Here is a 57,671-nt window from a genome sequence, read left to right on the forward strand (position 1 = left end):
CCTTGGTCACGCTCAGCTTGCAACTGAACTGTGCGATAGTTCCGTTGATTGTCACACGTCCCATGATAGGGACAATTCCGTTTCTCTCCTTGCTTCCGTTTACATAGAAGACTGTCTTGAATGTACTTCTCATAATTCCTTGCTTTTTGTTCTGTGCAAAATTAAATCATGAGAGTTGCATGGCAAATTCACAACCTGTGCAGAATTGAGAAGTAAAAACCGAAGCCGTTAAAAATGCTTATTAGAGCGTTTCTTTGAGGTAATGACTTGAAAGCGTTTCTACTTCTCAAATCCGCCATTTTCGCATTTCCTCACGAACGTCACTTAAAGCCAACAACTGCCACAACCACTTGAAACTCAAAACAAAAGCCCAAATCTGCTATTTTTTGCTTTTTTAGTCATTCTTTTTCCGAAAAATCTCACCCGATGCAGTAGAAATCTCACCCGATGCAGTAGAAATTGCGTCCCGACGTAGCATCGGATGCGTCCCGACGCAGTAAAAGATGCATCCCGACGTAGTACAAGATACGTCGGGACGTAATTTCAGAAGCATCCTGGTGACCATCAGGTAAGCCTCATTCGGAAAAAGTATTTTATCAGAATTTTCGCATCAGGTTCAGGGTGTGGCAATAAGTGGCAATAAGGTGGCAATAAAAAATCCCTTATTGCCACACGCTATTTGTTTATAATCAATGAGTTAAGTGTGAGTGTGGCAGATGTGGCATTAATTTGATAAAAAATAATTTTTCGTTTATGTAAAACTTGGGTTAAAGATAATGAATCTGTGTGAATCTGTGGAATCTGTGGGAGTTTTATATGTCCCACGGATTTCACAGATTTACACAGATTTTTTATGCCCTGGGTTAGCAGCTTCTGCCTTAACCTTTCCGCTGTAGTGTAGTGTGAAGTACGTTTGCTTATTCCGTTGTCTGTGCATTTGAGGCGGCTTTAGGAGATAATTATTATTAAAAAACTAGAAAACATTTGGCTATCTCGTTTTTTATTGCGTAATTTGCGTTGCGTAAAAAGCGCAATAGCTGTAAGTATAACGAAAACAATAAGATAAAAGCAATAATATGGCAACATTGAACGATGGCTTATCAGAATTATTGTGCCTGGCTTACGGAGAACCAGCAGATGCTGTTGCTGGCTATAGCTAGTGAGAGCCTGGTATCTTCGCCATTGAGCCAGCAGTTTATCTGCACCCACCATCTTCCTGCCACGAGCAGCGTGAAGACGGCATTAAAGGCATTGGTGGATAAGCAGCTGGTAAGCAAGACCCCAAACGGTTATTTAGTAAGCGACCGCTTCTTTTCGAAGTGGCTGGTGAAAGGGGGAATCATAGCCAACTGAGGAAATGAAAATTACGTCATTGCACAAGTTCATACGTTTCATTGAGTCGAAGGATACGGTTGCGCTGGGTGAAGGATACGACTTCACTGGGTGGAAGAGTCAATTTCGTTGGCGGAGCTTCTTTACGGCAAGATATAAATTCGGCGGTTCAACCGCCGAATTACTGTCAAGCATATCACATGCCTCGCCTTGAGAATTAGCTATGGTGAGATGGATGATAACAATGCCGCAACTTATACGATGCAAGGAAGCAATTATAACGATGCAAGGAAGCCTTTCTTACGATTGCGTGACATTTGTCATGCGTTTATACGACTCTTGTCGTAGGGTCGGATGACAAATGTCGTATAATCACATGACATATATCAAAGTATAAATAAACCTAATATTTTACACCAAAAGATACAAGTTATCACATTATTATATATATATGCATCATCTTTCATAGAAGACAAAGAATGCGAATTCAACAAGCAAGTGCAAAAATTCATCCCATTGTCTGTTAAAGAATATAATCATAAAAATCTTGAAAACGTGCAGAAGGCTTAATACGATTTGCATAACGTAAAGGCATACAAAAAAGGCGACTCCCGATATGTTCGAGAGCCGCCTGGTAATCTCTTCTTATTCCTTCATTTTCTGAATTTCCTCCAGTGGAAGCTCTGTGGCCGTTGCCACTTGCGCTTCAGAAAGACCCATTGACAAAAGGCGGTAAGCTGTGGCTATCTTTTCTTTCGCCATTCCTTTTTCCATTCCTTTTTTCATTCCTTTTGCCATACCTATTTCCATTCCTCTCTTCTCATCAAACTTTCTGGTGGCATATATATCACGCATATTCTTGATGTCCTCGTCATAAAGCTCAAGTTCCTCTCGGGAAAGCTTGCGGAGGTCGCCTATCTCTGCCAATTTGCGGAAGACTGGATACTTCTCGCTGAATGGCATCTGTTCAAACATGTTCATATTCTTCACTATATAAATCCAACAATCAAATATATCCATACACTCTGCCTCCGTGTGCTTGTCAAACAATGGCAGTTGGAGTAATTACCATACTATGTTTTTATATGCATTTTGCCAACAATAATACATTATAGTCAAAACAAATCGCTATGGGTTCCATTGTTAAGAAACAGCAAGGTTAGTTTTTCATTGTTTTGTTCCCACAGCATCAACCAATCTGGGGTTATGTGACACTCCCAGATACCTTCTAGGTTTCCATGAAGTTTATGCGATTTATATGATGGTGGCAGTTTCCCCTCTTTGGCTAGTTTCTCTACGGCTTTTTCAATGAGGGTTGGATCTAGACCACGTTTCACTCCTTTTCGCAGAGACTTTTTAAATTTGTTTGTAAAGTCAATAGAGTATTTCATTCTAAGCACTGTTTGATTAAGTCGTGAGCATCTTTTGCATGATATACTCTGCCAGCTTTAACATCTTCTAGGGCTTCTTCAATGCCACTTTTCTTTTCGGTTTGAATAACCCAGCCAAACTTCTTTGCCAGTTCCTTTAATAAGTTGAAGTCAACTTGCGGAACAGTTATTGTTGTTGTTATATTATTTATAGCTACATCCATATTGCTTTACTTTTAATGTTATTTTTAATGCTGCCGCAAAGATACGACTTTTCCTCGTAACTTCCAAGTTTTTGGGGGAAAAATGTAGGGAGGGTGATAAAGAAAAAATAGGCGGCTCCCGGATTCGAGAGTCGCCTATGATTATGCAGTATTTATTATGATGAAACAAATGCTTACTTTACTGTGCAGTAGATGTTGTCAGATGTCTTTCTTGTAGGATACAACTTGATGGTGTTTCCAGCAACAGCAATGTTGTCACCACCTGCTGTCAAGTTATTGAGACTACCACCGAGGTTGATGTCCCAACCACCGTTTATGCGGAACTTCCAACCATCGGCAGTAACACCTACTTTTGTTGCTTCGAAGCAATACTCTTTAGCATTCCAAGTCATGACTGCGTCGCCACCCCAATTGTTGAAGCCACCGATGATTCCCATGGTTTCAACCTTAGTGGCTGTGATAGTGCCTTCTGAAAGATTAACATCCATGTAGTAAACACCTTCGCCTGCATTTACGCCGATGTTGCCATTGTCGACACCGATAGCAGCTCCACCAAAGCTTACAAATGTACCTGCACCAATAGCGGTGTCCCAGTTTCCTTGCGCGCGCTGGAACTTGAACTCAAAGCCAGCAGCGTTAGGATCGGCCAAATAAACATAACCAGTGTATACGCCCTTTGCATCGTCTACGAGAGCAAGCTTCTGATCATTGGATTTCCAACCATCAGTACTACCGATGAAGTAGATGAATGGATCGTAGTTAACCTCCTCTATGGTATAAGAGTAGTCCATCATGTTGATGGTGAGCTTATACTTACCAGCCTTAGCAATCTTACCTGCCTTAGCTTCACCGTTGGTCAGTGCACCAGTCATACTGTCGTCGCCGTCAACCTTAGGTCCTACAACACCTGGAGCCCAGAGGTCATCTGCATCAATATTTTTCTTAGGAATAATCTTCCAATACTGGTCTGCCTTTGTTGTCTCGAAGCTTACGGTGAAGATAGGATCATCATATACATCCTTTTCGCTGTGATTGAATGCCTTTGCAACACCCTTAGTCCAGCCATTAACGTCATCTGTAGTAAACATATCGCCTACGAGGTAGTAAGCTGCATCGATGAATGGAGCCTCAGGAATAGCCTTAACCTGGAATGTTTCAGATGTAACCATCTTCACGGCTGTTGAGCCATTGCTTTGCCATGCGTCAAGAGTAGCATCGATGTCGCGCTCTTTAGGACGCTTGCCATACTTATTGGTGATGTAATTTACCAAGTCAGCTTTAGCCATGTTACCATCAGCATCAATGTCGAATGACTGACCGTCGAAGTTAATCTTATAATTAGGTGTATAAGCTGCGTCGGAAGAAGTAGGAGCAACAATGCTCGCTACTTTTACCTTCTCTGTCTTAACGTTAGCCAAGTTGATGACATCAACTGGAGTTACGCTACCGTCGCCGAATGATACAGCTTCCTCCTGAGGATTTGACTGTGGGTTACCCCAATCTGTGTAGTCCTCGGTACAAGATACCATAGACATCAGCAGGGTCATTCCCAATAATATTTTCTTAATCATAATTGTCTATACTTTAAGTGATTTACAATTTAACGATGCTGAATGCACCTGTGATGTCGTTGAATGAGATGACATACTTACCTTCTGCCAAACCGATGTTATGACCATTAGCCTCGCACTTACCATACATGTTGATAGCGCCATCTGCTGCACCATATCCCCAGTTGGTATCCCAAGAACCAGCAATCTTGAACTTGAAGCTTACTGTCTGTCCGGCAGGAACTTCCATCACATAGTACCAAGCGTGGTTTTCAACGCCCTCAGTGTTGTAAGGAAGCATTGGAGTGTCGCTCGCGAAATCGTCTAATGAGGTTGCAATCTGGATAGTACCATAGTTGGTTACATTACCCTCGTACTTCTCCATCTTGGCTGTATTGTCAGCAGTGTTGATTGTAATGGTGTAGTAACCGGCTTCAGAAGCAACGATATGACCACCGTCAGCACCGCCATTACGATTTTCTATTGTGCCTTTTTTAGCGCTGATTTCGTTATTGAGTATGGCGTTCATACTGTAATCCCAGTTGAAGTCTGAAGGCAGAATCTTGAAGCCAGCTCCGTCGCACTCGGCCTTGTCGTTGTAATCGCCAGTAAGGAAGTAGTTGGTGTATTCAATCTCACCAGCACCAGTCTTCTTGTCGTAAGAGAAGTTTGGCTTAAGGAACATAGGAAGTGCGTCTACTCCAATGTTCTTGTCGTTTGCCCACTTAGCGCCGAACATGTTACCTACAAGATACCACATTGTTGGAACAGCATCCTTCAATTCAATGTAGTAAGGCTTTACGTTAAGCTTTACTGAGTTTGAAGCGATAGGGTTCAGGTGGTTTGTGCCCTCAAGGATGTAAGCGTTAACACGAACGTACATCTCCTGCTCGGCAGGAACATTACCTTCAGTCCATTTAAGTATCTTTACCAATGCCTTGTCCATTTCTTCTGCAGAGGCAGAAATATTACATTTCTGTGTGGTGTTGCTAAGAACAGCGTAGTCTGGCACCTTTTCGCCACTCTCGTCTGCAGCAGCTTCATCAGTAGAAACTGTGAAGCTGTTGGTTGGAGATACCTGTACCTCGTAAGTTGCGTTGATTGGGGCATTGTCTGCTGTGTACTTAGGCTGTGACCATGTAAGCTCAAGACCAGTAGATTTTTCCAAATCAATAGTCGTCGCATTGGCATATTCTGGAGTATTCAACGTGAACTCCTTAGGCTGGATAAGCGTAGGGTTTGAGTCGTTGTCATCCGAACATGAAGCGAATAAGCTGATGATGCCGATAAGCAGAGCACCAATTATATATTTATTCTTCATATTGTGTTTTCTTTTATAATTCTTTTATACTTTAGTTTTGAACCTCGTTGTATCCATCAATCTGTGTCAAGTTCTTGTTAGAACGAACCTCTGAAGATGGGAGAGGATATACATTATAGGTCTTGGTGAAGGTTGTACCATTAGTACTTCCACCCTTAAGCTCCCATTTGTATGTAGCCTGAGTTCCACCAAACTGATTGAAACGAATCAAATCGGTACGGCGCAGACCCTCGCAATAAAGCTCGCGAGAACGCTCGTCAAGAACATCGTTAAGAGTGTAAGAAGGACGTACGGCAGCGTGGGCACGATTGCGGAGAGCGTCGATATAACCCTTAGCCTTAGCCGAACCCTCGCCATTGATGTGCATCTCTGCCTCTGCTGCATTGAGGTAAGCCTCAGCTACACGGAAGAGGAAGAAGTCGATGTCGACATTATAGCTGTCGTGAGGAGTACCACCATTAGAATAGTTGTTATTCCATTTTGGTGTTGCAATACCCTTGATGAATTTATCGTTAGCACCAATCTCCAAAGTACGATCGCCGTCACTGTTGCCTTTACCCCAAAGGATAGCACGGTCGTCAACGTTCATAGCACGGATTTCGGAAGCTGACTTGTTTACAACAACTTTTGGATCGGTGAAGAACTTCTCTACGAATTGTGGACGAACACGCATACCTGACCATGTGTTGGCAGTAGTGGCAGCATCCTTACCTGTAACAGTCTGCATCGTAGCATCCCAAAGAGCAGCTACATAGAACATAGAACCACCCCATCCCTGAGTCTTTTCTCCATCTTGCATCAATGGGAGAAGAGCCTCGCAGCTTGCTCCATTCGATCCATTGTCGCCCATGAAGAGCAGGTCGTATGGCTTGTAGCCATTAGCCTTAGCCTCATTAGACATCTTGCTGTCATCGAAGAGCTTATAGTCTGAATTGATAACCTTCTCGGCATATTCGAGTGCCTTATCCCAATATTGATTGTTCTGACCATCGTTATTGAGGTATGTACCAGCATTGAGGTACAGACGGCTTAAGAGCAACCAGCATGTGCCTTTATCAATGCGGCCATAGTCTGGGTCGCTGTCAGTCTCAGGCTTTGCTGCCAGCAAGTCTGGCTCTGCTGCCAGCAATTCGTCCTTTACCCAGTTGAACAGGAATTCACGGCCCATCTGAAGAAGCTCTGCGCGAGTGTAGCTCTTGCCTTCTTCAAACTTTTCGTTGTAAGCGTGGGCCTGACGCGGTGTCTCTGCAGAAATCTTGTCAATGAATGTCGGGTCTCCGAAGAAGTCGAGCATCAAGAAATAGCTGTAGGCACGAAGTACACGTACCTCTGCATACTTAGTTTTATCCTCTTTGGCTGCATCGAGGCTCAAGAAATGATTCTCGTAAGAGATGTTCGACATCAGACGATAGTACAAGTTCTTCAATGTAGCATTACCCGGATCTAACTTATTATTGGCAACATCTGCGATACCGCCATCCGACCACCAGCAGACAGCTTCGTCGGTAGGTACCTCGTTGAAGTTGAACAGGTTGCGTAGAAGGGTTGACTTACCATTGTCGTCGATAGTGAAATCGGCATTACCGTCATTACCCTCCATGATAAGACCAGCATAGCACTTGCTGTATAAGCCCATAATATTAGGATTGGCATCAACAGTAGGGTCAATGTTTCCCTTGTTCAAGTCATCCATGCAAGAGCTCAAGCTTGCTGAAAGCAGAAGAGCTGCTGCTGGGGCAATTATTTTGAATTTATTGAGTTTCATATCGAAATCTATTTTAAAATGTTAGAAGTTAAGGTTCAGACCGAGCAGGAATGTGCGGCAACGAGGATAGATGTTGTCGTCCTTACCTGATGTTACTTCAGGGTCGATACCTTTATACTTGGTGATAGTAAATACGTTAGAGCATGAGGCGTAGATACGGCCAGAGATGCCCTTGTAGTTGCCACCCTTCAGCAGATTGTTGAAGTTATAGCCCAGTGTGATGTTGTCGCACTTCAAGAAGCTACCATTCTGAACGAAGTAGTCAGTAAGAGGATAGTTGTATGAAGTCCAGCCCAAATTTACAATATCCTTTGTGCTGTTTTTGTAATATCCCTTAGCACTACAAATTTCTTTCGTATTTATTGCACCCTCAGCGTATCCATTGTAGAGATAGTTTCCGAAGCTTGCACGGAAATTACTGCCGAGATCCCAGTTCTTGTATGCAACCTTGAAGCTGAAACCGCCTGTCCAAGGAGCCACGATATTCTTATAGAAGTATCTGTCGTTCTCGTCAATTGTACCATCGCCATTACGATCTACGTAGCAACCCATGATTGGACGTCCGCTCTCATCGTAAACCTGCTGGTAAACCAAGAATGAGTTGGCTGGCTTTCCTACCTTATGATAGGTGATAGCCTGATCCTGACCTACCTTCATACCTGCCTCTATCATATCACGACCACCAGCAAGTTCGGTAATCTCGTTCTTGTTGTAAGCAGCGTTGACGCTCAATTCTACAAACCAGTCCTTGGTCTGGATAGGACGACCTGTGATAGCTACCTCAAAACCCTTGTTTTCCAATGTACCTGCATTCATCAAGAGCGCATTGTCAAAGTTCTGACCTGCAGCGATGGTTGTTGTGCTGAGCAAGTCGGTTGTCTTGCGGATATAACCATCAAGGTTGATGGTGAGTCTCTGGTCGAACATACCATAGTCGAGACCTACGTTCCATGTAGTAGTCGTCTCCCAAGTCAATTCGTCATTGTATGCCAATGGACGGTAGAGTGTTCCTGGGTTGTTGGCAATACCACCGATTGGATAGAGGAAGTGATTACTTGTACTCTTCTTATAGGTAGCGGTGTAGTACTCTTTACCTGTATCCTGCTGACCGGTCTTACCCCAACCAAGTCGGAGTTTCAAGTCGCTGATAGCATCAACATCTTTCAGGAATTTTTCGTCTTTGATACGCCATGCGAAGGCTGCTGATGGGAAGAAACCCCAACGGTGTCCGTCTGCAAAGCGGCTTGAACCATCATAACGGGCAGTGAATGTAAGGAGGTAACGATCCAACAGAGAATAGTTGGCACGTCCATACCAGCTCACGAGGTAAGTCTGTCCCTTCCAGTTGCTTGTATCGTAAGACTTCACGGTTCCTGCAAGAGCTTCGCCCTTGTCGTTCTTACCTTCGTAGGTAGATGGATACATAGACTTGCTCCACTGGTCTCCCCAATATTTCATGTGGCTATACTCATAACCAGCCATGATGTCGAAGTGGTTAGCCTTGTTGAAGTCCTTGGTGTACTGAGCATAGGCAGTAGCTACAACGTTATACTTCTTCTCCTTATTTTCGCTGTTGCCACCATAGTAGAATCCGTATGTAGATTGTGGATTGTTGGTGTTGTACTCTCCACCAGTGCTATATTCTCCAGCTATGTTGGCGTGAAGATGAAGGTCTTCGAAACCATGTATCTTATAGTCTGCCTCTACATTACCCAAGAGAATATGCGCACTCTTGTAGAAATCGTAGTTTTCAACTTTTTCTACAGGGTTTGTTGGAGCATCGTCGTTGCGGTTATATGGGAATGTAGGGTCGTATGAAGTAGTAGGTAATGCCCACTGCCAATAGCCACCCCAGTTCTTGAATGTTTCGTCACTGCTCTTTACTGGGCGGGTAGGATCCATGTTGATAGCTGCACCTACTGCATCCTGTCCACCTGGATTTGTTTTTGAGTAAGAATACTTACCGTTGACATTAATGTTAAGGTGCTTGTCGAACAATGATGGATTGATGTTGAAACCGGCAGTAACACGCTTATAGTCAGAACCCTTCAGAATACCTTCCTGACCAGTGTAACCAACGCTGACACGATAAGGCATAGACCAAGAATTCTTACTGATTCCACCTGTCAAGCTGACATTATGCTCATGGCTGACAGCTGCACGGTAAATCTCGTCCTGCCAGTCGGTATCGTATGTGCCGGCAGAATAATCTGGAGTTCCATCTGCGTTGAACTTCTTCCAGCCTAAACCTTTGTAGGCAGAAGAATCTTCACCATAATAGTTCTTGATGAAGTCTGTATATTCAGAAGCATTCATCACATCCATCTTCTTGGCAACAGTACTTACCGAAAGTGTACCATTGTAAGAAACCTGTGGCTTCTGGCCGCTGCGACCCTTCTTGGTTGTAATGATGATGACACCATTGGAACCGCGTGAACCGTAGATGGCAGTTGCTGAAGCATCCTTCAATACGGTAAAGCTCTCGATATCATTAGGGTTGACAAGAGACAGAGGGTTGTTTACACCCTTTGTGCTGTTGTTATCCATAGGCATACCATCGATAACAATCAATGGGTTGTTGCTCGCAGTAAGAGAAGCACCACCACGGATACGAATCTGTGCACCATCACCAGGAGCACCCGTTGATGAGTTGACATTTACACCAGCAATTTTACCCTGGATCATATCCTGTGCAGAAGTAATGATACCATGGTTTTTCTCATCAGGCTTGATCGCAGTAACAGAACCTGTCAAGTCGTTCTTTTTTGCTACACCATAACCGATGACTACGACTTCGTTCAAAGACTTAGAGTCATCCTGCAAGGTGATGTTCATGTTGTTGGCAGCCTTCACTGTCTGTGGAGTCAATCCCAGATAAGTGAAAGTAATGTTAGAACCTGGAGCTGCGTCAACAGAGAAGTTACCATCCATGTCGGTAATACCTACTGCCTTACCGTTCACTGTAATGGTAGCACCCATGATTGGCTCACCGGAAGCATCCTTCACGTGTCCCTTAATCGCATTAGTCTGCGCAAAGGAACTTGCTGTCAGAAGCAGACCACTTGCGAGGGTCAATGCTCTGAGAGGCAATTTAAATTTTACCTGCTTCATCATTTTGTCTGATTTTTAAGTTTATGTTTATATTTATTGTTTATTCTTTATGAATATTCTGCTTGTTTTGTGATGAATATCACGTTTTTAGTCTCTGGCCTCGTTTTATATATAAAAATAGGTCGAAGAGTTGCGCTGTTTATTCTTTCTGGGTGCAAAATTAAGGTCTTTTTCAATACGATGTACTATTTTTTAGTTAATTCCGTTATTTCTTATGCGCAATCGTTTGCATTCCTTTTGCTTGATTTAAATCAATGAAAATGATGCAACTTAACGGATATTTGTCTAATTTTGCAGCGTGAGGAAAGATATCATGAACGAGAATAATATTATTACAATGAAAGATATAGCTCGCGACCTGGGGGTAAGTATCGCCACGGTGAGCAGAGCTTTGAAGGACAGCCCTAGAATCAGTGCTGCTCAGAAGGAGCGTATACAGGCGTATGCGCGGGAACATAATTTCTATCCCAACGTCATCGGAGAGGCTTTGCGACATAGCAAGGTGCAGCCGATGAAGGTGATAGGAGTTATCATTCCGGAGTTGGTACATTATTATTTTATGTCCGTTCTTTCGGGTATTGAGGAGGAAGCGAGAGCCAGAGGCTATCGTGTGATGGTGGCACAGAGCAGGGAAAGATATGACCGTGAGGTTGCCATCTGCGATGACTTCTATAAGAATAAGGTGTGCGGCATCATCGTTTCGCAGGCAAAGGACACCAAGCAGTATGCTCACTTCGAGAAGTTGATGAACAATGGCGTGCCGCTGGTCTTCTATGATAGAATATGTACGGGCGTCAACTGCTCCAGAGTGGTGGTGGATGACTACATGGGCGCCTTCACCGCAGTGACTCATCTCATTGATACGGGCTGTAAGAAGATTGCCTTCTATGGTTCGCCGATGAATATGGAGATTTCCAAGAACCGGTATAATGGTTATCATGATGCCCTCGTGAAGCATGGATTGACGGAAAATCCAAATTGGGTGAAGGTTTGCGACAACCGTGCGCAGGCTGAGGCTATCACACCGGAAATCCTGGAGCAGGATGATGTTCCTGATGCTTTCTTTGCCATCAACGATGATACCGCAATCGGCATCCTCTATACCGCTAAGCGTATGGGATTCTGTGTGCCGGATGATATCAGCATCTGTGGCTTTACCAATGGTGACCGTGCCAAGGCGAGTGATCCGATGCTTACCACTGTGGAACAGAGAGGTGTGGCTGTAGGAGAAGAAGCGGCAAATATCCTTATCGGGCAGGTGGAAGGCTCCATCCCGAAAGATGATGTAGAGAAAAGGGTTGTGAGAACCCGACTCGTGGTAAGAGGAACTACCAGATAAAAATTCAAAGTATAACAATATGACACAAAAACCTGATTTAAGTTTCTGGAAGCTCTGGAATTTGAGTTTCGGATTCTTCGGGGTACAGATTGCCTACGCCCTTCAGAGCGCCAATATCTCCCGAATCTTTGCAACGTTGGGTGCTGACCCACACAACTTGAGTTATTTCTGGATTCTCCCTCCATTGATGGGAATCCTGGTACAGCCTATCGTAGGAACACTGAGCGATAAGACCTGGTGCCGATTCGGTCGCCGCATCCCTTATCTCTTCGTGGGAGCCACGATAGCCGTCCTCGTGATGTGCCTGCTGCCGAATGCCGGTTCGCTGGGCTTGACCGTGAGTGGAGCGATGCTCTTCGGACTGATTGCCCTGATGTTCCTGGATACGAGTATCAATATGGCGATGCAGCCATTCAAAATGCTGGTGGGCGACATGGTGAACGAGAAGCAGAAGGCAAAGGCTTATTCTATCCAGAGTTTCCTCTGCAATGCCGGCTCTGTGGCTGGATATATCTTCCCATTCCTCTTTACCTTCCTGGGAATCAAGAATGTAGCTGAACAGGGCGTAGTGCCGGATTCTGTTATCTGGTCGTTCTATGTGGGTGCTGCCATCCTCATTCTCTGCGTCATCTATACAACGATGAAGGTGAAAGAGTGGAATCCTCAGCAGTATGCGGAATATAATGAAGTGAAGAGTGAAGAGGGAAGAGTGAAGAATTCTAATGCTGAGGCTCCTGAAGACAAGGCTAACTGGATTACTTTGCTGTGCAATGCTCCATCTACCTTCTGGAAGGTGGGACTGGTTCAGTTCTTCTGTTGGGCTGGTTTCCTTTATCTCTGGAACTATTCTACCGGTGCCATCGCCGAGACAGTTTGGAATACTACCGATCCTAAATCGGCTGAGTTCCAGGAGGCTGGTAACTGGGTAGGTATTCTCTTCGCTGTTCAGGCAGTAGGTAGTGTGCTTTGGGCTGTGGTTCTTCCTCAGTTCAAGAATACCAAGATGGCTTATAGTGTGAGCTTGATTATAGGTGGTGTGGGCTTTGCTCTCATTCCGTTCCTTCACGACCAGTACTTGCAGTTTATCTCATTCCTGATGATTGGTGCCGGTTGGGCAGCCATGCTGGCAATGCCTTTCACCTTCGTTACCAATGCCTTGCAGGGCTATGGTCACATGGGTGCTTATCTGGGCTTGTTCAATGGAACCATCTGTATTCCTCAGATTGTAGCAGCCATCTGTGGTGGTGGCGTCTTGAGTCTGGTAGGTTCTCATCAGAGCGATATGATGATTGTGGCTGGTATTTTGCTTATCTGTGGAGCTTTATCGGTTAGTATCATCAAGGACCATCAGAAAGAGAATGCAAAAGAGTTAAAGAAATAGGTGTGAAACCGAAACCAATGCAAACGTTTGCATCGTTTTTTGGGTTCTTTTGTGCAAATGAAAGTTGAATATGACGGATATTTTTCTTAATTTCGCACCGTAAATAATAACAAAATAACCTTTTTGGGTCTTATGATTATACATTTTCATATTTCGTATAAGACAATGTTCGGCGAGCAGATTGTCGTCAACATTCAGAAAGATAATGAGGAAGTGAAGTTTCCTTTGACCACGCTCGATGGTGAGCGCTGGTCGTATGATTGGTGTGTAGAACCTACTCAGCAGGCTTACACCTATTATTATAGTGTAGTACGTGAGGGCGTTGTGCTGAAGACTGAATGGCTTCTGGTGAAGCATCGCCTGGATATGACAGCGAAGAAGGCAGCGGAATATACGCTCTACGATCACTGGAAGGTGATACCTCAGGATTCCTACTTGTATAGTAGTGCCTTTACTGACTGCATCAACCACCAGGCTCCTCAGGAGATGAAGCCATGCAACTATGCTAAGACAGTCCGTATCATCGTTCGTGCTCCTCAGTTGCGTGATGGTGAGAGTCTCGGATTGTTGGGCGCAGGTCAGGTATTGGGTAACTGGAAGCTTCAGAACGTGGTACCAATGACTCAGCATATCTATAATGAATGGGCGGTAGATTTGGATGCTACCCAGTTGCAGAGTTCTCATTTGGAACTGAAGTTTGTGGCTGTTGATAAGAAGAAGTCACAGGTTCTTTGGGAGACAGGAATGAACCGTACCATAGACTTGCCGGAGATGGAGGCAGGAGAAGTCGTAGTCTATGATTTAGACCAGGCATTCTTCGCCCTTTACAACCGCAAGCTTGCCGGAACGCAGGTGCCAGTATTCTCCTTGCGCAGCGAGAAGAGTGCCGGAGTGGGCGATTTCGGTGATCTCAAGACCATGATTGATCTCGTGGCATCTACCGGTCAGAAAGTTCTTCAACTTCTGCCAATCAATGATACCACCATCACCCATACCTGGACGGACAGTTATCCATATAGCTGCATCAGCGTCTTCGCCATCCATCCGATGTATGCCGATCTTCATGCACTTCCAGAGTTGAAGGATGCCAAGGCTCGTGCTGCGGCAGAGAAGAAACGTGAACAGCTGAACAGCTTGTCCCAGATAGATTATGAACAGGTAAATGATTTCAAGATCAATTACTTGCACCAGATATTCGAACAGGAAGGTAAAAAGATAATGTCGGGAGCCGATTTCAAGGCTTTCATTCTGGAAACACAACAGTGGCTCGTGCCTTACGCACAGTATTCTTACCTGCGCGACAAGAATGGTACTGCCGACTTCACTCAGTGGCCAGACCATAATGTCTGGGATGAGGCTGAGCGCAAGGATTTGACCAACCCTGAAACCGAGGCGTACAAGAACGTGGAGTTCTTCTACTTCGTGCAGTTCATTCTGAACAAGCAGATGCAGGAGGCACACGAGCATGCCAAGGCTAAGGGGGTCATCCTGAAGGGTGATATTCCTATCGGTGTGCATCGTCACAGTTGTGATGTCTGGATGGAGCCTAAGTACTTCAACCTGAACGGTCAGGCAGGTGCTCCACCTGATGACTTCTCTGTGAACGGTCAGAACTGGGGATTCCCTACTTACAACTGGGATGAGATGTTGAAGGACGGTTGCCAATGGTGGACCCGCAGATTCCAGAATATGTCTAAGTACTTTGATGCTTACCGCATTGACCACGTGCTGGGCTTCTTCCGTATTTGGGAAATTCCAGTAGATAGCGTACATGGTTTGCTCGGACAGTTTGCTCCAGCCATCGGCATGACCCGTGAGGAGATTCAGAGCTATGGCTTGAACTTCCAGGAGGATCGCTTCACCCGTCCGTTCATCACCGACTGGGTATTGGACCGCATGTTCCATGAGCGTGCTGACGAGGTGAAGGAGAAGTATCTCGACCGCATCGACGATGAGCGTTATCAGATGAAGCCAGAGGTAGATAGCCAGCGCAAGGTAGAAGCTCTCTTCGCTGATGTAACAGATGAGAAGGAAATCTGGTTGCGTGATGGCTTGTATGCCCTGATCAGCGATGTACTCTTTGTACGTGACCGCAAGAATCCGGAGCTTTTCCATCCACGTATCTCTGCACAGCTCGACTTCATCTACGAGTCGCTCTATGATAGTGATAAGGTTGTGTTCAACCGTCTTTACAATGACTACTTCTACCGCCGCCACAACCAGTTCTGGTATGGCGAAGCAATGAAGAAGTTGCCTAAGTTGATTCAGGCTACCCGCATGCTGGTTTGTGCCGAAGACCTCGGTATGGTACCAGATTGCGTGCCATGGGTAATGAACGAGTTGAAGATATTGAGTCTGGAGCTCCAGAGCATGCCAAAGGATCCAACGGTTAAGTTTGGTCATCTGAGCCGCAACCCATACCGCTCAGTCTGCACTATCTCAAGTCATGATATGCCAACCTTGCGTATGTGGTGGGATGAGAACATCTCCCGTACCCAGGAGTATTACAACACGATGCTCTATCGTGAAGGACCAGCTCCTCATCCGCTCCCAGGTTGGTTGGCAAGAGATATCATTGCCCGCCACTTGACTTCTCCATCCATGCTCTGTGTATTGAGCGTTCAGGATTGGCTCGCCATCGATGAGAGACTCCGTCTGCCGGATGCTGATGCCGAGCGTATCAACATTCCTGCCAATCCAAAGCACTACTGGCGCTATCGCATGCACCTCAGTCTGGAGGAATTGGCTGCCAGCAAGGAGTTTATGGAGAACATCACCGAGCTGATAGCTCAAGGTGGAAGAATCTAAGGTTTTGTAAAAACAATAGCAAAAGCGAATGCAAAAGCAATAGAGGATGCAAGTGCGTGCAAACGTTTGCACCTTGATATACAGAAAAATACCCTCCCAATTTGTGGAGGGTATTTTTGTTTTTTGTATCTTTGCACTGTCTTAAGAATAAACTGATTATGATGAAGACGAACTAACAAGAATTCAAAAAACAAGAATAAGCAATAACTGAACAATATGAAGAAACTGAATGTATTAGTGATGGGCCTCTTGCTCCCTATGTTGGCAGCAGCCCAGACCGTTAAGTCGCCTAACGGCAACGTCTCAGTAACTTTCTCTTTGACAGAAAAGGGACAGCCTACCTACGAGATGAGCTATAAGGGAAAGACTGTATGTAAGCCATCTCATCTCGGATTGGAGTTGGCTAAGGATAAGCATGCTTCTAAGGGTATGGAGGAAACCAGCCTGATGGATGGTTTTACAGAGACTGGCAGCAAGACATCGACCTTCGATGAAACCTGGAAGCCAGTATGGGGCGAAACCGCTACCATCCGTAACAACTACAACGAGATGGAGGTAAACCTGAACCAGGCTTCATCCAAGCGTAACATCACCATCCGCTTCCGTGTTTATGATTATGGTATGGGTTTGCGCTATGAGTTCCCTCAGCAGGAAAGTCTTAACTATTTCGTCATTCAGGAGGAGCATACCCAGTTTGCCATGGCAGGCGATCATACCGCTTACTGGATTCCTGGCGATTACGACACTCAGGAGTATGAATATCAGATTACCCCATTGACCGGTATTCGTCCAATTATTGCGAAGAACCGAGAAGCTTACAAGAGCAATTCTTCTACTACCGTCTTCTCTGATACCGGTGTTCAGACCTCTCTCCAGATGAAGACCAAGGATGGACTCTATATCAATATCCACGAGGCTGCCTGCCTGGATTATCCAACCATGCACCTCAACCTGGATGAAAAGACATTGACCTTTGAGTCTTGGCTGACTCCTGATGCCGTAGGCAGAAAGGGATTCATCCAGACTCCGTTCAATACACCTTGGCGTACCGTCCTCGTTAGTGATGATGCCCGTGATATGCTTTCATGCAAGCTGACATTGAACCTCAACGAGCCTTGCAAGATTGAGGATACTTCATGGATTCATCCTACCAAGTACTGCGGTGTATGGTGGAACATGATTGTAGGCACCAAGACCTGGAGCTATACCAACGACCTGCCATCCGTTCGTCTCGGTGTAACCGATTACAGCAAGTGCAAGCCTAACGGTACTCATGGTGCAACCAACGAGGAAGTAAAGCGCTATATCGACTTTGCTGCCAAGAACGGTTTGCAGGAGGTTCTGGTAGAAGGCTGGAACGAAGGTTGGGAAGACTGGTTCGGTCATCAGAAACTCGATGTCTTTGATTTCGTGACTCCATATCCTGATTTCGATATCAAGATGCTCAATGAATACGCTCATTCTAAGGGCGTGAAGCTGATGATGCACCACGAGACATCTTCTTCTGCACTCAATTATGAGCGCCATCTGGAGGATGCCTTCAACCTGATGAACAAATACGGTTATGATGCCGTGAAGACCGGTTATGTCGGCGATATCATCCCAAGAGGTGAGTATCACTACAGCCAGTTGATGAACAATCACTATCAGCGTGTCATCGAGACAGCAGCCAAGCATCATATCATGGTAAATGCCCACGAGGCAACCCGTCCTACTGGTATCTGCCGCACCTGGCCTAACCTGGTTGGTAACGAGAGTGCACGTGGTACAGAGTACGAAGCATTTGGCGGTTCTGTATCTTATCATACCGTGATGTTGCCATTCACCCGTCTGCAGGGTGGTCCGATGGATTATACCCCTGGTATCTTCGAGACCAAGCTTTCTGAGTGGAGCAACAACCAGAGCTATGTTCATACCACACTCTGTGGTCAGCTTTCGCTCTATCTCGTGATGTACAGTCCGCTGCAGATGGCGGCCGATCTTCCAGAGCATTATGAGAAGTATGATGATGCCTTCCAGTTCATCCGTGATGTAGCTTGCGACTGGGACGACTCCAAGTATCTGGAGGCTGAGCCAGCCAAGTATATCACCGTAGCCCGCAAGGCTAAGGGTACCGATAACTGGTTTGTTGGTGGCAAGACAGATGCTGCCCGCACAGCCGTAGTAAAGCTCGACTTCCTGGATAAGGGCAAGAAGTATGCTTGCGCTATCTATCAGGACGGCAAGAATGCCGATTACGAGAAGAATCCTAAATCTTACCAGATTATCCACAAGACTGTGAAGAAGGGTGATGTCTTGAAGATTAAAGAAGCACGTGGTGGTGGTTTCGCCATCTCATTGCTCGCTAAATAAGTCTATAATTTCCGTATTTCCGTCCAACTGTCGGGTTGGACGGAAATACGCTAAAAATGAGTGTAGATAATCTGGGACACTTATTCTACGTTTTGCTCACGTTAATGTCCTGTATAATAGCAACTTAACAGTATGAAAGTCCAAAAACTAATAATTGCAGCATTGACAGCATCGATATTACCTACTTCATTGAGTGCTCAGCAGACATTCAATGAGATGATGTATTCCAAGGAGAAAACCATGTTTGTACTCAATGCCCCTACAGCCGGCAAGTCTTCTGTTACCATCCGTCTTTATAAGGACGGACAAAAGGGAAAGGCTTATAAAGCGCTGAAAATGAAGAAGATGGGTGATGAGCGCTGGGAAGCTACCGTGAAGGGCGACCTCAAGGGAAAGTTCTATACCTTTGATATCGGCAAGGGTGAAACTCCGGGAACATTTGCCAAAGCAGTAGGTGTGAACGGAAATCGTGGTGCCATCGTTGATTTGTACGATACCGATCCATCTGGATGGGATAAGGACGTGCGTCCTGCCTTGAAATCACCAGCCGATCTCGTCATTTACGAGCTCCACGTACGTGATTTCTCCATTTCTCCTACATCTGATTTGAAGTATAAGGGTAAGTATCTTGCCCTTACAGAGCCTGGTGCCATCGAATATCTCAAGAACCTCGGCATCAATGCCATCCATTTCCAGCCGGTATTCGATTACGCATCAGTAGATGAAACCCAGCTCAACAAGCCACAGTTCAACTGGGGTTATGATCCAAAGAATTATAATGTGCCGGAAGGCAGTTATAGTACCGACCCATATTCTCCGGGAACCCGCATCAAGGAGTTCAAGGAGATGGTGATGGCGCTTCACAAGGCAGGCATCCGAGTGATTTTCGATGCCGTATACAACCATACTTTCGATATCAACGGCAGCAACTTCCAGCGTACTTATCCTGATTATTATTATCGCAAGACCAAGGATGGCAAGTACTCTGACGGCTCCGGCTGTGGAAACGAGACTGCTTCAGAAAAGGTTTTGATGCGCCAGTTTATGCTGGAGAGCGTGAAGTATTGGATAGATGAATATCATATCGACGGTTTCCGTTTTGACCTGATGGGTGTGCATGATATCGAGACCATGCAGGCTATCCGTGAGTTGGTGAACCGTATTGATCCTAGCATCTATATCTATGGTGAGGGATGGAGCGCAGGCAGCTGTGCTTATCCTACCGAGAAACTTGCCATGAAGGCGAATACCCACCAGCTCAATGGTATCGGTGCCTTCAGCGATGATATGCGTGATGCCCTCCGTGGTCCTTTCTCTGATGACCATAAGGGTGCGCTTCTGGCTGGTCTTCCTGGACAGGAGGAGAGCCTGAAGTTCGGTATCGTGGGTGGCATCGCTCATCCGCAGGTGGATATGAACAAGGTGAACTATGACAAGAAGCCTTGGACCAACAACCCAACCGAGCAGATCAGTTATGTAAGCTGCCACGACGATATGTGTCTGGTAGATAGATTGAAGGCAAGTATCCCATCCCTGACAGATAAGAGTATCCCGGAGGAGATGCGTATTGCCGAGTTGCTTCGCATCGACCAGCTTGCACAGACCTGCGTCTTCACTTCCCAGGGTGTACCTTTCATTCTTGCCGGTGAGGAGATGCTCCGCGACAAGAAGGGGGTTCACAACAGCTTCAACTCTCCAGACAGCATCAACCAGTTTACCTGGACCAATCTGCAGAAGTATCCACAGGCATTCACCTTCTATAAGAATCTGATCCAGCTCCGCAAGAACCATCCAGCCTTCCGTCTTTCTACAGGCGATAAGGTACGTGAGCATCTGGAGTTTTTGTCTAATCAGGATGCCAACGGCAAGGAACAGAGCTGTCTCGTAGGTTTCCAGCTCAAGAACCTGGAAGGTATTGATGCCTGGAAGCATATCGTAGTCATCTATAATTTCAACAAGCAGACTAAGAAGATGCAGATTCCTGAAGGCAACTATACCGTGGCTTGCTGCAACGGAGTCATCAACGAGGAAGGTCTGGGCTTTATCTCCGGCAAGGAAGTAGAGGTTGCCCCTCAGTCTGCCTTGATTCTTTATCAGAAATAGTCTATATATATAATAAGGTGTAAATTATGAAAAAGATAATAGCTTCATTATTGCTTATGGGTAGCGCAATAAGTATGAACGCAGCGGTCAACGTAAGCCGCATAGAACCAACTGACTGGTATGTGGGCATGAAGGATGCTTCGCTCCAGCTGATGGTGTATGGCAAGGATATCAAGAATGCCGATGTTACGGTAGATTATCCTGGTGTGAAGGTGGATAGCATCGCCCGCCTCGATTCTCCTAACTATCTCCTTGTTTATCTCAATCTCGATGGCGCCAAGGCAGGAGAGATGACCCTCAATTTCAAGCAGGGCAAGCAGTCGAAGAAGGTGAAGTATGTGTTGAAGAACCGCGAGATGGCGGGAGACAAGCGCATCGGCTTCTCTAACAAGGATGTGCTCTACATGCTGATGCCTGACCGTTTTGCCAATGGAAATCTGAAGAACGATGCATTCAAGAACATGCGTGACAAGACCTGCGACCGCACGGCACCTAGTCTTCGTCATGGTGGTGACCTGGAGGGAATCCGCCAGCACCTGGATTATTTCAGCCAGTTGGGCGTAACTGCCCTGTGGTTTACTCCGGTTTTGGAGAACGACAGTCCTAATGATGGCAAGAACAGTACCTATCATGGTTATGCCACCACCAACTACTATCGTGTGGATCCACGCTTCGGAACCAATGCAGAGTATAAGCAACTCATTGATGAGGCTCACAAGAAGGGTCTGAAGATTGTGATGGATATGATTTTCAACCACTGCGGTTTCGATCATCCTTGGGTAGCCGATATGCCATCGAAGGATTGGTTCAATACTCCGGAGTGGCTTGCTCCTGAAAACCAGACTCCAGAGCATCAGAAGAATATCGGAACCATGGATGGTGCTGCCAAGGTAAATGACAAGTATCTCCAGACCAATTATAAGCTGACTCCAGTACTCGACCCATACGCCAGCAAGGTTGATCTCACAGAAACCGTGGATGGATGGTTTGTTCCATCTATGCCGGATTTGAACCAGCGCAATCCGCACGTCATCAAGTATCTGATTCAGAACAGTGAGTGGTGGATAGAGACCGTTGGCATCGATGGCATCCGCATGGATACCTATCCATACGCCGACCGTGATGCGATGGCACACTGGATGAAAGTGCTGGGCGAGGAATATCCTCACTTCAATACCGTAGGCGAGACTTGGGTAACCGAGCCTGCCTATACCGCCGCATGGCAGAAAGACAGCAAGCTCTCAGAAAAGAACAGCTATCTGCCTACCGTTATGGATTTCGCCTTCTTCGACCGCATCAATAGTGCGAAGAACGAGGAGACCGATGACTGGTGGAATGGTATGAACCGTATCTACAATGTGTTCTGCTACGACTATCTCTATCCTAATCCAAAGAGCGTGATGGCATTCGTCGAGAATCACGATACCGACCGCTTCCTGGGTGAAGGCAAGGATACTCTGGCATTGAAGCAGGCCTTGGCACTTCTCTTGACCGTAAACCGCACCCCGCAGCTCTATTACGGAACTGAGGTGTTGATGAATGGTACCAAGAGCGTAACCGATGGCAATGTGCGCAAGGATTTCCCAGGCGGTTGGGCAGGTGACAAGCATAATGCCTTTACTGCCGAAGGAAGAACCCAGGCTGAAAACCAGATGTTCGACTGGCTCAGCCGATTATTGCATTGGCGTCAGGGCAACGAGGTTGTCACCAAGGGCAAGCAGACCCAGTTCTGTCCACAGAAGGGTGTGTATGTCATTGCCCGCCAGTATAAGGGAAAGAGCGTGATGACCATCATCAATGGCAAGAAGGAAGCCAACGAACTGAATGTTTCCCGCTATGCTGAGATTATCGGTTCTCATGACAAGGCTACGGATGTTACAAACGGTCGCACCGTTCTGATCAACAAGAACGTGAAGCTCCGTCCTCGCCAGACTATGATACTTGAGTTCTAAAACGCAAGTAGGTGCGATGGCAGACGCAAGTAGTTGCGATTGCCAACGCAAGTATATTCCTATATGAACGTTCCTAGAGTTGTAATTTTACACATCTAGGAACGTTTTTTTCTTGATAAAAATTCTTTGGTTTCATTTTTTCTTCGTACTTTTGCATGCAGAAGTACAAAAACTTAATAAAAATGTATAAGGAAATAGGCAAATGGTTCTTGGATGTTGCGAAGTATATAGTAACAGCATACGTTTTGACCACAATGTTTGTAAAGGTTGATTCAATCTTTGCTGCATTAGGGGCAATAGTCATCATGGTGATAATGTTTGCCATAGGTGTCTATTTCTTGCATAAAGATAATAATAACGATAAAAAAGATAAGGGAAAGGAGAAATAAGTATGGATGCAGGATTGTTAAGTATGTATGTCGCTCTTATGCTTTTAGGCTTAGGAATGATAGTATTTTCCAAAATTGAAGATAATAAGAAAGGGAAGTAAAATAAGTATGGATTACGGATTATTAGGAATGTATATATTTCTGGCTTTGATTGCTGTTGGTTCTTTCATTTACGTTAAGATTGAAGACAGAAAAGAGCAAAAGAATAGTTAATGACTAGATATATTTTTTCCATCATAGCAGCATTATTCATAACCTTGAGCAGTTTTGCGCAAGGCAGCCTTCCTAGTCGCTTTAATGTAAGTTACCTCAACATGGCAGCAGGAATGCCTAATAATTTTGCGGATGATATTTTCCAGGATTCATACGGCTTCGTCTGGATCAGTACACATGGTGGTGGACTGGTACGTTATGACGGATTCAATTATATGAACTTCAATCTGGGTTCATCCGGTATCAGTCTGCGAAGCAATAGCTGCCGCAATGTCTATGAAGATCATTTCAAGCGCCTTTGGATAGCCTTCGAGGAAGGTCCGCAGGTGCTCGACCTCAAAACGATGCAGCCTATCATTCCACCTTGTGAGAATGAAAAAATAGAAGCTCAGCTCAACAAGGCACTCAAGAACCTTTGCACCCGAATGTATTGTGATGCAAAGGGCAATATATGGATGGTATCCATCAATATCCTTACCCGTTTCGCTTTCAATGAAAAGGGAGAGGTAAGTAGTGTCTTATCTATCGATTATCCATTCAATGCTCCTGACTTCGGTCTTTGCGATGTGTATCGCAATGGCACGGTGGTGATGTGCAATAATGGAGTGGTGAGTGAATTCTCTGTTCAAAACAACAGATTGGTGGCAAAGAACATCAGTTCTATGTTCTTACCGCTTGATTACCGATATGCGGGAGCCGTCATTTCTTATCATGGAAAAATCTGGTTGGCTACCAACCGCGGCTTGTTTAATAGTGCCAAGCAGGAATTCCACTGTTCGGCAACCGATCATTCCCTCCAGCATGAAGTAGTGACGAGTCTCGCCGTTTCTCCAGATGATAAGCTTCTGGTGGGTACTCTCTGTGGTGTAGATATCATAGATGATAAGACAGGGAATATTGAGCATTGGAATTGTAACAGTGCAGTGAATCCATTGAGCAGTAACTTTGTGAACAGTCTGTTCTCTAATGACGGACAGATATGGGTGGGTACTGAAACCGGTGGTGTAACCAAGTTGGCTCCACGCCAGTTGCAGTTGGAATTCTATCGCCATGACCCGGCTGATGCATCTAGTATTTCTCCTAATGCGGTCAATGCCATGTATGCAGCTGCCGATGGTACGCTATGGGTTGGTACCGTGGAGGGAGGTCTCAATGCCTTGGCTCCTCATTCCAAGACCTTTACGCATTATACGACCGCCAATTCCGGTTTGCCTCATAACAGTGTTTCTACGCTTGCTGCCGATAATCGTGGCAATCTGTGGATAGGAACCTGGGGTGCAGGTTTCGCGGTGATGAATCTGAAGCAGCCTGGCAAGATTACTCCTTTTGTGGTGGATAGCAAGTATCAGCGTCTGCTTCTGTTTGCTGGTGTCTCGGTTTACGATTCCGTGAATGATGGTATGTGGCTGGGAACCAATGACGGTCTTTTCTTCTATGACTTCAAGCGCCAGCAAATCATCGAACCGTTCAAGGGTAGCTTGAATGTGCGTGGTTGCATCGGTAGCTTGATAACTCCTCAAGGTAAACTCCTGATGGGTTGCGTGCAAGGTATGGTAGAAGTAGACTTGAAGTCTCGTCCTCATGGAAAGGGTGATTTCGCGGTTAAGTATCATCAGTATAAGCTTGATGACCCGAAGAGTGGGGTGATAGACAAAATTCTGTCCTTCTGTCTTGCCAAGAATGGTAAAATCTGGCTCGGCAGTAATGGTTATGGCTTATATTGCTATAACTATGATAAGGATGGTAAGACCCACGTGAAGTCGTTTACTACCAATAATGGATTGGCGAATAATACCGTCAAGGGCATTGTGGAAGATAATCAGGGCATGTTGTGGATAGCCACAGACAACGGACTGTCTGTCTTTAATCCGAAGACGGAAACCTTCAGCAGTTTCTATCGGGAGGATGGTCTGCTCAGTTCCCAGTTCTATTTCAATGGAGCCATTCGCAATGCCAAGGGAGAAATCTTCCTGGGAACGGATCAGGGAATGATGGCGGTGCAGGGACTCAATCTTTCTGCTCTTTATGCGGGAAAACTGCGTTTTACCGAACTTCTGGTAGATAACCAGCCGGTTTTTGCCGGCAGTGATTATCTGGATGAGGATATCTCTATTGCCAGGAAGTTGAGTATCCATGAGAGCGATAAGTCTTTTACCATCAATTTCTCAGCACTCAACTATGGCAGTGGAACTCAGGGAGTTTATCTCTATCGAATGACGGGGTATGAGAATGAATGGGTACAGCTCAAACCGGGGCAGCATAGTGTCCGGTATTCTACTTTGCCTGCCGGTAATTATAAGTTTGAAGTGAAATATACGCCTTCTATCAATTCCGATAAGGAGCAGGTTATCTCTATTGATGTTACAGTGACTCCTTATTTCTGGAAGAGCTGGTGGTTCGTTACACTTATAGTAATAGGTATCATAGCTCTGCTCCAATATGCTTATGTACGCCGTCTTAACAAGATGCGTGAACGGGAGGTAGAGGCGCTGTATCGACCTATCGAAGCGGCACTCAAGGACAGTGATGAACCGGAAAAGCTCCAGAGCCGCATACAGATGATTCTGCAAAATCAGCAGCGTTATCAGGAAAGTCAGAAGAAGAGTATCGAAGCTGACAAGAAACAGGTTGTGGAGAATATGCATCCGTTCATGGAAGGCGTCATGGAGGTGATGGAGAAGAATTATGATAATTCCGAGTTTGGAGTTCAGGAACTTTCCGATGCGATGGGCATGAACCGAAGTGTACTGAGCAAGAAGTTGACTGCAGAAACAGGCTTGCCTACTGCTCAGTTCATTCGAAACTATCGTCTGGATATTGCCAAGAAGATGATAGTTGATAATGGTGCCAATCGCAACATTACCGAGATAGCCTACCGGGTAGGTTTCAATGATCCGAAGTATTTCACCCGCTGTTTTACCAAGCAGTATGGAGTTTCACCTACATCTTTCAGGGATGCCCAAGAAGATGAAAAAGTGGATAAGATGGTAGATGAGAAACCGGATAAAGAGGAAAAATCAAATTAGTAAATTTTAAAATAGAATCCCAGAAAATAGGAATTGCTTGATATAGGTCAAGTGATTCCTATTTTTGTATGTGTGGGAACACAGAGGGTGGATAAGTATGTAAATCAGCTAAAAATAAGATATTTATGCGTTTTGTCCACCTATATTTTTCATTTGTCCACCCTATAATTACTGATTAATTGTACTTTTGCCACCGAAAATTTGTGATGCGTATGGCTTTGCCCTGCGCTACTTACTTCCATCCGCAACCCCTAAAATGAGTAAACGGACGAAAGCAACTGCAAACTATAGAAATTAGAATAAACAAAAATACAAACCTAAAAATTGATAAGCAATGAGGAAACAATTATTCTCTATGATGCTATGCCTTGGTGCTGTTGGTGGCGCTTCTTTTGTTGCCCCAATGCCCGCAATGGCTGCTGTTGCACAGGACCAGGTGATCACAGTCAAGGGACAAGTTGTAGATGATCAGGGTGAACCTCTGATTGGCGCAACAGTCAAGACTAAGGATGCCAAGACAGGTACAGTTACCGACTTGGATGGTAATTTTGAAATCCGTGTGAAGGCGAACGCCACTCTTTTTGTAAGCTATCTTGGCTACAAGGAGCGTGAGATTGCAGTACGCGGTCGTGCCATTATTGATGCTATCCAGCTCTCTTCTGATGACCATATACTCGACCAGGTGGTTGTCGTAGGTTATGGTACCCAGAAGAAGGCAGACCTTACCGGTTCCGTATCTATCGTCAATGCTGAGGAGATGAAGAAGGTATCTAATTCCAACATCTCTACCATGCTTGAGGGTAAGGTTGCCGGTGTACAGATTACATCAGACGGTCAGCCTGGTGCAGATCCTAGTGTGAGAATTCGTGGTATCGGTTCTTTCGGTAGCACAGCTCCTCTTTATGTCATCGACGGTGTGCCTATGGGTACCACTATCCGTGACTTCTCTCCTAATGATATCGAGACCATCCAGATTCTGAAGGATGCTTCTGCGGGTGCCATCTACGGTTCTCGTGCTGCCAATGGTGTCGTTATCATCACTACCAAGAATGGTAAGAAAGACCAGCCTCTGAAGGTGAACTACTCCGGTTACTTTGGTGTTGACCAGATTCCTGGCGATGTATATGATGTAATGAACGCTGACCAGTATAGCAACTATCTGGGTCAGGCTTGCAAGAATTCCAACACTCCTCTGCCTGGCGGTTACAAGATGGGCGAGGATGGAATGTATCATTTCCAGGACGAAACCAACACAGATTGGTTTGACGAGGTATTCAAGACCGGTATCCGCCAGAACCACAACGTAGCCCTCAGCGGTGGTAGCTCTCACAGTACTTATAATGTATCTCTCGACTACTATAACCAGAAGGGTACCTTGGAAGGTGCAGGCCCTAACTACGAGCGTTATACTGCCCGTGTCAACAACACTATGGACACCAAGTTCGTGAAGTTCCGTACCAGCATGGTTTACTCTCACTCTAACCAGGACAACATGGGTCTTTCCAATGCCTCAGAGTATGTTCAGGGTCTTTACGGTGATGTAACCAACGTGCTCCGTGGTACACTTCTGATGCAGCCTACCATCAAGGCTTACGATAACTCTACATGGGTTCTCGATGACAAGGTGGGTGCAGCCAACGGTTATCGCTACGATGCTTACGGTTATGGTGTTTACTATGATGGCGTACATGGTGATATCTCTGCTTCTAACCCATTGTTGGTTAACAATATGTTGCAGCGCAATACATTGGTTGACCGCTTCGTAGGTACAGCTTCTGCTGATGTTGACCTGTTGGGTATGGTAGGCATCAAGAGCAAGAACCATGGTCTTCACTATAATGTAAACCTCTCTTACAGCAAGACAGAGGCTAAGGATAAGACCTGGATTCCTTCCTGGATTCAGAGCAACCGTGTATATCTCGCCAAGGAGAATGAGCGCCTCACCAAGGGTTCACGCAACTACAGCGATGCCCTGGTTGAGAATACCATTACATACGATGGAAAGATTGGCAAGCACAACATCAACCTGCTCGCCGGTATGACTTACGAGGAAGAGAATACCAACCTCCTGACTGGTTGGGGTATCAACTTCACAGAGCCATACTTCCTCCAGCTCCAGAACGCCAAGAATACTTACTCAGAGTCATTCGAGTTTAAGCATAGCCTGGCATCATACGTAGGTCGTTTGAACTATAACTATGATGAGAAATACCTGCTTTCTGCAGTAGTACGTCGTGATGGTAGCTCTCGCTTGAGCAAGAACATCCGTTGGGCAACCTTCCCATCTGTATCTTTAGGTTGGCGTTTCGATAAGGAGAAGTTCTTCCCTATCAGCCGCGACATCGTTAACATGTTCAAGATTCGTGCCAGCTACGGTGAGCTCGGTAACGAGAACATCGGTGAGTACCAGTATATGGCTACCATGAACCGTAACAACATGACTTACAGCTTCGGCAACAGTCCTGTAACCGGTTCTGCCGTTTCTACCTTCGTGAACAACGATATCGCCTGGGAGAAGAAGAAGACCACCAACGTGGGTATCGACCTGGCAATGTTCAACAACCGTTTGGAGTTCACTGCCGAGTGGTATAAGAACAAGTCAGAAGACCTGCTTTACTCAGTTCCTGTGCCAGCACAGACCGGTGTATCCAACACCGCTGTAACCATGAACGCTGCCTCTATGGAGAACAGTGGTTTCGAGTTCAGCGCTACCTACCGCAACCACGATCATGCCCTCAAGTATGATATCAGCGCCAACGTAAGTACCCTGAAGAACAAGGTAACCTCTCTGGGTATCGGTAAGGATTCATACATTTCTGGTGCATACGCTACTTACGTAGGTCAGGAGATTGGTCAGTTCTACGGTTGGGTTTACAAGGGAATCGCCCGTACTCAGGAAGATTTGGACAACAATGCTGTTCAGCAGGGTGCCAATGTCGGTGACTGCCTCTATGAGGATATCTCAGGTCCTGACGGAACTCCTGATGGCGTAATCGATGCTTACGACCAGACCGTATTGGGCAGTGGTCTTCCAAAGGTAAACTTCGGTTTGAGCACTCACTTGGAGTATAAGGGTTTCGACCTCAACATCTCTACATACGGAGTATTGAATTATCACGTATCAGATGATATCTATAACAGTTTGAACTCTTGCTACGGCTATGGCAACAAGGAAGTAGGCATGCTGGATGCCAACCGCTGGTCAGAGGATGGTTCTACCTACCTCTCTAGTGTTCCACGCACCTATGCAGCCAACAACGCTACCTTGGCATGGAACGACCTCTTCAGCTCTCGCAAGATTCAGAATGCTGCTTACTGGAAGATAGCCAACGTAGAGTTGGGCTACAACTTCCCAGACAAGTGGTTTGGTGGATATGTAAATGGTGTACGTCTCTATGTATCAGCACAGAACCTCTACACCTTCACAGGCTATCATGGATATAATGTAGACTATGCTGGCGGTACCTTTACCCCAGGTTACAACTTCTGCTCTTTCCCAAGTGCAAGAACATTCATGTGTGGTCTCCACTTCACATTCTAATAATGAGAATAGACAAGTATAAGAATCATTATTTAAAAGAACATTTGATATGAAACTATATAAATTATCATTAGCTCTCTTCCTTGGCCTCGGTGCAATGGCTACTACATCATGTGAGGACAAGTTGGAGGTAACAAATCCAAACCAGCAGACCACCGGAACCTTCGGTTTCAATGCAGATGATTTGGAGGAGTGCGTTATTGCAGCATACAACCATATCCGTATGGAAGGTTCTTCGGCACGTGTGGGTTATACCCTCGATGTGACACGTGGCGATGAGGTTTGGAACTCATCACAGGTATGGTATATGCCATTCGACGACATGAACGACCCAGTAACAGACGAAATCTCCATGTGGCCTTGGCGTGAGGCTTACTATACTATTAATGTATGTAACTTCATCCTTTCACGTACCACAGGTGATGATGCTTCGCTCTCAGAGACCATGAAGAAGATCAAGGGACAGGCGCTCTTCCTCCGCGGTTATTCATACTATACATTGGCAGGATATTACCAGAATCCTGCGCTGATTACTGATTATGCCAACTATTCTTCTCTGGATGGTCTCTATGGCAAGAACAGTACCTACGATGATGTGCTCGACCAGGTGGAGAAGGATTTCGCAGAGGCTATGACTCTCCTCCCATCTCGCGATGCAGGTGGTCAGTGGGCTAAGGGTCGTGCAACCTGCGGTGCTGCTGCCGGTTACTATGCCCGCACTCTGATGCAGCGTCATAAGTACAGCGAAGCACTCACCGTACTCAAGGACATCATGAACAAGAAGTATGGCTCTTACAAGCTGATGGCCAACTATGGCGACAACTTCCGTGAGGGTTCTGCTTACGAGAACAATGACGAGAGCCTCTTCGAGATTCAGTATCTCGACTACGGTTCACAGGGTGTGGATGATGAGTGGACTCCAGTCAATACAAGCCCTAACGCTACACAGGGACATGCCGTTGAGTCTAACTTCGCTCCAGGTAGATTCGGTGGATGGGCTGACCTCTCAGCTTCTCCATGGTTGTACAACCTCTTCAAGCAGGAGCGTACCAAGGAAGGTAAGTTGGATCCACGTCTCTACTGGACCATCGGTACATACGAGACTGACTGGGTTGGTTTTGAGAATGGTAACGTAGCTTACAAGACCGAGATGACAGCTTCTGATACCATCATAACCAACAACAACTATGGTGGTCTTCCTATCGCTAAGTGGACCAATTTCCGTACCAACCTTTATGATAAGGTGACAACCGGTCTTCATTGCGGTATCAACCTCCGCATGATGCGTTACTCAGACGTTTTGCTCCGTGCAGCAGAGTGCGAGAACGAGGTGAACGGTCCTACACAGCAGGCTATCGACTGGATTAACCAGGTTCGTGAGCGTGCCAACCTGAAGGACTTGAAGCTTTCAGACTTCAATAGCAAGGATAAGCTCTTCGAGCAGATTGCCAATGTAGAGCGTCCTAAGGAGTTCGGTTGCGAGTACGGTCGTGGTTACGACCTGATCCGTTGGGGATTCTTCTATGATCAGGGTCATTTGGCTCAGTTGAAGGAGCACGGAACCTTCCGTCGTTCTCCATACAAGGCAAAGGAGCCGGTAAGCTACTCTTTGGTAGGTGTTGATTCTGAGGTGAAGAGCTCTTACGATACATACGTACCAGGTCATGAGTTCCTGCCTATCTATCAGGGTTTGTTGAATGATAACCCTAACCTGACAGGTAACTCAGCTAATACGAATACGGATAACTCATCTGATTTCTTCGGAAGAGGTTGGACAGTTCATCCAGTAGTAGACTTGAGCAAGTAACAATATTCATTATCTCAAGGGGCAGGATTACCTGCCTCATGAGATAAAACTAAACAATTCACATATTTATAATATAGAATATAATATGAAACACCTAAATAAATTAGCATCTGTCTTCTGCGTAGCTGCAATGGCATTGACAGCGATGACTGGATGCGAGGGAAGTGACATGTTCAGTGTTAACTCTCCTGATTGGATTTCAGAAAAGATAGACTCCATCAATGCCGCTAAGGGCAATGACAATGCATTGCCAGAAGGTGAAGAGGATGTTTACACAGTCGGTGCTACTGACTATTCTACAGGTTGGTGGACAGCCTTCTCCAAGTACTATGTCATTCCTGATGGCAAGACCTGGAATGCCGTGTTCAATCTGAACATCAACCCATCGGCTCCTAATACCTACAAGAACTTCGCCCTCGTCCTTGCTAGTGATGATGATCGTGGTGGCGCTAACTATAAGGAGTATGGAGCTATCCGTTTCGATAATCAGCCTAGCGGTAACTCTGAGTGGGGTGATTATATTGATAGAAGTGGTGTAGTAAGTGATCTTACTTTTGAAAAAGATACCGACGAAGGCGTACAGAAGCTCGGTGGTACAGTGGTTCTTACTGTTGACCGTTCTGACCCTAATGCCTTCAGCGTCAAGATTACCAACGGAACTGTAACCAAGACATACAAGCAGGCTACCCCTCTCCCAAATCTCAATCCTGATGCAAGCGATACCAATATCCGTGCATTCCTTGTACCGGAAGGTTCTTACATCAACTTCCTCCAGTCTAACCTCGAACCTATCGGTGGTTTCACTTCTGCAGAGGATAAGCAGCCTCTTTCTATGGAGTTGCACTCTGTTCCTAAGAAGGTAATGGTAGGTACATCTCTTGAGGATGCAATGGCTAACGTTTCTGCTACCATTACATTCGAGACTGGCATTACCAAGGAGGTTCCTGCTGCTGAACTCGGATTCGTGGCTGTTCCTAACATGGATCAGGTTGGTGTGAAGACACTCGTTGCTATCTACAACAAGACATTCAAGAACGAGAACTGCAGTTCTCCTATCACAGGTCAGGCTCAGTTCAGCGTTGTTGACAAGATGTTCAACAGCCTGGGTGCTACCGACAACTCAACTCCATTCTTCGGTGTTCTGTCAGATCCAGTAAAGGTAGCTCCTCATGAGACTCAGGTGATGCAGTTTACCAACTATACCAATGGTGGTAATAACTGGGAAAACTTCCTCGTTGTAATGGTAAACGGTGCTGGAACAGAATACGGTGTTACCCGTGCCGACTGCTTCGGTTGGGGTGCTGCTTATGACGGCAAGGCAACTCCATTCGGTGCTCCTGATAACTGGGCTACATGGCTCGCTGACATGGATGGCGCCAAGGTTACCCTCTATACAACCAACAATGGTGATGGCACTGTTGATATCAAGTACGATATCCTGGCAGCCAATGGACATAAGTATCACATGGGCTACACTGGAATCTCTGGCGTAGATCCTAACGACTTCTTCGTCAAGCTCTCTCTTGAGAAGGCTCACCTCGAGTTTGATACCGTCATTGGTAATGAGGACAATACTTCTGCTTTCTTCGGAGCTCTCTCTAATGTGTTTGATGTTCCTGCAGGCAAGACCGTTTCTACTCAGTTCGTCAACTACACAGCTGGTGGTTCTAACTGGTTCAACTTCGTAGCAGTTCTTGTCAACAAGGCAAACGATAAGGAGTATGCTGCCGTTCGTGCCGACAACTACGGTTGGGGTGCAGGATATGATGCATGTACTCATGCCTGCTCATGGGAAGACTGGGGTGCTTGGCTTACAGCCATGGATGGTGCCAAGGTTCAGCTCTCTGTAACCAATGTAGGTAATGGTACAGCCAACATCAAGGCAACCATGATAGGCAACAATGGTGTAACCTACACCCAGACCTATAATGGCATCAACAACATCGATGCCAATGACCTGGCGTTCAAGCTCACTATAGAGAAGGCTCATCTCGTATTCGACCTTCCTTTCGCAAATTCATCATTTGCTGCCCGCAAGCATTACTCACGTGCACATCGCAGATAAGAGATTTTTGAAATAGTATGAGAAGGCATGACCTATGCGGAAACACATTCCCATAGGTCTGCCTTTTTGCATCATATCAGAAGTCTTGGTTTTCTTTTTACAAATCAATAATTAAACTCAATCAAGTTATGAAGAAATTATTACTCTCTATGTTGGGGCTTGCTGCCATCGGTGCTACTGCCCAGACACAGGTCTGCGACAACGACCTGACGAATGCTTATACGTCGAGATCATATAGTAAGCGTGTGGTTTGCCACGACCCGTCTATCGTGGTAGATGACATCACCAACCCTAGCTCGCCTACCTATTATATATATGGTTCTCATCTGGGTAGGGGCAAGACCACTGCGGCAAGCAACTACCAGGAATGGACTTCGTTCAAGGCGGGCGAGGAAGCTGCCGGCAATGTGAACAGTCTCTTTGCCAACAAGCAGGGCACATTGGTTAATTATTCCATTGCCTATCAGTCGCATGTTGTCACCGAAGTGAAGAACAGCAAGGGCGAGAACGTGAAGTTCGGCAACTTCAATGCCCACGGCTGGCAGTATAAAGGCTATAATGTGCAGGGCAATCAGTGGGCACCAGACATCGTATATAACAAAACCATGAAGAAATGGTGTATGTATATGAGTCTGAATGGCGAAAACTGGTGTTCTTCCATCGTATGCTTTGTTTCTGATAACATCGAAGGACCTTGGGTTTATCAGGGACCAGTAGTTTTCTCCGGTTTCCAGGGCTCATACGCTCATAACTCATACGCTGCTGCGGATGACTGGAAGCATACCGACTATGCCATCGCCACTGGCGAAACCGCTCTTCCTACTCGTTATAAGAATGGTAAGAGTTGGGGAACCTATTGGCCAAACTGTATCGACCCATGCGTCTTCTATGATGACAACGACAACCTCTGGATGAGCTACGGCTCCTGGTCGGGTGGTATCTTTATGATTAAGTTGGATAAGACCAATGGTCTCCGCGACTATACCTACACCTTCCCTTACGAGGTGAATGGCAAGGTCACCACTCCGGGTGCTGCCAGTGCCAACTGCACCAGCGACCCTTACTTCGGCAAGAAGATAGCGGGTGGATATTATGTATCGGGAGAGGCTAGCTATATTCAGAAGATAGGCAAGTACTACTTCCTCTTCATGAGCTATGGTGGCTTGAAAAGCGATGGCGGTTACCAGATGCGCATCTTCCGTTCTGAGAATCCTGACGGACCTTACGTAGACTGCTATGGTACATCGGCACTCTTCAAGAGTTATAAGATGAACTATAGTGCTACCACAGCCGACAACCGTGGCGTATTGCTCTTTGGCGGTTACCAGTGGGATGCAATGAGCGGTGCTGAAATAGCACAGGGTCACAACTCTGCGTTCGTAGACAAGCAGAACCGTTCTTTCGTGGTTTACCACACCCGTTTCAGCAATGGTGGCGAGGGTCATCAGGTTCGTGTTCATCAGCTCTTCCTCAATGACGAGGGGTGGTTGATGGCAGCTCCATTTGAGTTTGACGGCGAGACCATCACCGATGCAGCTATCGCTTCCAAGGCATCTATCGCAGATGCTGACATTGCAGGCGACTATCAGTTCATGCGTCATCAGTATGGTCAGAACACCAAGGCAAAGGCTTTCGAGACTCCTGTGAACATCACTCTCAATGCCGATGGAACCATCACTGGTGCCGAGAAGGGAACCTGGAAGCGTACGGCTGGTACTGATTACATCCACCTGACTATCAATGATGTAGTATATCGTGGCGTACTGGTTAATCAGACCATCGACTATACCAATATCCCAGCCATCGCCATCTCTGCTCTCTCTTCATCAAGCGGTAGCCTGACTATGGGACAGAACAACTTCACCTATCAGCAGGAGGTTTGGGCTGTGAAGGCAGATGCCAAGGCTGCCATCAAATATACAGTCAATAATCTGACTCTGCCATTCGCAGACGGTGCCACCCTGAATGCGGCTCCTTCTCTGCCTACTCAGGGCAAGATGGGTGCTAATATCTCCTGGAAGTCAAGCGATACTTCTATCCTGACCGATGACGGCAAGGTGAACGGTAAAGGCAAGGTTACTATGACCATGACAATCAGCAAGGATGAGTATGAGTATGTGAAGGATTATTCCCTGAATATCGATGCTGATGCTGAGGAAACTACTCCGGTTTATTATCCTGTTTCTGCACAGAAGAATCTTACGAATGCCTATGCTACCAACCTGAGTCAGGATTATACTGTGAAGGCTGGCAATAAGGCTCAGTTCAAGTTCTATAACTATACTGTGGGTACAGATAATTTCAAGAGTTGGGTATTGGGTGTTTCCAACGTAGCTCATGGTGCAGCTGGATATAAGGAGTATGTGATGTTGCGTAATGATAACTGGGAGAACATTTCCTGGGGCAACATCGGATGTACCAGCGATTTCAACTGGGATACATTTGTGCAGGATATGAACGGTTCTCTGGTTGATATGACCGTGGAATATGCAGCTACTGGTACTTTCAAGATGACAGCTGTGATTACTACCAAGGACAAGAAGGTATATCATTATTCATATTCTACGACCATCAGCGGCAAGCCAGCCAAGATCAATGTCTTCTTTACTGGTGAGAATTCCTATATCGACGGCTCTAGCCTCGTTGATACCGGTATCGCTCCTATCGTCATCCAGAAGAAGCAGAATGACGGCAAGTGGTATAATCTCGCTGGTCAGCTGGTGGACAAGAGCTACAAGGGTGTAGTGATTGTAAATGGAAGAAAGTTTGTGAACAAGTAATTCTCTTATATATTATAATAAGGTATAATACAAAGAAGATGAATTTATCTAAAATACTATTGGGAGCAGCAATGATGATTGCTGCTCCTGCTGTAAAAGGCGGTTGCCAGATGATGGCACAGAATGCTCCTCAGGAGCCTGTCGTGGTAGATACTCCGATGGTTCACGACCCCGTGATGGCTTATGAGAACGGCAAGTACTATCTCTACTGCACGGGGCATGGCATTGCGCAGATGACTTCTACCGACCGCAAGCATTGGACCTTGAATCCGCAGGGTGTGTTGAAAGACGAGGCGCGTGGTGCTTTCCCAGCCTGGACCCATGATAGTGTGCCGGGTTATGAGAGTCATACCTGGGCACCTGATGTCATCAAGTATAAGAACAAGTGGTATATGGCTTATTCCTGTTCTACCTTCGGCAAGAACACCTCTGCCATCGGATTGCTCAGCAATGTTTCTTTAGCCGATACCGATGGTTGGAAAGACGAGGGTTGTCTCATTGTCTCAAAGGGTGGAAAAGTGAATTGGAATGCCATCGATCCTAATTTCGTGATAGATGAGAAGGGCAAGCCTTGGCTTACCTGGGGGTCTTTTTGGGATGGCATCCAGCTCATTCCGCTGGACAAGAAGACGATGCATGTGAAGAAGGGCGCCAAGCCTCAGACCATTGCCCGCCGTTATGCACTCAATCAGATTGATGTGCCTACCAATCCTACTTCCAAGGATGCCGGCACCAATGCCATCGAGGCTCCATTCATCATGAAGCATGGTGGTTATTACTATCTCTTCGTCAGTTGGGATTACTGCTGCCAGGGGATGAAGAGTACCTATCGTGTTGCCGTAGGCAGAAGCAAGAAGGTTTCCGGTCCTTATTTGGACAAGACGGGTAAGGATATGCGAGAGGGTGGTGGCACCCTGCTGCTGGAAGGTGACAAGAAGGAATATGAGGCGATGGGCCATTGCTCTGCCTACTCCTTCCCTGATGGTGATTTCTTCTTCTGCCATGGTTACAGCATCGCCAAGAATGGCGCCAGCATCCTGGTCCAGAAGCGAATCAACTGGACGGAAGATGGGTGGCTGACGCTAGAATAAGATATATTAGCTTAGTGTTAAAATAGAGTTAAAATAGCGTTTATTCCGCTACGAACGGTAAAAAGTCGGTTTTGTAGCGAAATAAACGCTATTTTCTTTCGCTATTTCCGAAATTTGTCGTATATTTGCTGCATCTAATTGAGTATGATTATGTGGGAAATTCTGAGCTGGTGAGTAATGAGTACTCCGATATATTCAGGGCTTCAGTAACTCTGGATGATTTGTTTATATGATGAATTTATCAGGTTCTAAAACTATACTTTTGTTTTTCTCCCGACGCCCTTGAAGTTACATGGCGATGTAGAAAACTCTGCATCGGGACGTAGGAAAGATTACGTCGCCATGTAATAAAGTCTACGTCGGGGCGTAATTTTTGGGGAATCTATAAGGTTTCATATCAGATACTTTTTAGATTTTCCGTCGAGTTTATACGCATACAAAAAAAGTTTTTTCGTGAAAAAAGTCTCAAAGTATCATCGAAGTATCATGAAATTGGCATAGTAGTATCACCAAATCAGCATAAAAGCATCACGAAATCCTCATAACGCATCATGCATAATAGCGAAGCCGCCGACACGCAAAAAATGCCCAAAAAACGTCCGGCACTTTGGGCGCTCGATGCCCGCAGTACGGGCAATGAGTGCCCGTAACTTGGTCTGTCGATGCCCGTAACTTGGTCCCTGAGTGCCCACTTGGCGGGCACGGACAGACCGCTTAATGTGCTCTGAAAGACCACCTTATGTGCATTTGTTTCTATGTGGTTTCCTATATTTAGTTGACTACATAGTTCCTTATTCCTATTGTAAGTTGACAATTATTTTCTCTATTCCTAATTCTACTTGTCAAACTTTCCTCTTATTCCTAGTTTATATTGACAATCTTTACATCCTGAAAAAGTAGACGCTAAAGTTTTTATAAAACTGGAAGAGTAGACACTTCTTTTTTAGCCTTTTAAATCGACTCAAAGCCGTATTTTATCATGCGTTATCCTGACTCCGATACAATATGCCATAGAATTTCAGCGTAGAAGACACCGTATGAAATAAAATCTTTCTCATGTGACGGTGCTTAGCCTTGACTTTTGGATAAAAGTTGTATCTTTGCACTGAAAATGGTAACACCATAGGATGTCTCCATCATTTTTCAAAATTGTTTTGATTGGTGATCTTTTAAATAGACGATAGTGCAGGAAAAGAGGGTGTGCCATAAGTCCATGACGCACCCTCTTTCGCAAAAAATGCCAACTTACTTTTATATTGTATTGAAGGCGTAATCTCTAGAATCTGAAACCGATGGTTCCAGTGATGCCATTCCAATTGGATAATCCTGAGGTGTGAGAATTAATGTGTCTGAAACCTAGTCCGATATAGGGAACACTTCTACTCTTCTTGCAGTTCGGATAGAGGATGAGATCAGCATTATAGGAGGTGTATTTCCAGTCGGCATTTCCGATAGTATTGGTTACGGAGAGACGAAGATCTACCCCTTGTGCGGTAGTCTTAGGGTTGAAGAGTTTGAAGCCCAGTCCACCACCTAAAGTTTGGCTCTTGAAATAAGTCTTCACATCATCTTTCTTGTAGAGGTTGATGCTACCTTCAGTTTTGGCGAAGGCGAAGAAGCGTGGGGTAAGTTGATAGCCAAGGGCGAAGTTCAAAGTAGTAGGTGTCATACCTTTGTTCTCCATTCCCACGCTAGCATCGAGATCAAACGTCAGATGGTCTAAGATGGAGTAATGTGAGGCATTGCTTTCCTCTTGGGCGTGCATAGGCATCGCCAAAGTAGCGGCACCCATGATTAGAATTAAACTTTTCTTCATAATTATCTATCTTGTAATATTAATATATAGTCCGATAGCTCATTTGTCATAATGGCGTCTAAAGAACGATAACGCTAGCAAAAGTACGAAAAAATGGCTACGGGTGTAGCCATTCTCCGTATCTTTTATGATATTTTGAACGTTTTTATTTCCTTAGAAACACTTTTTCAAAGTATTTAAGGATATAAATGATACATACAGCTATAATAGCTTTGAATAACGATGTCTTCCATTCAATACTATCATTGAATATGGCATCGATAATCAAGTTTCCAATAAAAAATGCTATGGTCAAGCCAAGAATGACCATTAAGCATTTACTCAAATTCTTGTATTTTTGCATTGTCTCAATATAATTTACTATTAATATCGTGCAAAAATACAACTTTTATTTTCAATTACCAAAATTTTGTGCGCAAAACTTATAAGTTGACAGTAAAATAAGTTTTAAGGTGATAGACAATCATAAAAAACGAGGCGGCAAACTGCATCACGCAGGTTGCCGCCTTCTCTTTTTAACTAACTATCTTATCAACTATTCAAAATGGATCATATGATGGAGTTGTCTAGGGCTTAATGCCCTAGACGTATTTTGTTTATTTCAAACGGATGATATTCAGCGAGCTGGCTGGAATTTCTACCGTTGCACCATTCTTCTCTGTAGTTACGTAGTTTTCTACAGGATAGATGTTGGTAGGATTGTCGATGGTGTTCTCCTCCAGACCGTTCTTTGCAGAAAGACGGATGAGCTTGCCAGCCTTGATTTCCTTGCCCTGAAGATTAATCTTCGCTGTGGTGTGCTCGGTACTGGTGTTGGCAATCTTCAGGATTACCTCGCCCGTCTGCTCATCGAGTGTTGCTGTAGAGAAGATGCCAGGAAGGGTGTTTGCCTTCAACTTGGTGGCGAATACTTCCTTGCCATCCAACTTGGCGAAGATGCTGTCGCCTACCACCTTCAGCTCGATATCGTACCACTTGCCGGTTTCAATCTTGCCTGGGCAGGTAGCAATCTGACTCTTGGCACCATTCACGATAGACTCCACACCATGCTGGGTATTGTTCCAGCCACCAAGGTTCAACCAGCAGTAGTTGTTCTTATCCACGTAGTTGAAGATGATGAGGAAACCCTCGTTGCCGGCATCCTTCTTCGCGCGTACCTTGTATATATAACCGTTGCTGGTAATTTCGCCTGGGTTCAGACGGATGCAGCTCTCTTCGTTGCTGGTCTGCTTGATGAGGTTGCCGTCTGCCTTCCATTGTCCACGGATATCGGTAGGCAACTCCTGCAAGGTCATCGGCAGCGCCTTGCCGTTCTCATCACTGTAGCCCTTGTCCTCAAAAGAAACCTGAGTGCCCCATGTTCCCATACCTACACGGCAGATGGTTGGCTTCACCTGAGTCTGCTCATACTTGTATGGATTCTCCTGGTTCACCTTCAGTACACGGGTACCGATGTTGTTTGCCATCACGTTCTGAACGTAGTAAGATGGAGTTCCGAATACCTTATCAGATGTATATTGAATCATATCCGGTGCCCACATGCGGTTGTTGAGGTTGGCGAAGATAGGAGCGTAGGATGCCATGGTCACGATGTCAGAATTGTTCTCGATGCCCATCATATAGACAGCCTCACCGAGTGCTGCATCGAGCGAACCCATATTGCCGAAGCCCTGGGTTACGGCATATTCACCTACATAAATCTTGCTGCCCTTGCGGTCGTAGTTGTCATACTTGTTGAAGTTCTCGGCAAACCAGGCAGGGTTTCTGTAGTAGTGCTCGTCGAGCAGCTCTACGCTCTCGTTGCTTTCCCACTTAGGGTTGTCATCGCCCCAAGCCACCACGTTACCGATGAGGTGCATCTTTGGATATTTCGCCAATACGGCATCCTTGAACTTCTTGAAGCGCTCGTAGTAGTGGTCGCTCTGTGCGGCAGGGTCTGGCTGGTTGTTCTCATTACCAATCTCCAGATACTCGATGTTGTATGGTTCCGGATGACCGTTCTTGGCACGCAGCGCACCATACTTGGAGGTAACAGGACCATTGGCATACTCCAGGGCATTCATGCACTCGTCAATCCAAGGCTGGATGCTATCCACTGGAGTCATACCGCCGTGCCACAAACCTACGTTTACAACATAGAGAGGCTTGGCGTTCAAATCCTCAGCCAACTGCAGATACTCATCGAATCCCATACCGTCGCTGGTACGGTAGCGCCAGTTTACGTTCTTATGACCCGGACGTTCCTCGATAGGACCGATGGTCTTCTCCCAGTGGAAAGCATTCTCAGGAGACTCCTGTCCCTCTACGTAGCAACCGCCAGGGAAACGGACGAACTTAGGATGGATGTTATAGAGAAGCTGAGCCAAATCAGGGCGCAAGCCATTCTCGCGATTCTTGAAAGTAGGAGGGAAGAGGCTTACCACGTCGAGAACGATGGTACCCTTTCCGTCGGCTACGAGTTCGAACTGTGCTTTCGCATCGTTGGCATTGGCTGTAAGTTCAGCCGTATATTTGGTCCACTTCTTGCCTACCTTGGCATTGAGGGATGTTTCTGCATACACCTTGTCGCCCTGGGTGTTGGTGAGGCGAGCCTTCAATCCGCCCTTGTAGCTACCCTTTGCCCAGAAAGAGAGCTTGTAGGTTCTGCCCTGTACGGCGTTGATGCCCCAGAAACCTTCGTTGATGAGAGAGGCTGTGGCAGCAGGCTTGGCAGCGATGGTAAGCTGTAGTGCCTTGCCCTGTGCATTGTTGAGTAGACCCTTGTTGATGAGTTGTGTCTGGATCTTTGCACCTTTCTGAGCCGCAGTTTTCCAGGTAGGGATGTTCTTGTCGTCATCCTCAAAGGAGCGGTTGCTGATGAGTTCGGCATAGAGACCGCCATCGGCAGCATGGTTGATATCCTCGAAGAAGATACCATAGAGGTTAGGAGATACCTTGATGCCTGGGTTAGAGGCATCTACGTTGATGGTTACCTGGGCATTGGCTGCCAATGTTGTGGCGAGCACAGCCGAAAGCAAAATCTGTCTTTTCTTATTCATTTGTTTATTTTTTATTCTTAGGTTTGTTTATTTTATTTCTTGTTGGTGGCATGAAATCAAGCTTAGCCTGAATCCATGCGGCTATTAATACACAGTTGCAAAAGTACACAAAATGCACAAGAAACAGGTGGACAAAATGCGAAATATAGTGTAAAAGGTGGATTTTCTGATGAAAATCCACCTTTTTGTCGATTTACATTGATAATGTTTATTTAACCTTTCATATTGGTTGCTATAATCAATCATTGCTATTCACTTTAAAAATCTTGCAAGTCTTGTTCCCTACAATATAAGCTACGTATGCTTTTGTCTGATAGTGAGGAAAGGCTTTCTGCATATCTGCGGCATAAGCCTTCACTTGTTTGCCGTCTTCTAAGCGTGCCTCTTCCAAATTATCAACAATGCCTGCGTCTTTAGACTTGTAATATTTAAACTCAATGATGCGGCAGTCGTTATGGAATGATGTGCCAGAAATGCCGGTCAGCACTAAGTCAGCACGACCTGATGGCAAGTTCTGTTCGATGGCGAATGTATAGCAATTGCTCAAGTAGCGGCTCAGTAACTCGAAAAATGAACAGCGAATGAAATTCTCGTTCATCTTGTCAAAGGCTTGGGCTGGAAGCTGACCTAAGTATTCCTTAACATAGTTATGGAATAATGGCTCTAGTTCTCTGTCTCTGACAAATGCCTCGTATGCAGGAACAAACTTACGGGCATTGTCGCTGATACTATTCAATTCGTTGTAGTAACTCATATATACACTCTTGGTCGTCAAGTTTGGCAAAGCCATTTTGTAATTGTCCTTCAGGGTGGTCATACCCAAGTAGTAGAGGCTGATAGGGTAGAACTCTGGGGAGAAGAACTTTTGCTTGTTGAACTTGCTGCGTAAATCGGCTTGTGAATAGTACAATTCTCCATCCATCAACAGGCTGTCGAGCATTTCTTTGGCATTGTCAAGCGTGATGGTCAATCTTCTTATCCAACTAGTGTCAGTGCGCAGGTTCTCATCTACCATTTCCGTAGGGATGCCGCCTTTCAGTTCAGCAAAGTTCTTGAGGAAGTAAGTCAGAATGGTAGAGTTAAATAATGGTTCTGCATTTGGTAAAAAGTGGTAACCGTCATAATTGTTGAGTATCAGAGTCCATAATTCCTCGAAAGAGGCTTGAGGGCCATATTTATTGATGACATACTTCAGATATTGGGCTGCTTCCTCATGGGTAAAGCCCAATAGATTGGTAAATTCCGGCTTCAGAGTCAACATCTCTGCGATGTTATAGCCACTGGTTAAGTCATCCATGGTGACAGGCAGTACTCCTGTGCAGAAGCAGGTGCGGATGGTACCTTCGCCAATGCCTGCCTTGATAACCTTGAAGAATGTTCGTAGGAAACTTTCCCCTGTGGTCAGGTCCTGGTACAGCGAGTCCTTATAGACAACTAGTAGCTGGTTGGTAAAGTTGTCGTATTCATCTATTAATATATAAAGAGGTGGAAGATTATGGGAAGAGATAAACTCGCATACTTCAACCAACATGTTGGAGGCATTGCCATCCTCTCTGAACCTGAAATCTCCAAAAAGGTCTCTGTTGCGTTCCACCAATGTACGGAGTGGACTGCAATTCACGGCGTTGAAGTTCTTCTCGATGTCTTCCTTCTTGCTGGCAACGGAAGTTGTGGAAAAGTCATATCTTACAACGAGATATTGGTTGTGCTCGTTTGTTGGGTGTTCGCCAATCCAAGTTCCACCAAACAAATCTTTGAATTGTGTTGCCATGTTACGGTCGTAATAGTGAGCCAACATGGAAACGAGCAGACTCTTTCCGAATCTGCGAGGACGGAGAAAAACTGGTGCTTTGTAACGCTCAAGCAGTGGAATATAGTTGGTCTTGTCCACATAATAATATCCCTTGTGGCGAATCTCTGCAAAGTTCGCCACAGCGTATGGAACGGTAATATCTGCCTGTGAGTATGTCATGGTCTATCTCCTTTTGGTTGCAAATGTACGATTTTTATTTATTACTACCAAATAAAATCGAAAGATTTTGTTTAATATAGTAATACTAATCCGGCAAAAGCCGAGTAGAGTATCATGCGGATAGGATTGATCTTCATCACTTTTACGCCGATAAAGGTGGCAAAAAAGAGGGCGATGGAGATGTAGAAATGCCAGGGATTGGCTGGTGTAGAGAAGTTCTCGCCATTCATCAGAAGCAGGGCTGCGGCTCCTACCAGACCGACAATGGCTGGGCGAAGACCGATGAAGATGCTCTGAACGGCTGAGGTGTTCATATACTTGTACAGCATCTTGCTGATAAGAATCATCAAAACAAAGGATGGGAGAACCAACGCAAAGGTTGCCATGGCACTTCCGAGTACAGCCATCATGCCACTCATGCCGGCATTATGGACTGCTGTATAGCCACAATAGGTGGCGGCGTTGATACCGATAGGACCCGGTGTCATCTGAGAGATGGCAACCACATCGGTAAACTCTTGCATCGTCATCCAATGATACTGCGTAACTACCTGTCCCTGGATCAGGGAAATCATGGAATAGCCACCTCCGAATCCGAAGATGCCTATCTGAAGGAATACGATGAAAAGCTGAAGAAATATCATTTCAATTAATAATTGATAATTGATAATTAACAATGAGGCTTACGCCTTTGCCTCGGAGGCTTCTATACATTATTAATTATACATTGTACATTAAACTTTACTCCGTTGGCTGGATAAACTGTCCATAGATGTATCCACCTACGGCAGCAGCGATAATAATCCAGATTGGGTTGACGCCCAGAAGCCATATCAGGAGGGCTGACAGGATAGGAATCCAGCAGTTGACAAGCGAAATTCCGGCACTCTTGGCAAGTGAGAACGTAGGAACGGCTATCAATGCCACGACGGCAGGACGGATGCCTGCAAACATGGCAGCAATCACCTTGTTGTCTTCAAACTGATGGAAAAACATGGCTATCGCCAGGATAATAAGGAAGGATGGCAACGAAGCGCCGAGGGTGCAGACGATGGCTCCCGGTGTCTTTGCCAACTTATATCCGAGCAGGGAACTCATGTTGATGGCCAAGGCCCCCGGACAAACCTGGGTAGTAGCGATGGCATCCAGAAATTCCTCCTTCGTCATCCAATGATGCTTGTCGACGACTTCGGATTCTATAATAGGAATCATGGCATAGCCACCACCAAAGGTGACTATGCCAATCTTCATGAATGTCTTAAATAAATCTGTATATTTCATTTATTTACTTTACTCTTTCTTCAATCCACTGACGTGCATTGACAAATGCCTCAATCCAAGGAGTTACCTCGTCGTTGTGGCGATCAGCTGGATACCAGGCGTTCTGCCATGGGAAGATGGCACGCTCCAAGTGTGGCATCATAGCCAAGTGGCGACCATCTGCAGAGCAGATACCTGCTACATTGTAGTCACTGCCGTTAGGATTACCTGGATACTCAGCGTAGTTGTACTTCGCAATGATGTTGTAGTGATCCTCTGGCTCAGGCAAGTAGAAACGACCCTCGCCGTGAGCTACCCAGATACCGAGCTTATCACCGCTCAGGCTACCGAACATCACACTGTCGTTCTGAGGAATAGTCAAACCGAGGAATGTGCTCTCGAACTTCTTGGATGTGTTGTGGCAGAGGTGTGAACGATGCTTGTGCTCAGGATTGATGAGGTTCAACTCAACCATCAGCTGGCAACCGTTGCAGATACCGAGTGAAAGGGTATCCTCACGGGCATAGAACTTATCGAGTGCCTCCTTAGCCTTAGGATTGTAGAGGAATGCACCAGCCCAACCCTTGGCAGAACCGAGAACGTCGGAGTTAGAGAAACCACCGCAGAATACGATGAAGTTTACATCTTCCAAGGTCTCACGACCGGAAATCAAGTCGGTCATCATCACATCCTTTACATCGAAGCCGGCGAGATACATAGAGTATGCCATCTCACGCTCACCATTGGTACCCTTCTCACGGATGATAGCTGCCTTGATGCCTGATGGCTTGCGACGGTTAGCGTCGAGGCTGTAGCTAGCAAGAGTTCCCTTGAAGCCGTAACCGAAGTTCATCTCGATAGGCTGCTTCTTATAGTTGGTGTAACGCTTCTTAGCCATACCGTTCATGCTCTGCTTGCGGTCGAGGAGGTAAGATGTCTTATACCAGTCATCACGTAATGCATCGATATCGAACTCGTGCTCGAAGCCTTCCTTCTTGATGATAATCTTGCGGAGCTCAGGAGCTGGATAACCAATCTTGGCATAACCGATACCGTTCTCATCGAAGAATGCCTTCAACTCGTCCTTGTGAGCATCGCTTACCTGGATGACAACACCTGGGTTCTCTGCGAAGAGAGTCTTGATGATGTCGGCATCTGCGATGTCGTGGAGGTTGATCTTCATACCACCCTCTACGTTGGCGAATGTCATCTCGAGGAGAGTTGTAATCAAACCACCGGCACTGATATCGTGACCAGCCATTACCCAACCACGGTTAATGAGTTCCTGTACAGCGTTGAAGCAGTCAACGAAGTATTCTGGGTTCTTCACGGTAGGAACATCGCTGCCCACCTTGCCCAGGCTCTGTGCGAAGGCAGAACCACCGAGGCGCTGCTCGTCGAAGCTGAAGTCGATATGATAGAGGCTAGAGTTCTTGTCGTTAACGAGAACTGGGCTAACCACCTTCTTGACATCTGAAACCTCACCGCCGGCACTGACGATAACGGTACCAGGAGCGATGATCTTCTCGCCGTTAGGATACTGCTGGGTCAAAGAGAGAGAGTCCTTACCTGTTGGTACGTTCACGTGGATGGCGCAGCAGAAGTCTGACAATGCCTTCACACCCTCGTACAGACGGGCATCCTCACCCTTCTGGCTGCGGCAAGGCCACATCCAGTTAGCAGAGAGGCTGATGCTGTCCATACCATCTGCCAATGGAGCCCATACGATATTAGTCAATGACTCTGCTACAGAGAGTACTGAACCTGCCTTAGGATCGGCAAGACCAGCCTGAGGAGCATGACCCATTGCTGTTACGATACCCTTCTCGCCACGGTAGTCGAGTGCTACGACACCACAGTCTGAGAGTGGCAACTGAATCTGACCCTGACCCTGCTGACGGGCAATCTTACCTGTCACGGAACGGTCAACCTTGTTGGTCAACCAATCCTTACAAGCCACAGCCTCCATCTGGAGAACGCGCTGCAAGTACTCGTCGAGGTTATCTGCAGAATAAGTTACATCTTCATATTTACGCTCTACGGTCTCATCCACCATCACAGTCTTAGGAGTATGACCGAACATCTGAGCTACATCGAGGTCGAATGGCTTCACGCCGTCAGCCTGCTTGAAGCTGAAGTGAGCATCGCCAGTAGTCTCACCAACCACGTACATTGGAGCACGCTCACGGTCGGCAATCTTCTGAACCTCGCTGATATACTTCTCGTCGATGAGCAAGCCCATGCGCTCCTGGCTCTCGTTGGCGATGATTTCCTTAGCGCTCAAAGTCTTGTCGCCGATAGGCAACTTAGACATGTCGATTTCGCCACCGCACTCTTCTACCAACTCAGAGAGACAGTTCAAGTGACCGGCTGAACCGTGGTCGTGGATGCTGACTACTGGGTTCTCATCGTTCTCAACGAGTGCACGAACCAGGTTGTAGGCACGCTTCTGCATCTCAGGGTTGGCACGCTGAACAGCGTTCAACTCGATACCGTTGCTGTAACGGCCTGTATCTACAGAAGAAACAGAACCACCACCAAGACCGATGCGATAGTTATCACCACCTACTACTACAACCTTGTTGCCCTTCTGTGGCTCACCCTTCTTATAGTCACGCTTCTTGCCGTAGCCTACACCACCAGCAAGCATGATTACCTTATCGTATGCATACTTCTCACCATTCTCCTCGTGCTCGAATGTAAGCACAGAACCGGTGATGAGAGGCTGACCAAACTTGTTACCGAAGTCTGATGCACCGTTGGAAGCCTTGATCAGAATCTGTTCAGGAGTCTGATAGAGCCACTTACGAACAGGCATGATGTCTTCCCAGTCGCGCTCAACATCGCTCTTTCCGTTGTCATCCTTCAGGCGAGGATAAGCAGTCATGTAGCAGGCTGTACCTGCGATAGGCCATGAACCTACACCACCACCCATACGGTCGCGGATTTCACCACCCGTACCGGTAGCAGCACCGTTGAAAGGCTCTACAGTAGTAGGGAAGTTGTGAGTCTCAGCCTTCAGAGAGATAACACTCTCGATATCCTTCACCTGGAAGAAATCGCTGGTAGTCTGATCGGCTGGAGCAAACTGCTCGATAACAGGACCCTGAGAGAAAGCCACGTTGTCCTTGTAAGCAGAGAGAATCTTGTTAGGGTTCTCCTGAGTGGTCTTCTTGATCATGCTGAAGAGAGAAGACTCCATCTCTTTACCATCGATGATAAACTGGCCGCCGAAGATCTTGTGGCGGCAGTGCTCTGAGTTGATCTGTGCGAAACCGAAGATTTCGCTGTCGGTGAGAGGGCGTCCGTTCTCTTTCTCCAGCTTGTGGAGATAAGCCATTTCGTCCTCGCTGAGGGCAAGACCCTCTTCCTCGTTATACTTCTCGAGGTCATCGACGTACTTGATAGGTTCTGGCTGGTGGTTCACGGTGAACACATCCTGACCGATACCGTTGTACATACGCTGGAGCATAGGGTCGTGCTCAGCGTCCTCGCTATCTACAGGGAAGTACTCCTCGATACGCGAAATGCCGTTAAGACTCATGTTCTGAGTAATCTCAACGGCATTCGTACTCCAAGGAGTAATCATTTCACGGCGTGGACCGACATAGAAGCCCTGCAACTGCTGGGCGTCCTCTAAAGTCGCGTCACCATAAAGCCAACAAAGTTCATTGATTTCGTCCTGAGATGGTTTGTGATCAATCTCGGTCGCAATCACACTCTTAGATGGAGTTCTGAAAAAAAGAATCATACTATTTCTCTTTTTATTATGTTAATGTATTTATTTTTCTTTCGGTTGCAAAGATAGCGCTAAATTTTGGAAATACAAAGCCTTTGCTCGTATTTTTATAGTTAGTTAATGCTTTCCCCTTGTAAAAAACTACAAAATATTGATTTTGTGGTTAAAAATGTCTAAAACGCTTTGACAAATGATGTTTATTCGGGTCTAATAAGTAACTTTGCACCGTGAAAGCGTGTGTAACATTTAAATGTATATTTAATAACTGAAAATAAAAATAGGAATATGAAACAGACTAAGATTTTTGCAATGGTTTTGATGGCAGCAGCTTTGTTGACAACAAGTTGCGCTAGTAAGAAGGATCTTCAGAATTGCCAGACAGAAAACAGAGAGTTGACTGCCAATTACCAAGATACAAAGGAGAAGTTGGCTGCTACAGAGGCTAGTCTCGCTGCAGCTCAGGAGCAGCTCGCTACTGCAAAGAGCGACTACGCTAAGTTGCAGAGTGCTCTCGACAAGAGTTTGACAAATGCTAATCAGAACAACATTAGCATCGAGAAGCTCGTTGACCAGATCAATGAGAGCAACCAGTACATCCGTCATTTGGTTGAGGTGAAGAGCAAGAGCGATTCTCTGAACATGGTATTGACCAACAACCTGACCCGCTCACTCAGCCGTGAGGAGATGAAGGAAGTTGACGTTCAGGTATTGAAGGGTGTGGTTTACATCTCTTTGGCTGACAACATGCTCTATCAGAGCGGTAGCTATGAGGTGAACAGCCGTGCTAAGGAGACTTTGAGCAAGATTGCCAAGATTATCCAGGACTACAAGGATTACGATGTACTCATCGAGGGTAACACTGATAACGTGCCTGTAAGCACAACAAGTGCCAAGATGAAGAACATCCGTAACAACTGGGACCTCTCTGCTCTCCGTGCAGCTTCTGTTGTTCAGTATCTCCAGGACAACTTCGGTGTTAATCCTAAGCGTATGACTGCTGGTGGTCGTGGTGAGTACAACCCTGTTACAACCAACAATACAGAGGTTGGCAAGCAGCGTAACCGTCGTACCCAGATTATCATCACTCCTAAGCTCGACCAGTTCATGGACTTGATCGACAAGGCTCCAGAGGATTCTCAGAAGTAATCTTGGTTAGATTATGAAGAATGAATAATCAGGGCTTGCACATCATTGCGTCCTGATGTATATGATAGAAGGCACCAATGGGTTTATGCTCATTGGTGCCTTTTTTGTATAAATATGCATGAATTATAGAAGATGGCTTGGAAAAAGCGTGTTTTGTTGTCATTTTGATAGAAAATATTTTAATTTCCTTTCTTTTATCAAATCTTTTTCGTAATTTTGCAGGCAAATTATTAATTAGACATGAATTGTTATGGAAAAGATTAAGATGACGACTCCATTGGTAGAGATGGACGGTGATGAGATGACAAGAATCCTTTGGAAGATGATCAAGGACGAACTGATTCTTCCTTTCGTTGACTTGAAGTCTGAGTATTATGACTTGGGTTTGCCTTATCGTGACCAGACCAATGACCAGGTAACCATTGACTCTGCTGAGGCTGCCAAGAAATATGGTGTAGCCGTGAAGTGTGCTACCATTACCCCTAATGCCCAGCGTATGGACGAGTATAAGCTCCACAAAATGTGGAAAAGTCCTAACGGAACAATCCGTAGCATCATGGACGGTACCGTGTTCCGTGCTCCTATTACCATTCCTAGCATTCACCCATGTGTGAAGAACTGGGAGAAGCCTATCACTATCGCCCGTCATGCTTATGGAGATGTATACAAGAGCGTGGAGATTCGTGCTGATGAACCGGGAGTAGCTAAACTCGTGTTCGAGGGTAAGAGTGGCAAGAAGCAGGAGGTTGAAATCCATAACTTCGATGGCGCTGGCGTTATTCAGGGTATGCACAATACCGACAAGAGTATCCGCAGCTTTGCTCACAGCTGCTTCAAGTTTGCCATCGATACCAAGCAGGACCTTTGGTTCGCTACCAAGGATACCATCTCCAAGACTTACGATGCTCAGTTCCGTAAGATTTTTGAGGAAGTATACGAGAGCGACTACAAGGAGAAGTTTGCAGAGCTTGGCATCGAGTACTTCTATACATTGATTGATGATGCCGTGGCTCGTGTGATTCGTAGCAAGGGTGGTTTCATCTGGGCTTGCAAGAACTATGATGGTGATGTGATGAGCGATATGCTCAGTACCGCATTCGGTTCTCTGGCAATGATGACTTCTGTCTTGGTTTCTCCTGATGGAAAATATGAATATGAGGCAGCACATGGTACAGTAACACGTCACTACTATCGCTACTTGAAAGGTGAGGATACATCTACCAACCCAATGGCAACCATCTTTGCATGGAGCGGTGCATTGAGAAAGCGTGGTGAGCTGGATGGCATCAAGGAGTTGCAGGACTTTGGCGACCAGTTGGAGGCTGCTTGCTTCGATACCTTGAATGACGGTATCGCTACCAAAGACCTCGTCAACCTGATGGAGGGAGTTAAGGCTAAGGCCGTGAACTCTGCAGGTTTCATCGCTGCTATTCGTGAGCGTTTGGAGAAGAGATTGGGATAAGCCAAAAATCAGATAAACAAAGGAAAAGCCTTACCGGAGTCAATAGATGACACTGGTAAGGCTTTTTTGATATAAAGAGCGGAAACTTTTACTTCTTACGCTTGGAAGAAAGAGCATCTGAGTAGTACTTGAAAAAGTCAACTTTCAAGATTTTACTGATGTGGAACAGCATGCCCGTATCGATGGTAGTGCGATCGTATACCTTATATATATTGGTGCGATGGCAACCAAGTTCGTTTGCCAACCATACAGATGTTTTACCCTGCCGTTGAAGTTCTTCCTTGATGAGTTTGCCTATGGCCACAGTATTAACTTTATCGTTCATAATTCTTTGCTTATTAAAGATTTTGTATATTCTTGTCTAAATCCGGTTGCAAAATTACCAATATAGTATTAAAATAGCGAACAAACTTGTAGCGGATTTGGTTACATTGCGTTAAAGTGTGTCATAAAATTCTTTAAAATTGTAATAAAACTAATCTTTTTTAAGCTGATTTGGTGAATGTAATTGAATTGTAATCGAATGTAATGCGTATTACAAAAGAAAAAGTGTAATTTTGCAGGCAGAATTTAAATGATAGGAATATGGAAGCAAATAAGAAGAAAATCCTGGTTGTTGATGATGAGCAGGACTTGTGTGAAATCTTGAAGTTCAATTTAGAGACAGAGGGGTATCAGGCAGATACTGCCAATTCGGGTGAGGAAGCTATATCGATGGATATTGCCTCTTATGATCTTTTATTGCTTGATGTGATGATGGGAGGAATGAGCGGATTTCAGCTGGCAAGACAGTTGAAGGAGAATCCGATGACAGCTCATGTGCCTATCATCTTCCTGACAGCCCGTGATACGGAGAATGATACTGTGACCGGATTCAATCTGGGTGCAGATGATTATATCTCCAAGCCTTTCTCTATCCGGGAGGTGATGGTGCGAGTGCGTGCTGTGCTGCGCCGTACAATGGAGCAGAGAGGTAACAGCAGCGAGCCTTCTCTGATTAACTATCAGGGTTTGCAGCTGAATCTGGACAAGAAGTCGGTGACTGTGGATGGAGAGTGTGTGCCATTTACCAAGACAGAGTTTGAACTCTTGCGCCTTCTGCTGGAAGAGCGTGGTAAGGTGTTCTCTCGTCAGGAACTCATCGACCGAGTATGGCCAAAGGATGTGATGGTGCTCGACCGTACTGTGGATGTGAATATTACCCGTATGCGAAAGAAAATTGGTAAATTTTCCAAGTGTATCGTTACCCGTCTGGGATTTGGTTATTATTTTGATGCATAAACATATATCATCATGTTTAAACTGAATAATGTAGGTAAGAAGTTGTATTTCAGCGTACTGGCGGTGTTCCTTGTGTTCGCTGTCAGTTTTATTGTATTTCAGCAAACACGCGAGAAACAGTATAAGATTAGTACGTTGACTCTGAAACTTGCCAACTATAATGAACTGCTGGCAGAAGATTTGGAATTGTCCAAGACTGGTGGCATTCTCCTTTCTGACAGTGTGGAAGTGGTGGATAGCGTGCGTGTGGCAGAGGCAAAGTTGGAAGATTTTGTGCAGACGCATGAGAGTAAGGACCTTCGTGTAACTTTGGTCAAGAAGGATGGAACCGTAATCTTTGACAATATGAGTAAGGATTATCGCCACTTTGCCAATCATGCCCAGCGTGCGGAGATAGCACAGGCATTGAAAGAGGGAATGGGTACGAGTGTAGAGCGACAGTCGAAAACGCTGAAGCAGGATTATTTCTATGTAGCGTCCTATTTCCCGAAGAGTCATCTTATCGTTCGTACAGCATTGCCATATAATGATGATTTGACCAAGTCGCTTCAGGCTGATCAGCATTATATCTGGTTTGCCTTGGCAGCCATCATCCTACTTACCCTGGTGCTATACCGTTTTACAAACAGATTGGCGAAGAATGTATCCAAACTCCGTATCTTTGCTTATAAGGCGGATCATAATGAGAGCCTGGAGGTGGAGGATCTGGCTAAGTTCCCTAATGATGAGTTGGGTGAGATTGCCGAGCGAATCATCAAGATGTACAAGCGTATTCAGACAACGCGTAAGGAGCAGGATATCCTGAAGCGCCAGCTTACCCAGAATATTGCTCACGAACTCAAAACCCCTGTAGCCAGTATTCAGGGATATCTGGAAACCATTCTTGACAATCCGCATATCAATGAGGAAACGAAGGCCTTGTTCCTGCAGCGCTGTTATGCGCAGAGCGAGCGTCTTACCTCGCTGCTCCGTGATATCTCTACCTTGAACAGACTGGATGACGGTTCGGATATGATAGATTTTGAGGTGGTGGATATCACGATGATGGTGGCAGAAATCAATCGGGAGACGACTTTGGAAAGAGAAGGTCATCACATGACTTTCGATAATAAATTGCCTGAACGCATTGTGGTGAAGGGTAATCGGAGCCTGTTGTACAGTGTGTTCCGTAATCTTGTGGATAATGCCATTGCCTATGCCGGCGAGGGGACAACCATGACTCTGGAGGCAAGAGAGCAGGGCAATAAGTGGCATTTCATCTTCAGAGATAACGGACAGGGAGTGCCTCAGGAGCATCTTGCCCGTCTCTTTGAACGTTTTTATCGTGTAGATAAGGGAAGAAGCCGAAAGATGGGAGGTACCGGTTTAGGTCTGGCTATCGTGAAGAATGCTGTGTTGCTGCATGGCGGTACTATTAGGGTAAATAATTTGCCTGAAGGTGGACTGAAATTTGAGTTTACCATCAAGAAATAAAAAACTCGGAAGCCTTAGGTAGAAGAAATAAATCTTAAAAGTCGCTGGGAGTTTCGTCTTTGCGACTTTTTTTGTGTACCTTTGCATCTACTATTAACAATTATAAGAAAGATGAATCAATTTACAAAGATTATTGCAGCCCAGCTCAAATTGAGTGAACAGGCTGTCGAAAATACCTTGGCGCTGCTCGAAGAGGGTTGCACCATTCCTTTTATCTCGCGATACCGTAAGGAGAAGACGGGTAATATGGACGAGGTGAATATTGAAGCTATCGCTCAGGCTAATGAAAAGTTGAAGGAGATGGCGAAGCGCAAGGAAACCATTCTCAAGACAATAGAAGAACAGGGAAAGCTGACCGATGCACTCAAGGAGCGTATCGCAAACTGCTGGGATGCTACTGAATTGGAGGATATTTATCTGCCATATAAGCCAAAACGCAGAACCCGTGCCCAGATAGCCCGTGAGGCAGGCTTGGAGCCATTGGCACAGTTGCTCCTGTTCCAACGTGAGCGTAATCCGGAGCAGGCTGCAAGAAAATATCTTGGTGAAAAGGTGAAGGATGTGGAGGCTGCCCTGCAGGGCGCTAAAGACATTATTGCCGAGACTGTGAGCGAGAGCGAGGAGAGTAGAAATCAGATTCGTGGCGAATTCCGTCGTGGTGCCATCATCACCTCAAAGGTAGTGGCTAAGAAAAAGGATGAAGAGGGGGCTCAGCGCTTCTCTGATTACTTTGATTTCTCTGAACCTTTAAAGAAATGTTCTTCTCATCGCTTGCTGGCGATGCGTCGTGGTGAAGCTGCAGGTTTTCTCCGTATCAGCATTTCGGCTGATGATGAGCAGTGCCAGGATAAATTGAAGCGCCACTATGTACATGGTTTCGGTGAATGCCAGACTTTGGTGGGTGAGGCTGTGGATGATGCTTTCAAGCGTCTGCTGAAGCCTAGTATTGAAACCGAGTTTGCTGCTCTCAGCAAGCAGAAGGCTGATGAGGAGGCTATTGTCGTGTTTGCAGAAAACCTGCGACAGCTTTTGCTCGCTGCTCCTTTAGGACAGAAGCGTGTGATGGCAGTAGACCCTGGTTTCGCCAATGGTTGTAAAACCTGCTGTCTCGATGCGCAGGGTAATCTGATTCATCACGAAATCGTATTTCCTCATCCTCCACGTAACAAGAAGAATGAGGCTACCGCTGCCATCCAGCGCATGGTGAAGATGTATCAGGTTGAGGCAATGGCTGTGGGTAATGGTACGGCAAGTCGTGAAACCAGCGATTGGCTGCACGAAATAAGTTATCCACACCCTGTGGATATCTATGTGGTGAGCGAGGATGGTGCTTCTATCTATTCGGCTTCGAAGATTGCGAGAGATGAATTCCCTGATGAGGATGTTACCGTTCGTGGTGCCGTGAGCATCGGGCGACGACTGATGGATCCGCTTGCCGAGCTGGTTAAGATCGACCCAAAGAGCATTGGTGTAGGACAGTATCAGCATGATGTGGATCAGACACTGCTTAAGAAGAGTCTTGATACCGTGGTGATGAGTTGTGTGAATTCGGTAGGTGTAAATCTGAATACAGCATCCCAGCATCTCCTTACCTATGTGAGTGGATTGGGACCTACTCTTGCCAAGAATATCGTTGAATATCGTCGCGAGAATGGTGCTTTTGCTTCCCGTGCTCAGTTGAAGAAGGTGCCTCGTCTGGGCCCATCTGCCTTCGAGCAGTGTGCTGGTTTCCTCCGTATTCCTGGTGCCAGGAATCCTTTGGATAATAGTGCCGTGCATCCTGAGCGTTATGCGCTGGTAGAGCAGATGGCAAAGGATCAGGGTGTTACCGTGAAGCAATTGGTTGAAGATAAATCTCTACAGAAGAAGATTGATATCAAGAAATATGTAACTGCTGAGGTGGGTATGCCTACTTTGACGGATATCATGACCGAGCTTGACAAACCGGGCTTGGATCCTCGTGGTGAGGTGGAGAAGTTTGAGTTTGAAGCAAGTATCAAGTCCATTGAAGATTTGCAGGTAGGCATGGTGGTGCCAGGTATCGTCACCAATATCACCAAGTTTGGTGCCTTTGTTGATATAGGTGTCCACAACGACGGTCTGGTTCATGTTTCCCAAATGTCTAATCGCTACATCAATGATCCAAGTGAGGTGGTAAAGCTTCATGAGCATGTGATGGTGCGTGTGGCAGAAGTAGATTTGAAGCGTAAGCGCATCGCCTTGTCGATGAAGGGCGTGAAATAAAAAAGGATATTCAGAATGAATCAGAATAATAATGGTGATGCTCTCTTGGCAGGGGGCATCACCAGAGATTGTATAGAGTCGGCATATTGCTTTATTCATCAGAAGCTCAGGGTTTTTGAATTTTCCACCAATCCTACGCAGCGTGATGATATAGAGTATGCCATCGCCCAGTATGTAGAGGGCATGAATCCTCAGCTTTACCAGTTCCTTTCGCAGGGCAGAAAGGAATTCCTTCTAGACCATGTGAATTTCGAAAAAGACATGCGTGAGGCACAGGAGAAATTAGAGGGGATGATGTAGGCATCTGTTCTCCATTTGGGGGATATTCTGTAAAAAGTAGCAAAAAGACGGGTAAATTTATAAACGAAAAATGCTAAATAGTTAGATAGTAACTACTTAGCATTTTTTTTATGTGCGCCTGATAGGACTCGAACCTACACGGCCTGAACCACTAGATCCTAAGTCTAGCGCGTCTACCAATTTCGCCACAAGCGCATTCGTGAGTGCAAAGGTACAACAAAAAAATGAATAAAAAGAAGAAATGAGCAGAAAAAAGCGGTTTTGTTCGTTTTTTACAAGAAATAATGGTACTTTTGCAGGCAAACTAAAAATAATCATGATGAAAAAAATGAATTTGTTATTGATGGCAACAATGCTGAGCGCTGCTGCCTTCGCTGGTAATGGAAAGACTTCTACCACGCTTCCTGTCGAGGGAGAGGT

At 45.7% G+C, this 57,671-nt stretch carries 34 protein-coding genes, 1 tRNA gene and 2 pseudogenes (1 of these 37 running past the window's edge); 21 read left to right on the top strand and 16 right to left on the bottom strand.

Translation table 11 applies throughout. From position 1 onward, the window contains the following. Positions 1–133: pseudogene (locus F7D73_RS07905) on the bottom strand (site-specific integrase); the annotation flags it as partial. Positions 134–1,092: 959 nt separating this feature from the next. On the opposite strand from F7D73_RS07905, the gene F7D73_RS07910 reads away from it, so the two are divergent. After that, positions 1,093–1,353: a hypothetical protein gene (locus F7D73_RS07910; protein WP_153123663.1), complete on the top strand. Its 261-nt coding sequence runs from the start codon at positions 1,093–1,095 to the stop codon at positions 1,351–1,353. Between the two features lie 624 nt (positions 1,354–1,977). Here the strand turns inward: F7D73_RS07910 and F7D73_RS07915 are convergent. From F7D73_RS07915 to F7D73_RS07945, 7 genes are all read right to left on the bottom strand, one after another. Further along, on the bottom strand, positions 1,978–2,382 hold the full coding sequence (locus F7D73_RS07915; protein ID WP_228117667.1) for a PD-(D/E)XK nuclease family transposase: 405 nt from the start codon (positions 2,380–2,382) through the stop codon (positions 1,978–1,980). Positions 2,383–2,447: 65 nt separating this feature from the next. Further along, the gene (locus tag F7D73_RS07920) at positions 2,448–2,723 is read right to left on the bottom strand and encodes a type II toxin-antitoxin system RelE/ParE family toxin (protein WP_153123667.1); all 276 of its coding nucleotides are present in this window, start codon (positions 2,721–2,723) and stop codon (positions 2,448–2,450) included. After that, on the bottom strand, positions 2,720–2,926 hold the full coding sequence (locus tag F7D73_RS07925; protein WP_153123669.1) for a hypothetical protein: 207 nt from the start codon (positions 2,924–2,926) through the stop codon (positions 2,720–2,722). Before F7D73_RS07925 ends, F7D73_RS07920 begins: the two co-directional genes overlap by 4 nt. 173 nt (positions 2,927–3,099) lie before the next feature. Beyond that, entirely contained in the window at positions 3,100–4,497 is a 1,398-nt protein-coding gene (locus F7D73_RS07930) for an Outer membrane protein SusF domain-containing protein (RefSeq protein WP_153123671.1), read from the bottom strand. A 22-nt stretch (positions 4,498–4,519) separates the two neighbouring features. Continuing rightward, on the bottom strand, positions 4,520–5,797 hold the full coding sequence (locus tag F7D73_RS07935; RefSeq protein WP_153123673.1) for a SusE domain-containing protein: 1,278 nt from the start codon (positions 5,795–5,797) through the stop codon (positions 4,520–4,522). A gap of 31 nt (positions 5,798–5,828) precedes the next feature. After that, positions 5,829–7,562: a RagB/SusD family nutrient uptake outer membrane protein gene (locus F7D73_RS07940; RefSeq protein ID WP_153123675.1), complete on the bottom strand. Its 1,734-nt coding sequence runs from the start codon at positions 7,560–7,562 to the stop codon at positions 5,829–5,831. Between the two features lie 21 nt (positions 7,563–7,583). Next, positions 7,584–10,676 carry a SusC/RagA family TonB-linked outer membrane protein gene (locus F7D73_RS07945; protein ID WP_153123677.1) on the bottom strand — a complete coding sequence of 1,031 codons (3,093 nt, stop codon included), beginning with the start codon at positions 10,674–10,676 and terminating at the stop codon, positions 7,584–7,586. A 310-nt stretch (positions 10,677–10,986) separates the two neighbouring features. On the opposite strand from F7D73_RS07945, the gene F7D73_RS07950 reads away from it, so the two are divergent. The 13 genes and pseudogenes from F7D73_RS07950 (at position 10,987) to F7D73_RS08010 (ending at position 37,520) form a co-directional block, all read left to right on the top strand. Continuing rightward, positions 10,987–12,012, top strand: coding sequence for a LacI family DNA-binding transcriptional regulator (locus tag F7D73_RS07950; protein ID WP_153123679.1), 1,026 nt, complete (start codon positions 10,987–10,989; stop codon positions 12,010–12,012). A gap of 19 nt (positions 12,013–12,031) precedes the next feature. Further along, positions 12,032–13,393, top strand: a complete 1,362-nt coding sequence (locus tag F7D73_RS07955) for an MFS transporter (RefSeq protein WP_153123681.1) — start codon at positions 12,032–12,034, stop codon at positions 13,391–13,393. A gap of 132 nt (positions 13,394–13,525) precedes the next feature. After that, a complete protein-coding gene (locus tag F7D73_RS07960) occupies positions 13,526–16,201 on the top strand; it encodes a 4-alpha-glucanotransferase (RefSeq protein ID WP_153123683.1) in 2,676 nt (891 codons plus the stop codon). A gap of 216 nt (positions 16,202–16,417) precedes the next feature. Further along, positions 16,418–18,553: a glycoside hydrolase family 97 protein gene (locus F7D73_RS07965; protein WP_153123685.1), complete on the top strand. Its 2,136-nt coding sequence runs from the start codon at positions 16,418–16,420 to the stop codon at positions 18,551–18,553. 132 nt (positions 18,554–18,685) lie between these two features. Next, a complete protein-coding gene (gene pulA / locus F7D73_RS07970) occupies positions 18,686–20,656 on the top strand; it encodes a type I pullulanase (RefSeq protein WP_153123686.1) in 1,971 nt (656 codons plus the stop codon). Between the two features lie 26 nt (positions 20,657–20,682). Continuing rightward, positions 20,683–22,608, top strand: coding sequence for a glycoside hydrolase family 13 protein (locus F7D73_RS07975; RefSeq protein WP_153123688.1), 1,926 nt, complete (start codon positions 20,683–20,685; stop codon positions 22,606–22,608). Positions 22,609–22,790: 182 nt separating this feature from the next. Next, a complete protein-coding gene (locus tag F7D73_RS07980) occupies positions 22,791–22,997 on the top strand; it encodes a DUF6722 family protein (RefSeq protein ID WP_153123690.1) in 207 nt (68 codons plus the stop codon). 212 nt (positions 22,998–23,209) lie between these two features. Then, positions 23,210–26,236 (top strand): ligand-binding sensor domain-containing protein, encoded by a 3,027-nt coding sequence (locus F7D73_RS07985; RefSeq protein WP_153123692.1) that lies wholly within the window; start codon positions 23,210–23,212, stop codon positions 26,234–26,236. Between the two features lie 334 nt (positions 26,237–26,570). Further along, on the top strand, positions 26,571–29,777 hold the full coding sequence (locus F7D73_RS07990; protein WP_153123694.1) for a SusC/RagA family TonB-linked outer membrane protein: 3,207 nt from the start codon (positions 26,571–26,573) through the stop codon (positions 29,775–29,777). Positions 29,778–29,826: 49 nt separating this feature from the next. Further along, positions 29,827–31,584, top strand: a complete 1,758-nt coding sequence (locus F7D73_RS07995) for a RagB/SusD family nutrient uptake outer membrane protein (protein ID WP_153123696.1) — start codon at positions 29,827–29,829, stop codon at positions 31,582–31,584. 85 nt (positions 31,585–31,669) lie between these two features. Next, positions 31,670–33,112, top strand: a pseudogene (locus F7D73_RS08000) (hypothetical protein); the annotation flags it as partial. 665 nt (positions 33,113–33,777) lie between these two features. Further along, on the top strand, positions 33,778–36,429 hold the full coding sequence (locus tag F7D73_RS08005; protein WP_153123698.1) for a glycoside hydrolase family 43 protein: 2,652 nt from the start codon (positions 33,778–33,780) through the stop codon (positions 36,427–36,429). Between the two features lie 110 nt (positions 36,430–36,539). Beyond that, positions 36,540–37,520, top strand: coding sequence for a family 43 glycosylhydrolase (locus tag F7D73_RS08010; RefSeq protein ID WP_228117671.1), 981 nt, complete (start codon positions 36,540–36,542; stop codon positions 37,518–37,520). 1,276 nt (positions 37,521–38,796) lie between these two features. On the opposite strand, the gene F7D73_RS08015 is transcribed toward F7D73_RS08010, so the two are convergent. From F7D73_RS08015 to purL, 6 genes are all read right to left on the bottom strand, one after another. Beyond that, on the bottom strand, positions 38,797–39,336 hold the full coding sequence (locus tag F7D73_RS08015; protein WP_153123701.1) for a DUF481 domain-containing protein: 540 nt from the start codon (positions 39,334–39,336) through the stop codon (positions 38,797–38,799). Positions 39,337–39,932: 596 nt separating this feature from the next. Further along, complete coding sequence (locus F7D73_RS08020; RefSeq protein ID WP_153123703.1) at positions 39,933–42,374, bottom strand: alpha-L-arabinofuranosidase C-terminal domain-containing protein; 2,442 nt, start codon at positions 42,372–42,374, stop codon at positions 39,933–39,935. Between the two features lie 238 nt (positions 42,375–42,612). Continuing rightward, the gene (locus F7D73_RS08025; RefSeq protein WP_153123705.1) at positions 42,613–44,346 is read right to left on the bottom strand and encodes an ATP-binding protein; all 1,734 of its coding nucleotides are present in this window, start codon (positions 44,344–44,346) and stop codon (positions 42,613–42,615) included. Positions 44,347–44,417: 71 nt separating this feature from the next. Further along, on the bottom strand, positions 44,418–44,990 hold the full coding sequence (locus tag F7D73_RS08030; protein ID WP_153123707.1) for a chromate transporter: 573 nt from the start codon (positions 44,988–44,990) through the stop codon (positions 44,418–44,420). Between the two features lie 97 nt (positions 44,991–45,087). Further along, positions 45,088–45,627 carry a chromate transporter gene (locus F7D73_RS08035; protein ID WP_153123710.1) on the bottom strand — a complete coding sequence of 180 codons (540 nt, stop codon included), beginning with the start codon at positions 45,625–45,627 and terminating at the stop codon, positions 45,088–45,090. 4 nt (positions 45,628–45,631) lie between these two features. Then, positions 45,632–49,357, bottom strand: a complete 3,726-nt coding sequence (gene purL, locus F7D73_RS08040; protein WP_153123711.1) for a phosphoribosylformylglycinamidine synthase — start codon at positions 49,355–49,357, stop codon at positions 45,632–45,634. 273 nt (positions 49,358–49,630) lie between these two features. Here purL and F7D73_RS08045 point away from each other — a divergent pair, with 273 nt between their 5' ends. Further along, the gene (locus F7D73_RS08045; RefSeq protein WP_153123713.1) at positions 49,631–50,491 is read left to right on the top strand and encodes an OmpA/MotB family protein; all 861 of its coding nucleotides are present in this window, start codon (positions 49,631–49,633) and stop codon (positions 50,489–50,491) included. Between the two features lie 250 nt (positions 50,492–50,741). Next, entirely contained in the window at positions 50,742–51,953 is a 1,212-nt protein-coding gene (locus tag F7D73_RS08050; protein WP_153123715.1) for an NADP-dependent isocitrate dehydrogenase, read from the top strand. An 88-nt stretch (positions 51,954–52,041) separates the two neighbouring features. On the opposite strand, the gene F7D73_RS08055 is transcribed toward F7D73_RS08050, so the two are convergent. Beyond that, positions 52,042–52,278 carry an XRE family transcriptional regulator gene (locus tag F7D73_RS08055; RefSeq protein WP_153123717.1) on the bottom strand — a complete coding sequence of 79 codons (237 nt, stop codon included), beginning with the start codon at positions 52,276–52,278 and terminating at the stop codon, positions 52,042–52,044. Positions 52,279–52,538: 260 nt separating this feature from the next. Here F7D73_RS08055 and F7D73_RS08060 point away from each other — a divergent pair, with 260 nt between their 5' ends. The 4 genes from F7D73_RS08060 (at position 52,539) to F7D73_RS08075 (ending at position 57,251) form a co-directional block, all read left to right on the top strand. After that, positions 52,539–53,234 (top strand): response regulator transcription factor, encoded by a 696-nt coding sequence (locus F7D73_RS08060; protein WP_153123719.1) that lies wholly within the window; start codon positions 52,539–52,541, stop codon positions 53,232–53,234. 12 nt (positions 53,235–53,246) lie between these two features. Next, a complete protein-coding gene (locus tag F7D73_RS08065; protein ID WP_153123721.1) occupies positions 53,247–54,707 on the top strand; it encodes a sensor histidine kinase in 1,461 nt (486 codons plus the stop codon). Positions 54,708–54,818: 111 nt separating this feature from the next. Then, positions 54,819–56,951: a Tex family protein gene (locus F7D73_RS08070; RefSeq protein WP_153123722.1), complete on the top strand. Its 2,133-nt coding sequence runs from the start codon at positions 54,819–54,821 to the stop codon at positions 56,949–56,951. Between the two features lie 15 nt (positions 56,952–56,966). Beyond that, positions 56,967–57,251, top strand: coding sequence for a hypothetical protein (locus F7D73_RS08075; protein ID WP_153123724.1), 285 nt, complete (start codon positions 56,967–56,969; stop codon positions 57,249–57,251). A 113-nt stretch (positions 57,252–57,364) separates the two neighbouring features. Here F7D73_RS08075 and F7D73_RS08080 read toward each other — a convergent pair. Further along, positions 57,365–57,446: transfer RNA gene (locus F7D73_RS08080), tRNA-Leu, on the bottom strand. Between the two features lie 133 nt (positions 57,447–57,579). Between F7D73_RS08080 and F7D73_RS08085 the strand changes: the two genes are divergently transcribed. Beyond that, positions 57,580–57,671, top strand: the 5' portion of a protein-coding gene (locus tag F7D73_RS08085) for an SGNH/GDSL hydrolase family protein (protein ID WP_228117668.1). It continues 1,078 nt past the right edge of the window; the window shows 92 of its 1,170 coding nt (coding positions 1–92); it begins with the start codon at positions 57,580–57,582; its stop codon lies off the right edge, out of view.

The organism is Segatella copri, assembly GCF_009494395.1.
Classification (GTDB): Bacteria; Bacteroidota; Bacteroidia; order Bacteroidales; family Bacteroidaceae; genus Prevotella.

What these genes read in the sequence shown, in the direction of transcription:
- F7D73_RS07945 (WP_153123677.1), bottom strand. Translation starts at nt 10,676, where the DNA reads ATGATGAAGCAGGTAAAATTTAAATTGCCTCTCAGAGCATTGACCCTC.
- F7D73_RS08050 (WP_153123715.1), top strand. Translation starts at nt 50,742, where the DNA reads ATGGAAAAGATTAAGATGACGACTCCATTGGTAGAGATGGACGGTGAT.
- F7D73_RS07950 (WP_153123679.1), top strand. Translation starts at nt 10,987, where the DNA reads ATGAACGAGAATAATATTATTACAATGAAAGATATAGCTCGCGACCTG.
- F7D73_RS07960 (WP_153123683.1), top strand. Translation starts at nt 13,526, where the DNA reads ATGATTATACATTTTCATATTTCGTATAAGACAATGTTCGGCGAGCAG.
- F7D73_RS07930 (WP_153123671.1), bottom strand. Translation starts at nt 4,497, where the DNA reads ATGATTAAGAAAATATTATTGGGAATGACCCTGCTGATGTCTATGGTA.
- F7D73_RS07910 (WP_153123663.1), top strand. Translation starts at nt 1,093, where the DNA reads ATGGCTTATCAGAATTATTGTGCCTGGCTTACGGAGAACCAGCAGATG.
- F7D73_RS07955 (WP_153123681.1), top strand. Translation starts at nt 12,032, where the DNA reads ATGACACAAAAACCTGATTTAAGTTTCTGGAAGCTCTGGAATTTGAGT.
- F7D73_RS07920 (WP_153123667.1), bottom strand. Translation starts at nt 2,723, where the DNA reads ATGAAATACTCTATTGACTTTACAAACAAATTTAAAAAGTCTCTGCGA.
- F7D73_RS08045 (WP_153123713.1), top strand. Translation starts at nt 49,631, where the DNA reads ATGAAACAGACTAAGATTTTTGCAATGGTTTTGATGGCAGCAGCTTTG.
- F7D73_RS07940 (WP_153123675.1), bottom strand. Translation starts at nt 7,562, where the DNA reads ATGAAACTCAATAAATTCAAAATAATTGCCCCAGCAGCAGCTCTTCTG.
- F7D73_RS08010 (WP_228117671.1), top strand. Translation starts at nt 36,540, where the DNA reads ATGATGGCACAGAATGCTCCTCAGGAGCCTGTCGTGGTAGATACTCCG.
- F7D73_RS08075 (WP_153123724.1), top strand. Translation starts at nt 56,967, where the DNA reads ATGAATCAGAATAATAATGGTGATGCTCTCTTGGCAGGGGGCATCACC.
- F7D73_RS08065 (WP_153123721.1), top strand. Translation starts at nt 53,247, where the DNA reads ATGTTTAAACTGAATAATGTAGGTAAGAAGTTGTATTTCAGCGTACTG.
- F7D73_RS07990 (WP_153123694.1), top strand. Translation starts at nt 26,571, where the DNA reads ATGAGGAAACAATTATTCTCTATGATGCTATGCCTTGGTGCTGTTGGT.
- F7D73_RS07980 (WP_153123690.1), top strand. Translation starts at nt 22,791, where the DNA reads ATGTATAAGGAAATAGGCAAATGGTTCTTGGATGTTGCGAAGTATATA.
- F7D73_RS08060 (WP_153123719.1), top strand. Translation starts at nt 52,539, where the DNA reads ATGGAAGCAAATAAGAAGAAAATCCTGGTTGTTGATGATGAGCAGGAC.
- F7D73_RS08020 (WP_153123703.1), bottom strand. Translation starts at nt 42,374, where the DNA reads ATGAATAAGAAAAGACAGATTTTGCTTTCGGCTGTGCTCGCCACAACA.
- F7D73_RS08055 (WP_153123717.1), bottom strand. Translation starts at nt 52,278, where the DNA reads ATGAACGATAAAGTTAATACTGTGGCCATAGGCAAACTCATCAAGGAA.
- F7D73_RS08035 (WP_153123710.1), bottom strand. Translation starts at nt 45,627, where the DNA reads ATGAAATATACAGATTTATTTAAGACATTCATGAAGATTGGCATAGTC.
- F7D73_RS07975 (WP_153123688.1), top strand. Translation starts at nt 20,683, where the DNA reads ATGAAAAAGATAATAGCTTCATTATTGCTTATGGGTAGCGCAATAAGT.
- F7D73_RS07965 (WP_153123685.1), top strand. Translation starts at nt 16,418, where the DNA reads ATGAAGAAACTGAATGTATTAGTGATGGGCCTCTTGCTCCCTATGTTG.
- purL (WP_153123711.1), bottom strand. Translation starts at nt 49,357, where the DNA reads ATGATTCTTTTTTTCAGAACTCCATCTAAGAGTGTGATTGCGACCGAG.
- F7D73_RS08025 (WP_153123705.1), bottom strand. Translation starts at nt 44,346, where the DNA reads ATGACATACTCACAGGCAGATATTACCGTTCCATACGCTGTGGCGAAC.
- F7D73_RS07935 (WP_153123673.1), bottom strand. Translation starts at nt 5,797, where the DNA reads ATGAAGAATAAATATATAATTGGTGCTCTGCTTATCGGCATCATCAGC.
- F7D73_RS08015 (WP_153123701.1), bottom strand. Translation starts at nt 39,336, where the DNA reads ATGAAGAAAAGTTTAATTCTAATCATGGGTGCCGCTACTTTGGCGATG.
- F7D73_RS07985 (WP_153123692.1), top strand. Translation starts at nt 23,210, where the DNA reads ATGACTAGATATATTTTTTCCATCATAGCAGCATTATTCATAACCTTG.
- F7D73_RS08030 (WP_153123707.1), bottom strand. Translation starts at nt 44,990, where the DNA reads ATGATATTTCTTCAGCTTTTCATCGTATTCCTTCAGATAGGCATCTTC.
- F7D73_RS08005 (WP_153123698.1), top strand. Translation starts at nt 33,778, where the DNA reads ATGAAGAAATTATTACTCTCTATGTTGGGGCTTGCTGCCATCGGTGCT.
- F7D73_RS07925 (WP_153123669.1), bottom strand. Translation starts at nt 2,926, where the DNA reads ATGGATGTAGCTATAAATAATATAACAACAACAATAACTGTTCCGCAA.
- pulA (WP_153123686.1), top strand. Translation starts at nt 18,686, where the DNA reads ATGAAAGTCCAAAAACTAATAATTGCAGCATTGACAGCATCGATATTA.
- F7D73_RS08070 (WP_153123722.1), top strand. Translation starts at nt 54,819, where the DNA reads ATGAATCAATTTACAAAGATTATTGCAGCCCAGCTCAAATTGAGTGAA.
- F7D73_RS07995 (WP_153123696.1), top strand. Translation starts at nt 29,827, where the DNA reads ATGAAACTATATAAATTATCATTAGCTCTCTTCCTTGGCCTCGGTGCA.